Raw genomic sequence first — 42,255 nt, 5'->3', positions numbered from 1 at the left:
GATACAAACTTGAGCTTTTCATCCATCTTCGTACTTTCATTCCACGGCATAGTAAGGTCCCTCCTATGCCAAAAACTGTAAAGTATGTGTCCGGTATAAAGTGTTAACTATGTGTCGAGTCGTACACAACGACTTAGGGAGAAATTCCTAAGTCGTTTTTCTTTCTGTGCAACAAAGTGTGTAAGCAATCCTCACACATCTTCCATGGCAACCCCAATAAACATATAGGTCTGCCATTGGAGCAATGAACTACTTTTAGACTGCGGTATTCCGACTTTTTCATTTGCAACCGCAGCAAATATTCTCGTATCGTGCGATCTGCCTAATTTTTATGCCTTTTTCTGGTGCATGTGCTCTCTTTTGGGGATTTGTTAAATTTGCACCAACTTGAACCATTCTCTAATGACTGTAGGCATTAGGTATTCCTGCCCACATGATTAATTTACTCAAGAGGTGAGATATGAAACGTAGATCAATATTGAAGTTGTCAGCTTTAGCAGCGGCTTTAAGTTTTACAGGCTTAAGTCATTTAGCAATGGCTCAAAGTAAGGAGCCAATTAAGGTGGGTATCTTGCATTCACTGTCTGGAACAATGGCTATTTCTGAAACATCACTGAAAGATATGGATTTGATGGTTATTGATCAGATCAACAAAAGTGGTGGTGTTTTAGGTCGTAAATTAGAGCCGGTAGTTGTTGACCCAGCTTCTAACTGGCCTTTATTTGCCGAGAAAGCCCGCCAAATGCTAACCAAAGATAAGGTGGCTGTTGTATTTGGTTGCTGGACTTCTGTATCGCGTAAGTCGGTATTGCCAGTATTTGAAGAGTTGAATGGTTTGCTGTTCTATCCAGTGCAATACGAGGGCGAAGAAATGTCTCGGAACGTGTTCTACACCGGTGCAGCCCCTAATCAACAAGCAATTCCAGCAGTTGAGTATTTGATGAGTAAAGAGGGCGGCGGCGCTAAGCGTTGGGTTCTCTTGGGCACTGATTATGTATATCCACGTACAACTAACAAGATCTTGCGCGCATTCTTAAAGTCTAAAGGCGTGAAGGATGATGATATTCAAGAAACATACACCCCATTTGGTCACTCTGACTATCAAACTATTGTTGCCAATATTAAGAAGTTCTCTCAAGGTGGCAAGACAGCAGTTGTATCCACTATCAATGGTGACTCGAATGTTCCTTTCTACAAAGAGCTGGGTAACGCAGGCTTGAAAGCAAAAGATGTTCCTGTAGTTGCATTCTCCGTTGGCGAAGAAGAGTTACGCGGGGTAGATACCAAGCCATTGGTAGGTCAGTTAGCCGCATGGAACTACTTCATGTCAGTTAAGAATCCAGTGAATGACGAGTGGAAAAAACAATGGGCTGCTTATTCTGTAGAGAAGAAGTTGCCTGGCGCCAGCAAGCCTTTGACAGACGATCCAATGGAAGCCAGTCGAACCGGCATCTTGATGTGGAAGGCGGCAGTTGAAAAAGCAGGCACAACTGATGTTGACGCTGTTCGTAAAGCAATGATTGGTCAAAAACTGAATACTCCAAGTGGTTATCTTGAAGTAATGGGTGCGAACCACCATTTGTCTAAGCCAGTCATGATTGGCGAGATCAAAGCAGATGGCCAGTTCAATGTGATCTACAAAACTCCAACAGCAATCCCAGCTAAACCTTGGAGCCCATACATTGATGGCAATGCAGGCAAGCCTGATTCAGTACAGTAATTTTTAATAGAAATCCCCTCCCTCAAGTGGGGGAGGGTTTTCAAAAATCTTAATGAGATCCTCCTTTTTTCTAAAACCACTCCTTTCGGCGATTTGTCTTCTGAGTTGTGGGGTTGTTTTTGCAAAGATTACAGTCACAGATTTAAAGCCATTATTCGGTGAAAACTTTGATGCAAAAGTAAAAGTAGTTCAAGTCTTATCTAAAGAAGATAGTCCTGAAGCTATAGAAATTCTTCAAGCATTGAGTGCAGAGGTGCTGTTTCTATCACCTCAGGGTGCGGTTGTCCAAAAAGGCGATCATTATGTTGATGTGCTTACAGGGCAAACGGTTTCCGTAAAATCTGACGAATTACAAGACGTAATTTTGAACAACCAATTGCGTGGCAAGGTTGATAATGCTTTGCTGGGCTTGCAGCTTGCATCCACAGATTCACAGATTCGTACCAAAGCTGTTGATGCTTTGATTAAGGATCCTGAGCCCGATACTTTTCCAGTGGTTGAAAAATTACTTTCAACTGAAAACGATCCAGTGCTAAAGCCAAAAGTAGAAAAGCTTTGGGCGCTATTGGCGTTGCAATCAGATAATCAAGAATCAAAATTGAAAGCTATTGCCTTATTGGGTGATAGTGGTGACCCTCAAGTCGCTGCTTTATTGGCTCCGCTAGCTAAAGAGGGCGGTCCAGTTCAGGAAGCTGCCGAGAAGGCTCTAGCTAAAATTAAGAAATCTGAGTTTAGTGGCGAGATTTTAGGTAATGTCATTGCCGGCTTTAGTTACGGCAGCATCCTTTTGCTGTGTGCATTGGGCCTAGCGATTACGTATGGTTTGATTGGCGTCATTAATATGGCCCATGGTGAGTTCTTGATGGTGGGTGCTTATGCAACCTATGTTGTTCAGGGCTTCTTTAGGCAATATGCCCCAGGCTACCTGGATTGGTATTTGCTATTTGCACTACCTGTAGCCTTTCTTGCGGCCGCTTTGGTCGGCATCTTAATCGAAAGAACGGTCATTAAGTTTTTATATGGCCGCCCACTAGAAACTTTGTTGGCAACATTTGGCGTTAGTTTGCTAATGATCCAAATGACTAGAACTATTTTTGGTGCTCAAAACGTAGAAGTTGCTAACCCGACATGGATGTCAGGCGCTTTGCAGGTACTGCCAAATTTAGTGGTGCCATATAACCGCATCATTATTTTTGGATTTGCGATTGCAGTGGTCGCCGTTACCTGGCTAGTGCTTAACAAAACTCGGCTTGGGCTTTTCGTTAGAGCGGTCACTCAAAATCGGACAATGGCGGCCTGTGTTGGTGTTAAAACAGTTCGCGTAGATATGTATGCTTTTGCCTTTGGGGCAGGCATTGCTGGATTAGGTGGGGTTGCACTTTCACAAATCGGTAACGTTGGACCTGATCTAGGTCAAAGCTATATCGTCGATTCATTCATGGTGGTAGTGCTTGGTGGTGTCGGTCAACTTGCCGGCACAATATATGGCGCATTTGGACTTGGCATCACGAGCAAGCTACTAGAACCCTTTATCGGCGCTGTATTGGCCAAGATTGCTATCTTAGTGTTCATCATCATCTTCATCCAGAGACGTCCTCAAGGCCTCTTCGCATTAAAAGGCAGGAGCGTTGATTAGTATGGATATTAGAAAACTTGCCCCTTCATCCAGCTTTAGTCTTTTGGTGCCAGAGCGTGAATCCATTCTGAGCAAGCGATCCTATATTGCATTGGCTGCGCTTACGTTGTGCGTATTGATTGGTGTGCCAATCTTCTCATTGTTGGTTCCCGATACCAGCATGTTTTATATGTCAGCTTATGCGCTGACTTTAATTGGCAAGATCATGTGCTTTGCGATAGCGGCATTAGCGCTCGACTTAGTTTGGGGCTACTGCGGAATCTTGAGTCTGGGCCATGGCTTATTCTTCGCCATCGGTGGGTACATCATGGGCATGTATCTCATGCGTCAGATCGGTACTGACGGTGTTTACAAAAGTGAATTACCCGACTTCATGGTTTTCTTAGACTGGAAAGATTTGCCTTGGTTCTGGAAAGGTAGCGAGCATTTTTGGTGGATGCTCATGATGTTAATTTTGGTGCCTGGTATTATTTCTTGGATATTCGGATACTTTACTTTTCGATCCAGGATTAAAGGAGTGTATTTCTCCATCATTACACAAGCCCTCACATACGCTGCCATGCTTTTGTTCTTCAGAAATGAAACGGGCTTTGGTGGAAATAATGGGTTCACTGACTTCAAGAGAATTTTGGGTTACTCCATTAGTGCCCCGAGCACACGTGTCACACTCTTTATTATTACTTTCCTGGTTTTGTTAGGTAGCTTTATTCTTTGTCGAGCCCTAATCACTTCTAAGATGGGTAGAGTTATTACAGCAGTTCGCGATGCTGAGTCACGCCTTATGTTCTGTGGTTACAACCCATTAGGATTTAAGCTTTTTGTTTGGGTGGTGTCGGCTATCTTGTGCGCCATTGCGGGAGCCTTGTTTGTACCTCAGGTTGGCATCATCAACCCAGGCGAGATGTCTCCAACCAACTCTATTGAAATGGCTATTTGGGTTGCAGTTGGTGGCCGGGGAACTTTGCTCGGACCAATCATTGGAGCCTTTGCAGTCAGCGGCGCTAAAAGCTTTTTTACCGCCAACTTTGCAGAATATTGGTTGTTCTTTTTGGGCCTCATGTTTGTTCTGGTTACTTTGTTCTTGCCTAACGGCTTATTAGGGATATATCACCAGTTCTTTCATAAGAAAGGCGGTTCGGAATGAGCGGGCGCTTTTTAGAAAAAGGGATTGATACCATTCATACGGGCATTCTGTATGTTGAAGATTTGTCGGTCAATTTTGATGGCTTCCAGGCCATTAATAAATTGTCGTTGACGATTGATGTGGGTGAGTTGCGTTGCGTGATCGGTCCTAATGGTGCAGGCAAAACAACATTGATGGATGTGATCACTGGTAAAACCCGTTCGAACATTGCTGGCATTGAGGGTTCTGTGTATTTAGGATCAACCATTGATCTCATGACAATGAACGAACCGCAGATTGCTCAGATTGGTATTGGGCGTAAGTTTCAAAAGCCTACCGTGTTTGAACAACATCCTGTTTGGGAAAATCTTGAGCTGGCTATGGCGGGAGATAAGTCATGGCATCACTCACTAGTCGCTAAGGTGGATTTAGAGGGGCGCCGTTTAATGGAGGCTGTGCTTGCACTTACTCAGCTTGAGTCGGAAGCCTATCGTGAAGCCGGCCTTCTATCTCATGGTCAAAAGCAACGTCTAGAGATTGGCATGTTGTTAATGCAACAACCAAAACTCCTATTGCTCGATGAGCCAGTAGCAGGTATGACAGACGAAGAAACCATGCGCCTGGCTGAACTGCTCAATTCTTTGCGTGGCCAATGTTCTATGGTCGTGGTTGAGCATGACATGGAATTTGTTGCTGCATTGGCGGGCGATGAGGGCAAGGTCACCGTGTTGGCTGAGGGTTCGGTATTGGCTGAAGGCACCCTAGATGAAGTTAAGCGCGATGAGCGTGTTATTGAATCGTATTTAGGACGTTAATTATGTTGATCGTCAAAGACCTCAATCAATACTATGGCGGTAGCCATATTTTGCGTAATATGAATTTTGAAGTGCCTAATGGGCGGCTTACTAGCCTCCTTGGCCGCAATGGCGTTGGCAAAACAACTTTGCTTAAATCCCTGATGGGTGTAGTGAAGGTGAAGACAGGCTCGATTGCTTGGGATGGAAAAGAATTGGCTAATTTGCCTCCATGGTCGAGAGTCGACAATGGTTTTGCATACGTTCCCCAAGGCCGAGAGATATTTCCAAGACTTACTGTCGAAGAAAATTTACTCATTGGGGCAGCAAAATTCTCTAGTCCTAAAAATATCCCCTCATATATTTATGAATTATTTCCGATTCTTTTAGATATGAAGGGGCGTCGTGGTGGAGATCTATCCGGAGGGCAGCAACAGCAGTTAGCAATTGGGCGTGCGCTCATGTCGCAGCCAGACTTGATTATTTTGGACGAACCCACGGAGGGCATTCAGCCATCTATCATTCAGGACATTGGGCGCTGCCTTCGTAAGTTGGTGGATGAGATGGGCATTACTGTCTTGTTAGTGGAGCAGTATTACGACTTTGCCAAAGAGCTCTCGGATCACTATATTGTGATGCGTCGCGGCGAAGTGGTTGCCCAAGGAAAAGGCGCCGATATGGACCTCAATGGTGTACAGGAGATGATTTCGGTTTAAAGTGGATGCTGATATCCACTTAGATAGTTTACCCATATGTTTTTGGCTCCAGACAGCGCAGTGAAGCATCTAATTAGGTCTCTAAGTCCTAGTTGGTTGGCAAAGCTAAATCTTTTATATGAGCGCACTCCAATTGGGACCATCCTAAAAAGTAGTCTTCACGAAGGCCCACTTCGTGTTCAAAAAGCCCTATATCCGGAAGGCGACGATATTTGTCATACGGTAATCATTCATCCGCCAGCAGGCATAGCTGGTGGCGATACTTTAGATATCCAAGTTTCTGTTGCCAAAGACGCTCATGTGGTTTTATCAACGCCGAGTGCAACAAAGTGGTACAAGTCTTTCAAGAATCCCGCTACCCAGGCTATTCAATTTGAGTTAGGTGAGGGTGCGAAATTGGATTGGCTGCCTCAAGAGAATCTTTTTTTCAAAGGTGCAGATTCTAACCTTTTAACCAAATTGGATTTAGCATCAAGTTCCTCATTTATTGCTTGGGATGCCATGATGTTGGGTCGCCATGCCTCTGGTGAAGAGTGGTCTAAAGGCCGCATTCATATACTTAATGAAATTAGGCGAGATGGAAAGCTAATTTGGATTGAGAATGGGAATATAGATGCAGAAGATATTTATTCTAGATCTTTGCCTCAACTGGGGTCGTGGCCTGTTTGCGTCACTTTATGGGCCGTAGGGCCTAGCTGTTCAAATGCTTTGGTTGATATATTTGCCGACATGATGCCGTGGACTGATTCATTGCGGGCAGGTGTGACATTGATGCCGCAAGGCGTCTTATTAGTTCGGGCAGTTTCCAATGATATTGAGATTGCTAGAAACTTTATGATTGATGTATGGACCAAATTGCGACCAATGGTTCATGGTGTGCCAGCTCAGCCATTACGGCTTTGGGCTTCTTAGAATTTTTACAGAGGTGAGATATGGAATTAACTCCACGCGAAAAAGATAAACTTCTAATATTCACAGCAGCACTGCTAGCGGAGCGAAGAAAGGCTAGAGGTCTGAAGTTGAACTATCCAGAATCAGTTGCTTTGATTAGTGCTGCGATTATGGAGGGTGCTCGTGATGGCAGGACGGTTGCGCAACTGATGCACGAAGGTCAAACGATACTAAGTCGCGGTGATGTAATGGAAGGTATTCCGGAAATGATTCCCGATATTCAGGTGGAGGCCACTTTCCCTGATGGTACAAAATTAGTTACTGTTCATAACCCAATTGTTTAGGAGTTTTCACAGATGAACTTTTATATGAAAAATAGGTTGTTAGCTTCAGTTGCATTAATTGGGGCCCTCTTCTCAGGAGTCGCCTCTGCCCATGCAGGACATGATGTTTCAGTGAGTTTTATGTCTGGCTTATTACATCCTTTTAGCGGCCTGGATCATCTGCTGGTGATTGTGCTTGTTGGATTTTGGAGCGCTTTTGTATTGAAGAGGATCTGGCTTGGTCCATGCATCTTCATATTGGGAATGTACCTTGGGGTGCTGATTGGACTAATCGGTTTTTCCTTGAATTTTTTTGAATTCGGGATTGCTGCATCAGTGATTGCCATTGGCATATTGCTGTTGGTTAAAAACCAATATTCCCCTAAGGCGATTCTTTCGCTAATTGGGGCTTTTGGCATGTTTCATGGCTTTGCTCATGCAGAGTTATTTTCAAGTGCGTCCTTTGGATTCACGTTGGTTGCGCAAGATTTGGCAGGTCTGCTATTAGCAACAGGTATTTTGCATTTATCTGGTGCGCTGTTGGTTAAGGCGCTAAAAGAAAAAACATCCATCTTTGCTAAGATTGCCGGCTTCTCTAGTTTGGTCTACGGCCTTCTGTTGATAGGGCAACTTACTCTTACCATTATTAGTGGAGCTTCTGTATGAGCTCTTCTGTCAATTCAAATGGTCAGCGATTTATACCGGGACAAATGTTTGTTGAGCCTGGTGATATTGAGTTTAATGTAGGTCGTCAAACACTTTCGCTTGAAGTTTCTAATAGTGGCGATCGCCCCATTCAGGTCGGCTCACACTTCCACTTCTTTGAAGTGAACGATGCTCTATTGTTTGATCGCGAAAAGACGAAGGGGATGCGATTAAATATCGTTGCAGGTACTGCTGTTCGTTTTGAGCCTGGACAAAAGCGCACCGTCGAACTGGTTGAGGTAGCTGGCGATAAGAGAATTTATGGCTTTGCTGGTCGTGTGATGGGAGACGTGTAATGGCTAAGATTGGTCGTCAAGCCTATGCTGAGATGTTTGGTCCTACCGTGGGTGATCGCTTGCGGCTGGCAGATACTGGCCTCATGATTGAGGTCGAGAAAGACTTCACGATCTATGGTGAAGAGGTGAAGTTTGGCGGTGGCAAAGTCATTCGTGATGGCATGGGGCAGAGTCAGCGAGAGTCAAAAGATTGCGCTGATACTGTCATCACTAATGCAGTAATCATTGATCACTGGGGAATTGTCAAGGCTGATATCTCTATTAAAAATGGTCGTATTTCCAATATTGGTAAAGCAGGCAATCCTGATATTCAACCTGGTATTACTTCAGTCATTGGCCCTGGAACAGAGATTATTGCTGGCGAAGGAATGATTGTCACTGCAGGTGGAATAGATACCCATATCCACTTTATTTGCCCACAGCAAATTGAAGAAGCTTTGATGTCTGGTGTGACCACGATGATTGGTGGCGGTACGGGTCCTGCAACTGGAACTTTTGCGACTACTTGTACTCCTGGGCCTTGGCATATCCAAAGAATGTTGCAGTCGATTGATGCCTACCCCATGAATATTGGATTATTGGGTAAAGGCAATGCTAGTTTGCCAGCTGGCTTGCGAGAGCAAGTGGATGCAGGTGCGATCGGTTTGAAATTGCACGAAGACTGGGGAACTACTCCTGCTGCGATTGATTGTTGTTTAGGCGTGGCGGATGAGACAGATACTCAGGTCGCCATTCATACTGATACTTTGAATGAATCTGGGTTTGTAGAGACTACCTTGGCTGCATTCAAAGGCCGAACGATTCACACCTATCACACTGAAGGTGCTGGCGGCGGTCATGCTCCAGACATTATTCGTGCCTGCGGTGAGTCAAATGTATTGCCATCCTCAACCAATCCTACGCGACCGTTTACTGTGAATACTCTGGATGAGCATTTGGACATGTTAATGGTATGTCACCATCTTGATGCATCTATTGCTGAAGATATTGCATTTGCAGAGTCTCGTATTCGTCGCGAAACGATTGCCGCAGAAGATATCTTGCATGATCTTGGCGCGTTTTCGATGCTCTCATCTGACTCTCAGGCAATGGGGCGCGTTGGCGAGGTCATTATTCGGACCTGGCAAACTGCTGATAAGATGAAGGCACAGCGTGGTTTATTGCCTGGCGATACTAATCGGAACGATAATTTCCGCGTAAAGCGTTATATCTCTAAGTACACCATCAATCCTGCGATTACCCATGGGATTTCACATGTTGTGGGCTCTGTTGAGGTAGGTAAGTATGCAGATTTAGTATTTTGGAAGCCGGCTTTCTTTGGAGTGAAGCCTTCATTGATATTGAAGGGCGGCTCTATTGCGGCTGCGGCGATGGGTGATCCTAATGCATCTATTCCAACACCTCAACCTGTTCATTACCGCAATATGTTTGCAGGCATTGGACAAGGAATTCGCCACAGTTCTTTAACCTTTATTTCGCAATCGGCGATGAAAGCCAATATTCGCGATACTTATGGTTTGGAGAAACAAGTTGAAGCGGTAAAGAATTGTCGGTCTATTACTAAAGCAGACATGATTCATAATGATTGGCAACCCAATATCACTGTTGATCCAGAGACCTATCAAGTGATCGCTAATGGTGAATTGTTGACCTGTGAGCCTGCCAAGGTATTGCCAATGGCCCAACGTTATTTCTTGTTCTAGGGAAAGCAATGTTAGAACCTATCCGAATTGAGAAGATTATCCCCAAAGGACAAGGCTTAGCCAAAGCAGTCTTGGCTAGAGCGCTCGAACTAAAGTTGCCATTTGAGGTGCGTAACAAAAGCCGCTTTTCAGAAAAACTTTCTGATGGTCGCGAGGCGCACTTTTTCTTGCCAAGAGGAAATGTATTAGTAAGCGATGATATTTTGATTGCGGATGATGGTTCGATGATTCGTATTTCTGCAGCAGATCAAGAAGTGGTAACAATTAATTCTAGCGATGTTCATCAGTTGATGAGAGCTGCTTACCACTTAGGAAATCGACATATCCCTGTCCAAGTGGGCCAAGGTTTTTTAAGAATTGAACCCGACTCAGTACTTGAGGGGATGATTCATCAATTGGGTCTAGAGTCCAAATATGAATCTGCCCCTTTTGAGCCTGAAACAGGTGCGTATGGAGGTGGGCATCGCCATAGTCATGCAGAGACATTTGATAGTGACTATGCACTAGCGCAAAAGGTATATGCCGAGCATGAGAAGCCACATGTTCACGGACCCGGCTGCTCTCACCATCATCATGGCGATCACGATCATCCTCATGAGCATTGATCTAAATGAAATCACTGCATTAATGCAGTTAGCTTCGCCCGCCTTACCTATTGGTGGATATAGCTATTCTCAAGGTTTAGAGGCTGCTATTGATTCAGGTTTGGTAAAGGATGCTCCAACTGCAGAGGCATGGATAAAGGATGTATTTCTAGGTGTGTTTGCTAGATCTGAAGCCCCACTTTGGCTTCTCAGTTACGAGGCTTGGATAAAAGAGGATATTGATTCAGTCCAAAGTCTGAACGACTATTTCTTAGCAAGTCGCGAAACCTCAGAACTTAGATCGGAAACTGAGCAGATGGGGTGGTCTTTATTGCAAATTGCTCAGTCTTTGGATTGGGGTAGCGAAAGCCTCACCCAATTGTCTGAAATCAAACCTTTGTCATTGTTGACGGCCCATAGCTACGCCTGTTTTCATCTAAAAATACAGTCAAAGAATGGACTTGCAGCTTATGCATTCTCATGGGTAGAAAACCAAGTAGCAGCTTCGCTCAAAGCTATACCGCTAGGTCAAGTGGCAGGGCAACAGGCGCTGACAAAGATCCGCTTGCTTGTTCCTGAAATGGTTGAAGAAGCCCAACATCGAGCTAAATCCGGTTTATCGATGATTGATAATTTTTCACCGATGATGGCTATCCTATCTTCAAGACATGAGACTCAGTACTCCCGATTATTCCGTTCGTAAATAAAATCAAATGATGAGAACTAAAAAGAATCCCCCGTTACGAGTTGGCATTGGTGGTCCTGTCGGATCAGGCAAGACAACTTTGCTTGAGATGCTTTGCAAAGCAATGCGCAACCAGTATGACTTGGTAGTCATTACTAATGACATATACACCAAAGAAGATCAACGCCTTCTTACTGTTGCTGGCGCTCTAGATCCCGAGAGAATTATGGGTGTAGAGACAGGGGGTTGCCCCCATACCGCTATTCGCGAAGACGCTTCCATTAATTTGGAGGCAGTTGATCGGATGCAAAAACAGTTTCCTGATGTAGATATTATTTTCATTGAATCAGGTGGGGATAACTTAGCCGCAACCTTTAGCCCCGAACTTTCCGATCTAACGATTTATGTGATCGATGTTGCTGGGGGCGAGAAGATTCCTCGTAAGGGTGGCCCAGGAATTACACGCTCAGATCTATTGGTGATTAATAAGACTGATCTTGCCCCTTATGTAGGAGCATCTTTACCTATTATGGAATTAGACGCTAAAAAGATGCGCGGTGATAGACCCTTCATTATGGGTAGCGTGAAGTCTGGTGATGGGCTAATAGGAATTATTGAGTTTATTCAGGAAAAGGGGTTATTAAACTAGTGTTACTTAAAGTAACGCCTACCAATTTCAAGAAAAAACTATTTGCAGCAACAAAGTGCTAAATGGTTGCTCCAAATATCCTTTAGTTTTGAAAACCAAAGAGTGAGAGATCAGTTCCTTTAAATCCACGAAATTGCTCACACATTTGCTTGCACACCGATACTGACCATCCGCAGACCCCCTGTTTATATGGGTCTATCTTGGGCTTCTGCTCTCATAACCAGAGAACCTAAAGTTAATCTAAACGTCACAAAAAGCTAGCTTTTGAGACAAAAGGTGAGATTTGGTCATTTGAGCGTTACTTTAAGTAACGCTGGGCATGCTAAAAAGTGTGTAGGCAATTACTACACATTTCTCCTGGCAATGCCATTAGGTGCAAAAGTCTGTCAGTGAAGGGGTGGGCTGGATGTTGATTATGGCGTGTGAGTCTAATTAACCTTGGCTTTGTCTTGCAGCAGACATACAAACAGTTTCTGACTTGTTAGTCTAATAGGTGTTGTTTTCATCTAAATAGAAGGCTAGAAATGAAAAAATATATTGCTTTTCTGTATTTGGGTCTGATTCCATTACTATCAGCCGCTCAATTACCCCCATTACAAATGTCAAATGAAACTCGCTTTATAGAAGGTGGTGTTGGACAGAGTGAGTCTGATGCTATCAAAATGGAGGCGAAGCGCTGGCCACTATTCCTCGAATTTTCCCAGACAAATGGTAATAAGTCTGAATGGGTATCGAATGTTTTATTGGTGCTTAAAGATGCTAACGGCGTTCAATTGCTCTCCCATCAGGTTGATGGCCCATTTATCTTGGTCGACTTAAAACCTGGTAAATATTCATCTGAATCCACATACGGGACTCAAAAATTATTGAATAATTTTTACGTGACAAATGGCCAGCATAAAAAAATGAATATTAATTGGAGGTAATGAACATGTACAGTTCTCTGACTGTCCAGCCTGCTTTATGAAGAGTTATGTTGGCTAGCGCACAGTTTTATCTGGCCAATTCTTTAGGGTGGTGAATAGATTAACTTTTTTGATTATTTAAAAGAACAAAAATAAGGATATGGATACCCAAAATCAGTCAATTATTCAAACAATTTTTGCAAGACATTCTATTCGGTCTTATTTGTATAAAAATATCGATAAGGAGACGATTAATGTTTTATTGCAATGTGCAGTAAGAGCGCCAACTGCGATCCATGAAGAGCCATGTGAATTTTTAGTCATTCAAGATCAAGAAGTTCTACAGGAACTTTCTGATATTGCTAAGCCTTTATTCGTCAAGTCGATGAATACAAGTATCCGCACTAGTGATCATGTTACTCATGACTTTAAAGATCCCAATTTCAATATTTTTTATGGCGCAGATACCTTAATAGTGATTCTGTCAAAGCAGCAGGGCTATTATGTAGAGGCAGATTGTTGGTTGGCAGCAGAAAATTTAATGCTGGCAGCTACTTCAATGGGTCTCGGTACTTGTGTAATTGGCTCTGCAGTAGAGGCTCTTAATTTGCCATACTTGAAAGAATTGCTTGGCATTGCAGAGCACATCCGTGCAATTTGCCCAATTATTGTTGGCTTTCCAAATGGGAATCCTCCCCAGTCACTTCGCAATGATCCAAGGATAGTTTCTTGGATTAGTTAAGGCATGACTCAATTAGCAATGATGACAGGCAACGTTAGTCAATAAGATGAAGATTAAAATGACTCATGAATATGAAATGATAAATCAAAATATTTTGCTCTATGAAGCCCGTCTAAAGCATATCGATGAATTTTTTCATCAGTCTGAAAAATTAATACTTACTCATCCAGAGATGGATATAAAGACTCAGTTAATCCCTATTAGAGCTGCTCGAGAATCTCTAGTAACCTTAATCAAGTTCGCCAAGGCTAATTTAGAGAAGACGCCTATAAAAGAATCTGATCAACCTCATCATAGTCTCCTATGGCAAGAAATTACAATGGAGCTCGAAAGATTATTAAAGCCATTTGAGGCTTTATTACCTATTGTGCAAAGATCTTCAAAAAATGACTGAAATTCACTTAAGCGTGCAAGATATGGAGAGTCAGGCATGCATCAAGGTGGTAACTCAAGCTCTTCAAGATTTTCAGGGAGTCAAAAGTATTCATGTAGATATTCAGTCAGGTCGTGTTGAAGTTACCCGAACTGTAAATAAATCAGATGATTTAATCCACGCCCTAGATATCGCAGGCTTCCCCTCAAGCCTAGATTTAGATGAACAGTGATCAACCATATCAAGGACTGTCAATTAAAGAGCATTAATCAGCAAGCAATAGCGTCGTTCTTTTACACGCTGGCCTAATAGCTATGGCCTCTGAACTGCTGATTGAATATTGGCATGCTCATTAATAGCATCTTCACTATTCTGTAATGCCTTAAGTGCATGGACATGTGCTACAAGTGCATGGACATGTGCTACAAGTGCATGAGTAGCAGAAGCCTCGTGATTATCTAAATCTCGCATCCTAGCAGCTTCAAGATGACTCTTCATGGCTTGCTCGTGATGATTGGCTGCTTTTCCATGAAAATGCTGGGCTGCACTTTGATATTGTGCATGATTTTGATCTGGTGGATGTGAATGACTTGGGTCTTGATGAATCATTAAGCGCTCCTGAGGTTAAGTTGTTTAAGTTTTATGGCTTTTTACTGTCTTCTTAGCTGCTCTGGCTTCAGAATAGGCAATTGCAACAGCTTGCTTAACGGGCTTACCAGCTTTGATTTCAGTTTTGATGTTTTCTTTAAATGCTTCTGGACTGCTTGATTTCTTGAGTGGCATTTTTTCGATTTTAGATAAGAGTGGTCTTATTCCAATTTACTGCAATTATTTCCTTTAGATTGTCTGATAGCATACAAAGTCAGACGGTTAAATTAAGAGATGATTGGATAAAGTGAAACTATGAAAGCCAAAAGCAAAAGCCATTCAAGGGTGACTTTCGTATTATTGGCAGATAGGGCGAAATTTGAACTGGTTAAGCTTTACTTTAAGTAATCTTTAATTTCATTAAAAAGTCTTTGGAGCAACGAAGTGTTAGATGGTTGTTCCAAATATCCTTTGGTTATGAAAACCAAAGAGCGAGAGATCACTTCCTTTAAATCCATGAATTTGCTTACACATTTGCTTACACACCGACACTGACCACCCGCAGACCCCCTGTTTATATGGCTCTATTATGGGCTTCTGCTCTCATAAGAAAGAAGCCCTAGGGGTCTTGTAACAAAGACCTCAATAGATTCAAGCGGTTAGTGGTGGTTTAGACATATAAAATTGCTTACACACCGCTTACACACCGGAGCAAAAACCGAGGTGTGTAGTAAATGCGGTTTTCATGTGGTTTTGTAGTAGAAGGCACCCCTCAAAAGGTGTGTAGTAAAAGTAAAGTTTTAGGGCCCATAGCTCAGTTGGTTAGAGCAGAGGACTCATAGCGAAAGTTGTGCCTTATGCGTGGAAACTGCATAAGGGATGGTGTCAAATTCGGAGAAAGCTAAATGCAGCCAAAAGCTGCACAAGCTAACGCCGAGCCAAGCTTCAGCGTGAAAGTGCTGTTGAAGGTGTAGAGACTAGACGGCACCCATCTAAGTTGAGCAATCAATATGATGAAGGCATAGTCCAGGGAGTAATGAAAATTACACAAACCGGAATCCTTTGGTCCCAGGTTCAAGTCCTGGTGGGCCCACCAGAAAAGCAAGCCCTCATCAGCAATGGTGAGGGTTTTGTCTTTTGAATATTGCCGTATTATCAGAGCTTGAATCTCACTGAGGAAGTTAATGAATACATTTGATGCAATCCGCGAACGTAGGGCCGTTAAGTATTTTGACCCAAGTCATGAATTTACTAAGCAAGAGACAGAGCAGTTGCTTGACCTTGCCATGCAGGCGCCATCCTCATTCAATATCCAACATTGGCGTTTGGTGAATGTTACAGACAAGGCTTTAAGGGCAAAATTACGAGAAGCTGCTCATGATCAGGCTCAAGTTACTGATGGATCTCTATTATTTGTAGTAACTGTGGATATCAAGGCTTGGGAAAAAGATCCTGCCCGATATTGGGTAAATGCACCCAAAGAAGCTCAAGATATCTTAGTTCCTTGGATTCATCCTTTTTATGCTGGAAAAGAGCAATTACAAAGAGATGAAGCAATGCGTTCAGCTGGCATCATGCTGCAAACGATGATGCTCTCAGCCAAAGCGATGGGTTATGACTCTTGCCCAATGGTTGGCTTTGATTTTGATAAGGTCGCCGAATTGATTCATTTGCCTAAAGACTATGCCATTGCTGCAATGTTGGTCGTTGGTAAGGGCATTAAACCAGCATGGCCTAAGCCTGGATTTATCCCTAAGTCAGAAATGTTGATTGAAAACCATTTTTAAGCTGATATTTTCTGAGCGGGTTTGAACGGCATGAGAAATTCAGCCTAAGCCCAGGCCCTATTAGGCTGATTAAAGCCCTCATCAGAAATGGTGAGGGCTTTATTTTTATATGGTTCCGTTAGGTTTGGCGCTCAAATGAAACCTTATTGCTTGCAGACTCTATTGGCAATACCAGTGTAATTAAGGCTATTCTCTTGACGCTTCAATCACTATATTTAAGCTGATCTCATCGCCAACAAATGGCACATATTTTCCTAGATTAAACTCTGAGCGACTCAACTTCGCGCTTGCGTTAGCGCCACACATATATTTCAAAGTAATCAAGTTACGACTGCAAGAAAAGTTAGTCACTTCCACATTAACGGGCTTAGTAATGCCTTTGATGGTGAGCTCGCCTGAGAGTGACGTAATGACCTGATCATTAAATACAACGTTATCGGAGATGAATTTGGCTACGGGAAATTTTTCAGAATTAAAGTAATCTTCACTTCTAAGTAACTTATTAAAGGTATCGGAGCCTGTGCTAATTGAGCCAGTCTCAATGTCAATATCTATAGTGCCGCCATCCATTTGATCATTGAGTGTAATAGTTCCATTCACCTTATCAAAACGACTAGTTTGAATCGAGTAAGCTAAATGTTTGTAGCTAAAGCTAACAAAGGTGTGATCAGGGTCAGTAATATAAATTTCTGCCGCTTGTACCGAGGAGGTTACCAAGGTTAGGAGCAAGGCGCTTATATAAAAAAAGTTCATTAGACATTTTAGGTGTTGATAGGAGAATGTGCTGAGTCAGTGACCCCATCCTCAATACAGCCCTAAATACCTTATTTTTTAGTCTTTCCGACAATTTAGGCTTTAAAAATCTGGCACGGCGAGCATAAAATCCATTTATATGAGTTAATTCATTTAATTAACGCTTATACCAAGCTTAATGCCAATACTACTAAAGCAGAAGCCGTTAGCGATGCCTCTCCGAAATTCGCCAAGTCAGATACGAGATTTAGATGATCTCAGTCAATTAAGTAATATTGTTACTGATAAGCGCAGGGGTCAACGCTCATTAGCCAAGAAATCAAGGCGTAATCGACATTATGAAAAACAATTCATTCGTAATACGCTCATGCGTGCACCTATCAATGCATCTGAAGAGCTGATAGAGCTTTGAGTAACATTTCTGTATTTAATTAACCTAATAGGAAGAATTATGTTTAGTCATATTATGTTGGGCGCAAATGATTTAGAAGTTTCAAGGGGCTTCTATGATGCCGCTCTAGGAGCCCTGGGTGTGAAGGCTGGAAGCTTTAGTCATGACAAATACTTTTATCGTGGTCCTGGTGGAGTATTTGCTATTACTAAGCCTATCGATGGTAATGAGGCCACTCATGCTAATGGCGGCACAATCGGTTTTAGTGCCAAATCAATCGCTGATGTAGATGCATTCCATGCCATCGGTGTTGCTCATGGAGGAACTTCCTGCGAGGGGGATCCAGGTTATCGAGAGGGCGTGGCCGGTACTGTTTATATTGCTTGGCTTAGAGATCCTGCCGGCAATAAAATCTGTGCAATGCATAGGCCACCGAAATAAATACTTGCTTCACATCCCTTGGGTTGGATGTATCAGACGACATTGGCTAAAACTCAAGGGTTAGCTGCGGGCTTGCCTCGGTAGTTTTAATTATAGGTTTTTTACGTACGACCCTGCTTGCCCGAGAGGCATGTTTATCGACAACTAATTTTTTACCAGCCCGAACCTCCGATAGGTTGCGTCTAGCATGCAAGCGATCTTTAGATAGCTTTGTAGCCACAGCAATATCTACTAATGGTTGGGGGATGTCTGTATCAATCTCAATACCAATATTGTTTTGCACTTCTTGAGGCATATTCCAGGGTTCAAAAAGCCACATATCAGGTACTTTGCGCATATAGGGAAGCCATTTTCTAACAAAAAAGCCCTTTTGATCATGGTCTTGCGCTTGCTTGATCGGGTTGTAAACGCGTGTTAAGTTGATTCCTGTCGTGCCCGATTGCATTTGTAATTGACTCCAATGGATTCCCGGTTCATAGTCCAAAAATTGGGTAGCTAACCAATCTCCTACGGGTTTCCAGTGCAACCAAAGTGGGTAGGCCGCAACTGAGACTAGCATCGCACGCATTCTAAAATTCAGCCATCCCGTTTCACGTAGCATCATGACGCAGGCATCTACCATGGGCCACCCTGATTTACCTTCCTTCAGGGCATTGAAGTGGTCTTTATTAAATTCATTCTCGCGTAATGCATCATATCCACGGTGCATATTTCGCCATTCGATTTCAGGCTCGCTTTCGAGCTTTTGAATAAAATGACAATGCCAATATAAGCGACTCATGAAGGCAGTTAAACCTGACTTTCTTCTACTTGCGTCTGGCGACATTTGAAGCAGCTCTTCATTGGTCGCTTGCACTACTTCTCTGATGCTAAGACACCCATAAGTTAGATACACGGATAATCGAGAGCATGCATCTGGGGCTGATAGTGGAGATGAAATCCCGCCTCGGTAACGCATACTTCGCTGTTTTAAAAAACTATTAAGAGTTCTAAGTGCAACTGATCTCCCGCCGCGTTGTCTTAATGGCGGATTATGTCTCAGGTACGCAGGTGCCTGCATAGTAGACGGCGTCAGATAATGAGTGCTAGGATTCGCCACTGGCGCGCTGGAAAGCGGGGCTTTCCAAAATTGAATGGGTGGCAGCTCATATAAAGGCGCTTCCATGTGCGCTTGCCAGTTAGCCTGCCATTCATTTCGATTTTTTAGACCTCTAGTAACTCCAAACTGGGCATATTGACCCCAATGAATGCCACGAGACTGACACCATTTACCAACCCCTTGATCTCTGGAATACGTAAATCCATTGCCAGTTTCTTGATGTGAATACAAACCTTGAAAAGGGATGGCTTGCCAAATTTTACTCAGTACTTCAGTCACTTCACCTTCATGAACCTCCAAAGTGCCGCCACGTAGTCGCAATTGGGCATCTAGATCTTGAAGACACTCTCGAATGAACTCAAAATGCTGGAGAGCCACATCTGGCTGCGTCCAAAGTGTTGGCTCAAGCACATAAACGCAGCGAATGGGACCTAACTTTGCGGCCTCGACAAGAGCAGCATGGTCCTCACAGCGCAAATCACGCTTAAACCAGACCAGTTGATAACTCATAGTTAATTAGTAGAGAGGATGAATTTATATTGATGTTAGATGATTAAGCCAATTTTTTCTTGCTAACGCAAAAATAAGGTAATCAATCACTACTTATTTATAGCTTTACGTTTGGGAGTCAGGACGACTTGTGCGAGTAGGGCTAGAATGGCAGCCGGTATGGCACCAGCAAGCATTAAGGCTTGATCATTCACGGCAAGCCCAGCCACTATGCGGTCGCCGAAGCCACCCGCACCTACTAATGCTGCAAGAGTGCAGGTGCCGACGCCAATCACAGTAGCTGATGCTAAGCCAGTCATAATGATTGGCTTAGCATACGGTAGCTCAATAGAAAGCAATAATTTCCGCTCATTACAACCAAGAGCCAAAGCTGCTTCTTTTAAAGTGCTTGGAACCTCCATTAAGCCAATGTGGGTAGCACTCACAATTGGTAGAAGGCCATAAATAAATAAAGCCAAAACGGCTGGTATGGCCCCTATTTGATCTAATACAGCAATCAAAATAGTAAGTAATGCAAGAGAGGGTATCGTTTGTAAAACACCAACAGTCCCTAGGATCCAAGTCGAAAATCGAGGTCGACGGTATGCAACAACTCCAAGAGGAATTCCAACGAGAAGAGCCATTGTTGAGGAAATTGCAACCAACAGAACATGATCTCGGAGTGCGGTAAGAAAATCTGGGCCAAAAAGTAAATTAAAAAACCTTGAGATCTTTGTAGGACTTGGTTGATCATTAGTGGATTTATTCAAAAATCCACGAGCAATCATTTCAAAGCTAATGCCAGACTCAGCCGCATTATTGAGTTTTGCCATTGTTACTTCATTTAATGCTCCCGCTAATTTTTGTAGAGGCTTCTCATCAAAATCAGAGCGCATTAATAGGATTGCATCGTAGCGAGGAAATGCTTTTCTGTCATCCTCTAATAAGGTCAGATTATTTTTCGTAATTGGTGCATCAGTCGAGTATGCATCCACAATATCGACATCGCCACGAACAAGAGCATCATATGCTAGGCCATGCTCCAGTACTTTTTTGGGTTTTATTTTGAGGGCGTAAGCCTGAATAAGCGCAGACCAACCATCATTCCTGGTTTTAAATTCTGGAGATAAGGCAATTCGAAGTGTAGATTGCTGCTCAGTTGATAGATTTGCGATATCACTGATTCGTTTTATACCTAGCTTACTCGCTTGTTCTGGTCTCATAGCAAGTGCATAAGTGTTGTTAAAGCCAAGTGGTATCGCTGCTTTTAATCCCATGGGCTTGAGCCAGGCATTAAGGTCATTTATTGAAGCTTCGGTTTCTGGGCGCTTGAGTATTTCCCGCAGAATAGTGCCGGTGTACTCTGGATACACATCAATTTGACCCGTTTTAAGCGCTTGAATAACAATAGCAGTATTACCAAGACCTTGGCGATGTATAGATTTTAATCCAGCATCACGTAATGTGAGATTAACAAGCTCTCCAAGTACATAGCTTTCTGTAAACCGTTTTGAGCCAACTACGGTCGTTTTTTCCAGGGGCTGAGCGAACACACAGCAGCTCATAGTTAGACCAAAATATAAGCTGAGCCTAATCCAAAAAGAGAAAATGTACCTAGTGAAATACAAGCGAGATTATCTTCATTAAAAATATGAGATCTCATCATATAAGCCTTTGGCTTATTGTGCTCAGCCCGTATGTACTTTTGCAAGAATCACTTAGTAGTCTATTTAATACCCAGTAAACGACAGTTTTGATTGATTAAAATACTACCCTTATAGGGCTGGGTATCGTTGAAGCAACATCCCTGACAACTTAGTTGGGTTATTACGTACTCATCTTTGAGTCGGCCGAGAGACAGGATTTCATCGCTTTCAACTCAATTGTCTTTAACCACTGGGGTTTAGCTTTTGGGTTCATCACTAACTCATTGACTTGTCCATTAGTTGCATTTTTATTAATGAACTCGGCCTGACAAGTACAGTAGGCAGTAAAGTCTTCTGCACTCAGAGTTTTACCCTTAAGATCTTTATGCTCAGCCACTTGTTCACTTACGCAATTTTTCTGATAATCCGTTGAAATTGCTTGAGCAAAAGACTGATGGGATATTGCTAACAAAAAAGCTAACGATAAAGTAGTACGAAATATTGACATAGTACGCTTCCTTTTCATTTAATCTAAGCAGTAGAGATTCTTCCATAAACATCAAGGTCTGACTCATCAACCTCCAAAAAGTCATCTTCGATCACAGAGGCTCCTTCTAAGTTTTCGATATATTCCCGGATAGCGTAGTAAGGAGGCATCTGTGCTTCATTGTCATCCTGGGGATCCCAGACTTTGTAGCGAAAAACGGTTAATTTCATATGATTTTTGTTGAACGTAACTCATGAGCCTAAAAGATGATTCATATGGCGCCTGAAGTAAGCCTTGCGAGCCTCGACAAAAACTATGACCAAATTACTCAGAAACTGTTTGAACTGTCTCATTTAAGGCTCCTTTGATTAGAAATACTAGGGTTATTACTTAATTAGTATGCGCTTTAAGATCATAGATTGCAGGGCAGCAAAAACCCCTCTATTAGTAGTTTTATACGTAATAACCCTAATAGGTTCAGAATTAAGTTGTCTCCCGACCCCTATTTAAGGTCCTTCAGTCGCCTTCGGGCGACTTCTTTTTAAGTCATTTCTATCGTGTCGTTAATAAAAGGAAAGTGTCATGCTGAAGTACATCAATAGGTCGCTTGAGCAAACTATCAATACCTTGATTGATATCACCGCCTATTCGCGCTTTGGTGTTCCGGTTAGAGCAATTGACATCGCTAAACGTCAGCACCTTTCTTTAAGTCGTATGGAGATAGTGCTATCCGCACTCAAGTCTGCTTATTTAATACGAGCTGCCAAAGGACGAAGGGGCGGATACTACTTAGCTAAAGACCCACAAAGTATGACGATGAAAGATGTATTTTTAGCGGTCAATCACTTTAGATCCAGAAAAGTAGTTATCGCAGATTTTGCTAAGGAGATCGTAGAATCGTTTGAATCTTATATGCGTGATTGTCTATCTAAGATTGCCGTAGCATCATCTTCAAAACATGCGAGAACAAGACCCTTTCAAATTGAGATCATTCCAGCCTGGGACTCGCAAAAGTATCAGTTACAAGAAATCTCCAAAAAGGGTAAATGGGATACTCAAAGCGTTCTGATTACAAAAGCCGGATTACAAAAAGCAGAAAAGCTCGGGCCCAACTCTATATTTGATTTTAGTAATTACCTTCAATAATAAAATGAGATTGATGAAAAAGATGCGACAGTTTTATGATGAAGTTATAAGTTACATCCGGGCTTATCTCAGATGAGCGGTGTAATCGAGCGTAGTAATGCTTATTCCGTCTATTTGGAGCGTGAGTTGCGCTCAGATCATGCTGGCGAAACGGGCGCTATCTATATCTACAAAGGCATTATTGCCATTGCAAAATTACGTAAAGATCAGGGGCTCATTAGTTTTGCCAAGCATCATGGAGCCACTGAGGCTGAGCATTTACAGCTAATAGAGTCTATTTTCGAGGTCAAGCATCGAAGTTGTTTGTTGGGTCCCTGGCGCATTGCAGGATGGTTAACTGGGGCAATACCAGCGCTATTTGGAAGGAAAGCAGTTTATGCAACGATTGATGCTGTTGAGACATTTGTAGATCAACATTACCAGCAACAGATTGAATATCTGCAAAAAAATGGTAGTCATGATGATTTGCTTAAGCTCCTAACGCGTTGTCAAGCCGACGAAATAAATCATAAAAATGAAGCAAGATCAAAAGTTGTGAGCCCTATGCCCTTAACTCTAAGGCTTTGGTGTACTTTAGTAGGGGGTGGATCGGCAGTAGCTGTTTCATTGGCTAGGCAGATTTAAAGAATATGATGTTGGTAGTTAATTAAACGAGGTGGAGAAGTAATGATTCAGATTCAGATCTGGGCTGACTTTGAATGTCCATATAGTTACTTTCAGACTATAGTTCTTGAAAAGCTCCAAACAAAGTATCAAGACAGACTAGAGATAGTATGGAGAGCATTTGAATTAACCCCAGTTGAGGGCAATATCTCTCCCCCACAATCCTATATAGATAATCTTGAGGCTGCTAAGTCTGAGTCCATTGTCATGCAAGAGAATCTTAAGCTTCTAACGCCAAAATTTCTAACCTATACATGGCTTGCGCAAGAGAGTGTTTACTTTGCTAATACTCAGGGCTTATCTTTAAAATTAGCCAGAGCTTTATTTGATACATTCTTTCTGAGTGGGTTTGATATCAGCAGCGAAGAAATAGTGATGAAGATTGCCTCTCAAGCAGGAGTAGACACCCAGCAGCTGAGGCAAGCACTTGATAATGGTGAATTGACTAAGTATGTCATGGCCGATGAGCAAGAGTTTAAAACCTATGGCTTTCAGGGATTACCGGCAATGCTTATTGGTGAGAAGAATTTTTCACCGCGAAGTTTCATGCCTATGACAGGGTACAAAACCCTTGAAGAATTACTTGAGATCTTGCCTAACTAGTGTAGCAATATTGATGATCTTCATTTTCTAAATCCAAATGACACAGTTTGACTATCTGCGCTACGAGCCTTGGCCATTGCCAAATAAGCTTCTAATAGATTTGGAGCGATCGACTCACGTGACACAAAACATTATTGGTAAGCTTGATCACGGTCAGGAAAAAGTCGCCTTATTGCCCGGATTAAACCCCCCGCATTGGGAGTTTGGTCATCTGATTTGGTTTCATGAATTTTGGGTTCATCGCAAAGGGGTAGCATCTAATTCTTCTTTTTTAGCCCATGCAGATGCTTTATTTAACTCTTCTGAAATGATTCATGATGATCGCTGGCAGGTACAAATACCCCCTATCGATATCTTGATGAATTACTTTTCGGATGTGATGGAGCGTACATTTATCATCCTCAGATCTGGAACCTTGAGTCCTGAGCAGGCTTACTTTATTCAGTTAGCTCTCTATCATGAAGATATGCACAATGAAGCGTTTGCTTATATGTGGCAATCTTTAGGTTACGCCTGGCCTCTTGAGCAAGATCTTGGCGCTAGTCAAGACCAACACAATGATTTTGAGTCAAGATATATCCATATTCCTCAGTGCCAATTTCAGCTTGGGTCAGCACCAAGCACGGGCTTTATTTTTGATAATGAGAAATGGCAGCATGAAGTATTGACTCATGATTTTTCAATTTCAAGCCATGCAGTTAGTAACGGTGAATATTTAGAGTTTTTAAGAGCTCTAAATGATGCAGGAATAAGCTTTATAGAGCATCAACCTGCGTATTGGAAAAAAGAGGGTAATGCCTGGTTTGAGCGTTTTTTTGATCAGTGGCGAGAGTTGGATCTTAATGCTCCAGTAAGACATATCTCTGCCCATACTGCTGAGCAGTATTGTTTATGGAAGGGTGTTCGACTCCCTACTGAAAATGAGCTTAGCCTTTTAATGACAACAGTACATGAGCCATGGCAACCCTCCAGTTTATGGGAGTGGACTAGCAGCACTTTTAAGCCTTTTGAGGGCTTTAGCTCTGATCCTTATCAAGATTATTCGGCCCCATGGTTTGACAGCAGGCATCGGGTTTTGAAGGGTTGGAGTGTATTTACTCCTGACTATCTGCGTCGCCCCCAATTTCGTAATTTTTACCTACCTTCCCGCAGTGATTTTTTTTGCGGCTTTCGTATCTGTTTGGCATAAATTAGGTAAGCTCACATACTTAGCTGCCATCCTCTTACTTTTAAATTGAGTTCTTCAACATGACATATAACGGTCGTCTTACCTCCCTCTCTCACGGCGGGGGCTGTGGTTGCAAAATTGCTCCAGGTGTTTTGAGCGATATTCTGAAATCTTCCCCTATTCGCCAGATGCCTGCTGCACTGCTGGCAGGCTCTGATAACAATGAAGATGCCGCTGTTTATCAAATCAACGAACATCAAGCGATCGTGGCGACCACAGATTTCTTTATGCCGATTGTCGATGACCCCTATCAGTTTGGGCGAATTGCAGCAACAAATGCGATTTCAGATATTTACGCTATGGGGGCGCAACCTCTTTTTGCCTTGGCGTTATTGGGTATGCCAATCAATGTTCTTCCTTTAGAAGTCATTCAGCAGATTACTGCTGGTGGCGAGTCGGTCTGTGCAGAAGCCGGCATTATGATTGCTGGTGGCCACTCAATCGATACTGTAGAGCCGATTTATGGTTTGGTCGCAATCGGAGTGGTCGATCCTAAAAAGCTCAAGCGTAATAGCGGCGCAAAGTTAGGCGATAGCATCATATTAAGTAAACCTTTGGGTGTAGGTATTCTTTCTGCTGCGCTGAAAAAAGAGCAGCTTTCTGACTCTGCTTACCAGGAGATGATTGCCTTAACGACTAAGCTGAATAAACCAGGCGTAGTACTATCTCAACTCGATAGCGTGCATGCGCTCACGGATGTGACGGGGTTTGGCTTAGCAGGGCACTTATTGGAACTATGTCGTGGAGCAAAGCTTTCGGCCCAGATTCAGTGGGACTCTATTCCAGTAGTTTCTGAGGCGGTCAAACTAGTAAAAGAAGGTATCTTTACTGGCGCATCACCGCGTAACTGGCTGGGTTATGGTCATGAAATACAGCTAGCCTCTCATTTGAATGAGTGGCAGCAAAACCTCTTGTCTGATCCTCAAACAAGTGGTGGTTTATTAATCTCTTGTAGTCCAGAAGCAACCGAGCAGGTATTAGAAATTCTCAGAGCAGATGGATTTAGCCAAGCTCAAAAAATAGGTCAATTTGTACAGGGCTCAGGCGTTTCTGTAGCCTAAGCTCTACTTCTTTAATTCAATAGAAAGCTAACCAATATGAAATTAAATATCTCGAAATTTTCTCTAAGCATTGCTTTAGCAATCCTTTGCTGCAGTGCGCTGACGCTTCCAGCTCAGGCGCAAGCCGTCTTACGTGTCTCCGCGATTCCGGATGAATCACCAACTGAGTTACAAAGAAAATTTCTTCCTTTAGGCGAATATCTTTCTAAAGAGACGGGCATGAAAGTCGAATTCACGCCTGTGACGGACTATGCCGCAGTTGTTGAGGCGCTGGCAACAAATAAAATCGATATGGCATGGTTAGGCGGGTTTACCTATATTCAAGCAAAAATTCGTACGAATGGTGCCGTCAAGCCGATCATTCAGCGTCTTGAGGATGAAAAATTTACGAGTAAATTTATTATTCCTGAGGCTAGCTCGGCAAAGAGTTTGACAGATTTAAAGGGCAAGACCTTTGCTTTTGGTTCGCCATCATCTACATCGGGTCATTTAATGCCGCGTTTTTACTTAATGAAGGCGGGTATTAACCCAGATAAAGACTTTAAGAGCATTGCTTTTTCTGGAGCCCATGACGCAACAGTCGCATTTGTTGCTAGCGGTAAAGCAGATGCTGGCGCTTTAAATGCATCTGTTTGGGATAAATTGTCTGATGCTAAAAATCCTAATACTGAAAAAGTAAAAGTTTTCTATACAACGCCCCCGTACCATGATTACAACTGGACCGTACGAGGTGGTTTGGATGCAGCGGTAACTAAAAAAATTAGTGATGCTTTTTTAAAGCTGAATGCTAATGATCCTGCCCAAAAAGAATTAATGGATCTTCAGAGAGCTAGCAAATATATTCCTACTAAATCATCTAACTACGATGAAATTGAAAAGGCTGCAATTGGTGCTGGTTTGATTAAGTGAAAAAAATAGCATTTGCGTTTAGGCAAGTTAGTTTTAGTCATAGTAATGGCAAAGAGGCGCTGAAAAATATCAACATTTGCGCCTCAACTGGGGAATCAATTGCAATTATTGGATCATCTGGCTCTGGCAAAACGAGCTTGCTTAACTTGGTAGCGACTTCACTGCGCCCTAGTATTGGATTGATATCAGTATTGGGCATGGATCCATGGGCGATTTCAAAAGGGCAATTACGCCGTTTACGCTCTCAAATAGGCTTAGTACATCAAGCAGCCCCGATTCCACCGAGGCAAAGAGTGATTACCGCTGTCTTAGCTGGTCGACTTGGTCAGTGGCCACTTTGGAAATCTCTTGTGTCATTAATCTATCCGGTAGATATTCCAGGTCCGCAGTTGTGCCTGCAAAAACTTGATCTTGCAGACCGCCTCTTTGATCGTTGTGATCGCCTGTCTGGAGGCCAATTACAAAGAGTGGGTGTCGCACGTGTGCTGTACCAAAGGCCTCATTTATTGCTGGCTGATGAGCCAGTATCAGCAATGGACCCTGTTCTTTCTGATTTAACGATTCAGCGTCTTTTAGAGGATGCTCGCACCAGAGATGCTTGCTTTGTAGCAAGTCTTCATGCGGTAGATATTGCTTTACGGTGGTTCCCAAGAATTATCGGACTGAAGGATGGAGAAGTGTTTTTTGACTTACCTGCATCTGAAGTAAGTGAGGGTTTGCTACAGCAGTTGTACGCATCTGAACGCGGTGTTCTGCCAAAACAAGGTAGTCCGAATACATAACCATGAAAAGAGTGGTTTATTTTAGGGATCCAGATGCGCTAAGGCGTTTTGTGTTGACGTGTATTGCATTAGCGATCTTATGGCCAATGATGCAATTGGCACAGTTTGATGTATTTGCATTATTTGAAGTAAGTAATCTCAAAGTTTTTACTAACTTCTTAATTCAGTTTTTTCCGCCTAATCTGCAATTATCATTTTTAGCTTTAGTGCTTAAGGCTACTTTGGAGACTTTAGCCATGGCAACGGCAGGTATTGCCTTGGCAATGCTAATGGCAATTCCACTGGGCCTTATCATCACTTATAGTCTATCGATTTCGCGTATTGGTCCCGCCTCAGGTCATCGCATCGCGAAGCTCGGTAGATATCTTGCCCGAATGCTGATGTTATTACTCAGAGGTATTCCAGAAATTGTATGGGCTTTGCTGTTGGTGAGAGTGTTTGGTTTAGGCCCAATCGCAGGCGTGTTAGCAATCGCTATTACCTATGGCGGCATGCTCGCAAAAGTGTATTCCGAAATCTTGGAAACTGAAAACACCCTACCTGCTAAGGCGCTACTGATGCTAGGTAGCGGCCGTATCAACGCATTTTTATATGGGTTATTGCCAAGCGCCTCACAAGAGCTAGCCTCTTACACCATCTATCGCTGGGAATGTGCAGTGAGGGCCTCGGTTGTCATGGGTTTTGTGGGTGCCGGGGGTTTAGGGCAGTTAATGGACCAGTCAATGAAGATGCTCAATGGCGGTGAGGTATCTACCATCCTGATTATGTTTTTATTGCTTGTTTTGCTTGCAGACTACCTCAGTCTCATCATTCGTCGGCAGCTCGCATGAAACAATATCCTGCTCGCGAATTTTGTCTAAAGTGCCTTATTACGCTTGTGTTGATTGCGCTTTTCATTGTGGTGAGTTTTGTTTATCTTTCATTTAATCCGCTAGCTTTGTTTACTAAGCAAGCTATGAGTGATGTTGTCATTTATACGGCACGCTTTTTCCCGCCAGATCTCTCACCATCTTTTTTACAGAAGGTGTGGAGTGGCGTATTGCAGACCTTGGCCATTTCTGCCTTGGCCACCTTATTAGCGGCAATTGCAAGCCTTTTTCTGGCGCTACCAGCAGCTGGACAGTTTGGTCGTAGCGCAAAAGTAGCAACCCGTTTTTTCTTAAATTTTCTGCGCTCGGTGCCAGAGCTTGTATGGGCGGTATTAATGGTCTTAGCAGTAGGTTTAGGTCCGTTTGCTGGAACCTTAGCTCTCGCCTTGCACACCACAGGGGTGCTAGGACGTTTATTTGGCGAGACCCTGGAAAATCACTCTCCCAATGCATCACAAGCGCTGAGATTGGCTGGGGCAAGTAATACTCAAGCATTTATCTACGGAGCTTTACCGGGGATCTACTCTCAACTTCTCTCCTATAGTCTTTATCGTTGGGAAATGAATATACGTATGGCCACGATATTAGGATTTGTCGGTGCAGGCGGTCTTGGACAAATTCTGTACTATGAACTCTCTTTATTACATGAGCAGCAAGCCTCAACAGTGATCATGGCGATGCTTATATTGGTTATAGCTGTAGATATGATTAGCAATAAACTCCGTAGAGTACAAATGCATAGTCTTGGCTAATCTGGGTCGTATGAAAAAGGAATATTGAAGTGAGTCAAGAGAATTTGCCTGATCAAAAACTGATTGATGAAATTACTACCGGTCTTTCACGAGAGCAGCCATCGATATCTCCAAAGTTTTTCTATGATGAAATTGGCTCTCATTTATTTGAGGCAATTACTTTTTTAGAAGAGTATTACCCAACCCGAACTGAAAAACAAATCATGATGCAATACGGCGAAGCAATAGCTTTGGCGATTGGAGAGTGCGATGTTTTATTGGATTTAGGGGCTGGTAACTGTGAAAAGGGTAGTGCATTATTTGAGACCCTATTACCCAAAGAATATCGGGCTCTAGACATCTCAAAAGAATTTTTAGAGCAGGCTATTTCAGGCTTGCAAAAAGAATTTCCACAAATTCAGATGCAGGCGCAAACCTGTGATTTACAGGAAGAAATGGCGTTTCCTGATTTGGTGGGTCGAAAGAAAACCTTCTTCTATCCAGGCTCTTCCATCGGAAATTTTGACCCAGATGCTGCGCTAGAATTGTTCCGAAATATTGTGACAGTTTGTCAAGGTGATGGGGGTTTATTGATCGGAGTTGATTTGGTTAAGGATTGCGAAGTTCTATCTCGAGCCTATGACGATGCCCTTGGAATTACTGCAGCTTTTAATAAAAATATCCTACTACATCTCAACCGCCTGGTTAAAACGGATTTCAATTTAGAGTATTGGGAGCACTACGCAATTTTTAATGAGCAACTTGCTAGAATCGAAATGTATCTTCGATCCACTCGGAGTCAATTAGTTTCGTTCCCCGGTGGTGAAAGGCGTTTTGATAGCGGTGCGCTTATTCATACTGAAAATAGCTATAAGTACACGCAAGAAAAATTTGAATCTCTTTTAATGAGTGCCGGTTTTAAAGCTGTACACTTCTGGACTGATCCAAATTGCTACTTTTTGGTAGCTTATGCGACAGCATAGGGCCTGATTGATTATTTAATCAGGCTTTTAATGAGCTTTTGAATAGATTTTTGCTCTAATTCTGGTTTGGCAATCTTCTGACGCAAGGCAATCGCCCTGCACAATTTTTCATAAAAGGCTGGATTGGTTTCAGCCTTGGTTAGTAGTTTGCTTAAAGCAACTTTATCGCCTACTGGATAGTAGGCGGGGTAGGCATCTCCCAGTAAGCCTCGATTACCTGGAATGTCTGATGCAATTACTGGGATGCCAATAGCAATAGCTTCAGACACCACATGGGCGCCACCTTCCATAATGCTGGATATGATCATCACGTGTGAGCGGGAGAGCCACTGAAGCGTTTTAGAGTGACTCAGTTGGCCTAACCATCGATAACGCATAACGTTTTTTTCAATAGAGAGTGCTTGCTTTTTAAACTCAGGACTCATTGCCTTGCCGAGTTGTACCAGCTGAATCTTGCTGTTTGAGGGCAGCAAAGATAGGCATTGCGCAGCACAAAAGGGATCTTTTTCAGACCGCAGATGGCCAATGATGCTGGCTAAAAAATGACGTTTTGGTGGCGGCTTTCTAGTGATGCCTTTTACTGACTGGTAAATCACTTGAACTTTATGATGAAATTTCTTAGGTAGAGATTGAATGGCATCTGGTTGAAGAACCACAATAGCATCAGCCATCTCCATTGACTTGATAACCTTAGTGGAGTTTTTTAGGTCTCGGTAGATGTCTGTTCCAGTCATGATTAATATGACTGGTTGCCTGGGGAAGGCTTTTTTAAACCTTTGAATAGAGTCATGGCTTCGTAGCCCATGCAGTGCAATCAAAACATCACATGGCTTTCTAGACCATTGCTCTGTAATAGCGCTTTGGTAATTGAGGCGTGACAAGAATTGATGCCACCGTAAAGCAGTAATACGGTTTCCGTGAAGGGTGCCAGGGGGTGCGGGCGTTACGATTTCAATACGCAGTTTCAAGTCAATAAATCCGAGTTTGCCTAGGTTTAAATGTAATGTACAAGGTGATTCTAGGGTAGATAGTAAAGATGCGTATAAAGCGAATTAATTGTCATGATTTATGCCTGTGGGTATGATAGTCTGAGGATTCGCTAACCCGATTGGAGATATAGATGAAGATTAATCATGTTTTTGCTAAAGCTGCTTTGGTATTTAGTGTTGGGATTGCCTCACTTGGTGCATCAGCGCAGTCTATGAAAGTAACCCTAACCGGGTCTCAAGAGGTGCCACCAGTCACGACTTCTGCATCTGGAGTGGGTTCAATTATGGTTGCTCCAGATGGCTCTGTATCCGGAACTATCACTACCATGGGTATGGAAGGGACTATGGCGCATATCCACGAAGCCCCTATGGGTCAAAATGGTCCGGTCATTGTTCCATTTAGTAAAACTGCAGATAATGTCTGGTCGGCTCCAGCAGGTGCTAAATTAACCGAGGCTCAGATCCAAAGTCTGAAGAGCGGAAATCTTTATCTCAATGTTCATAGCGCTACAAATAAATCTGGTGAAATTAGGGCGCAGCTTAAGTAATGAGAATATAGCTGCATCCTCAGCCTCATGTAACTAAGAATTGTATAAGCCACCTTCGGGTGGTTTTTTTGAGCGCTACTTTGTATAGCGATCACGACTTAGGGATCTCGTGATTAAAAGATTCAGTGTCCGATAGGGCAGAAAGTGAAAATTAATCAGCGCCCTAATATCTCCGACGTTTTTTCCATGTATACGGCTCGCCATTTGGGAATTTACCGCTAGTAATGCCGTCTACCCCAAACTTGCCTGCTATCTCTAGATCATTAAATTTGATCGTAACAAACTCGCCTAGCTGCTTAGCCCAATTCATTGCCTCATCAAGCGTCTCAAATTCATACGTCTTCGAATGGTGTTCTATGGTTATCACTTTAATCTTGGTAATGTTGATGGAATTGAATTGCGTAACAGTCCCTAGCTTAGTCTGCTTTAGGAAATTCCTTCAGGAAACTCAAGTAACTACTTCTTCTTGTTGTTCTGAAGGGCTAGGGAAGGGATAGTTTCACTATACAAAACGCTATACATCGAAACAATAAATCCCTCGGCAGAAATGGTGGGGTTTTTGTCTTTTGGGGTTATTTCTTAAGACGGTAACCGGTTCTAAAGATCCAAATGACAACGGCAATTGATATTGCTAAAAAAGACATTGTCATTCCTAGGCTTACCCAAAGTGACACGTCCTCAATACCGTAAAAGCTCCAACGAAAGCCGCTAATCAGGTACACAACTGGGTTGAGTAAGGCTACTTTTTGCCAGAAGGGTGGCAAAACAGAGATTGAATAAAAGCTTCCACCTAGGAAAGTTAGCGGTGTAATGATGAGTAGAGGTACCACTTGTAGTTTTTCAAAGCCATCTGCCCATACACCAATGATGAAGCCAATCATGCTGAAAGTGATTGAAGTGATCACCAAATAAAATAGCATCCACAAAGGATGATCTATTTGAAGTGGAACAAAAAAAGTTGCAGTAGCCAGAATGATTAAGCCCAAAATAATCGATTTACTTGCTGCAGCGCCAACATAGCCCATCACAATCTCCAGTGGAGATATTGGCGCAGAGAGAATCTCATAAATAGTTCCGCTAAATTTAGGAAAGTAAATTCCAAATGAGGCATTAGAAATACTTTGCGTGAGCAGTGAAAGCATGATGAGGCCAGGCACGATAAATGCCCCATAGGAGATCCCCTCCATCTGAGTCATACGCGAACCAATAGCAGATCCAAAAACAATAAAGTACAAGGAAGTCGAGATAACAGGGGCAATAATGCTTTGCATTAACGTGCGCCGCGTTCTTGCCATCTCAAATTTATAAATAGCACGTACACCGTAGTAATTAAGCTTCATGTGTATCAGCCTTTGAGTTAACAAGATTTACAAAGATTTCTTCTAGTGAGCTCTGTTTTGTATTGAGGTCCTTAAAGATAATGCCTAGGCTGGTGATCTTTTGTAGTAGCTGCGCAATATCAATATCTTCGTCTTTGGAGTCAAAGCGATAAGTAAGTTCATATTTATCTTCTGAAAGACTTAGACTCGGTAAATCCAACTCCTTCGGCAGGCTCTGGAGCGGGCTTTGTAGCTGAAGGGTTAACTCTTTTTTACCTAGTTTATTCATCAGCGCTAATTTATTGTCCACCATGATGAGCTCGCCGCTGCGAATAATGCCAATACGATCAGCCATTTCTTCAGCCTCTTCAATATAGTGAGTGGTGAGAATGACGGTAGTGCCGTTGTCTTTCAGAATTTTGACCAAATTCCACATATCTTTTCTGAGGCTAACATCAACTCCTGCAGTGGGCTCATCCAGAAAGAGGATGCTGGGTTCATGAGAGAGCGCTTTCGCAATCATTACTCGGCGTTTCATACCGCCAGATAGCGTCATAATTTTGCTGTGACGTTTATCCCACAAGGACAAGTCTTTCAGGATCTTTTCAATGAATGCTGGCTTAGATGGTTTTCCATATAAACCTCGACTAAATGTTACGGTATTCCAGACGGTTTCAAAAGAGTCGGTAGAGAGCTCTTGAGGAACAAGGCCAATTAACTCTCTTGCTTCACGGTAATCGCCAATAATATCTTTACCATCCACTAAAACCCGACCGCTACTGGGGCTCACGATTCCGCAAATAATGCTGATTAGGGTAGTTTTTCCTGCGCCATTTTGTCCAAGTAGAGCAAAGATCTCACCTTTGGATATCTCTAAATTAATATCTTTTAGGGCCTCGAAGCCAGATTGATAAGTCTTATGAAGATGAGAAATGGAGAGTATGTTGGTCATAAGCGCTAATGATATTGGAAATCAAGTCACCTCAACAAATCCTAATCAGCAGCTGGAAGGGGGCTTAAGGTCACGAGAGGTCCTGTAGTCGAGTACTAAATTTGGAGGCGGAAACCTGGAATCGAACCAAGGTAGCGAGATTTGCAATCTCACGCATAACCACTCTGCCATTCCGCCATAAGTAAGAGGATAGCTCAAGAATTCATATAAGGCATTAAGGCCTTAAGGCAAAAAATTGAAAAAGTTAGCGCTGTTATTGAGAATGCAGAGCTTCTATCTACCCGACTCAAGCGCCCACTGAAAACTACAGGGAGTTTATCCTTAGCTCTTTTGAATTAGTTGTTCGAATGTTTGTACAAATGACTCAGTAGGTTGGGCGCCTTGCAAAAGATATTGATCATTCAGAATGATTGAGGGAACTGAGTTTATGCCTGCATTTGTGTAGGTAGACTCTTCTTCTCGAACTTCCCTAGAAAATTCATTGTTCTTGAGCACGTCTTGAGCCCTAGCCGAATCTAGGCCTGAGCGTATTACTGCATCTATCAAATTTTCTTGGTCATCTAAATTAACTGCTAAACAAAAGTAAGTATTGAGCAATTCCTTTTTGAGTATCGCCTGTCTCTCTAGTCCAAACTCCTGCCCTGCCCAATACAATAGTCGGTGAGCATCAAATGTGTTGTACACCCTTTTTCGACCTTCTGGATGAAACTCAAATCCTGCCTCTAATGCTTTGGAGCGAATGTTGGCTTGATTGGCTTTGACCTCTTCCGCTGTTAAGCCATACTTTTCGGTGAGATGTTCAATGGCATCTTGACCGCCTAAGGGCATATTGGGATTGAGCTCAAAGGGGTGAAAACGCACTTCAAAATTGGCTTGATCCCTAAACTTGGCAATAGCTTGATTAAGATTGCCTAGGCCTACAGCGCACCAAGGACAGGCAACATCCGATACATAGTCTATTTTGATAGTAGGTTTCATGAGTTTTATTCTACAGAATCTTGTTGAAGAAAATTTTTGAGCAACAAACTCTTTCTATTGCCGCTACAAGGATGTTTTTTAAACTGGGGGAGAATTTTTACAAGGCAATTCCTATAAAGGGACGCTCACTTCCTCTAAACTACCTATTCCGTCACTAAATGCCACTGCGGGACTCTTGTAGTCCTCTGGTTCTACCAGGGTAGCTTTTCTCCGGAGTAAGTCAGAAAACTGCCTGTATCTTCTTTATTTACATTCGCAAGAACGTTGAACATATCAGTCACAGCCTCTAAGGGATCTCTGCCGATTTGCTGTCCACGAAAAGGTTGTGATAATCCAGAGTTCACGGTGCCTGGGTGGAGGGCAATCAAAGCAATATTGGGTTTCGTTCTTGCAAATTCGATAGAGGCCGTTTTGATGATCATATTGAGCGCGGCTTTTGAAGCTCTATAGCTATACCAGCCTCCGAGGCGGTTATCTTCAATGCTGCCAACCTTGGCAGACAGCGTTGCCATGACGCTGTGCTTTGGATCCAAGAGTTTTGAGAAATGCTTGATTGTTAGAGCTGGACCAATGGTGTTTGTATTGAACATCTCGGCCAATTGAGTTGAATTTAAATCACCCAATTTCTTTTCTGGCATCCATTCTTCTGAATGCAACATACCAATAGTGTTGATGATCAATTGAAATGGTCCTAATTCAGTCAGACTGTTTGCAGAAGCTTCAATAGTCTGTGGGTGATGGTAATCAATTGCATGAGCAGAGTTGCGATGTATGCCAATGACTTTGGAGCATGATGGATTGCTTTCTAGGAGTTTGACAAAATTGGAGCCAATAGTGCCCGAGGCGCCAATGATGAGAGCATTAAATGGATTGGGAAGTAAGCTCATAAAGTCTTTTGAAAGCATTAAGTGAATTCAGGGTATTTAATAGACTTTAGCGTAGTTTGTGTGAGAGGGTATGGACCCCTTTTTCTCCTTTAAGCACCTATCTCATTAGCTTGCTATGCTTATGGGTCTTTACCTATGTGAAATTAACCAAGTGAATATCAATTCTGATTACAGCCAACGAGTCGTCATTAACCACCATGATTTGCCTTGGATCCCGAGTCCTGAGCCAGGGGTTGAGCGGCGTATGCTCGACCGTATTGGCGATGAGGTAGCAAAAGCGACTTCTATCGTACGCTATCAGCCTGGCACCCAATTTAAAACCCACACCCATGAATTCGGTGAGGAGATCTTGGTTTTAGATGGGGTGTTTAGTGACGAGATTGGTGACTACCCTGCCGGCACATATCTGATGAATCCTCCGGGGTCCTCTCATGCGCCATTCAGTAAAACTGGCTGTACGCTTTTCGTGAAATTGCGACATCTCGGCCCAGATCAGGTCGCGAGAGAGGTAATTGATACTAAAACTGCCCCTTGGTATCAAGGTATGGTGCCAGGGTTAAATGTGATGCCGCTGATGCAGCAAGGTAGTGGTTCAACTTTGGTTCGTTGGGCACCGCAAACCTATTTCAATCCCCATAAGCATTACGGTGGTGAGGAAATCTTTGTAGTTGAAGGCGTATTTGAGGATGAGCATGGGCGTTATCCCGCTGGCTCTTGGATCAGAAGTCCTCATATGAGCTTGCATCAACCCTTTAGTAAAGAAGGTTGCATCATCTTTGTGAAAACTGGACATCTTTTGGAGGGTGATGATAGCAAGCAAGGTGCGTACTATCGCTGATAAATACTACAGCAATAACCCATCAACTAAATAAGATTTAGCTTTTTAATTGTAATAAAGCTTCCTGATCCAGACTTAGTCTAACGCCTAGTGAACCAGAGCAATTGCTTACTGGAGATTTTCTGAGGCTGATGTCTAGCGATTGAATTTGTGAATATCTAGCGCAGGCTTCAATGATTCTACTCATCAGTCTTTCCTGGGTTTCATAATGACCATCACTAGCTAGCCTCGTAATCTCAAGTACGAGAGGGTCGTAATCAAAGACCTTGCTCATCTTGTCCTCAGAAATCAATACGAGATTCGAGTCAATCCAAAGTGTGAGATCCAATAAATGACTATCAGGGATGATGTCGCCACTTTTGTACGTGCCAATCTGAGTTTGTAGCTTGAGATCTCGCAATTCGATTGATGCCTTACGCGACATAGTGTGATCCTTATAGGTTCGTTTCTGCGGAAATATTGATTGCATTTGCTAATTTGTAGCCACTTAACCACGCTCCCTCAACTCTGCCACCATTAAGCCAATCGCCACACAGACTAAGCTTGTTATTTTCATTCAGAATAAATCCCATTTCTGTAGTGATTGCTCCGCTTGCGTAACGCCAGCGATGGATAGAAATTTCAGCATTCTGGCAATTGAGTCCAAGCTTCTTTGCGGACTCTAGAATGCGCTTGCTAGACTCCTCTTTATCTAGCTCAATCCATTGCTGACTCCATTGGGGGTTTGCATGTATTGTCCAGGTCTCGTGGCCAGTACGTCCAGGTTTGGAATTATTTCGAGAGATCCAGCTAATGATTTCACCATTAATGAAGGCGGCATCAAATGGCATATCCACTTTTTCTGAGAGCCGTGCCATCGCCGTCCAACAGCCTTGCATATTTACGCTAGAGCAAATTACTTCAATGGAGTGGTCTACTAATTTGGTAAGAGCGAAGCTCTGAGGCGCAGGAATTGCTAATACCAAGTAATCAAAGGATTGGGTAACATCGCCATTCTCTAGGCTACGGAGAAACCATTTACCGCCTTGCTGGTAAATTTTATCGATAGTCTGATTAAACTTAATCGATATGGTTTTGGCTAAAAATTGACCGGGTGAGTTCATGGCGGGAATGCCCACATAGCGATGCTCGGAGGAATTGCCCTCTCGCCATTGCTCACCTTCATATACAGATAAGCGTGGATTCCAGTCGGCGGCTACACCTGCCTTTATCCATGTATTGAGTGCCTCAATAAACACAGGATCTCTTGCTGTGAAATATTGAGCTCCATGATCTGCCGACCAACCCTCGCCATGACGGGTGCTCATCCGACCGCTTGGTCCGCGACTCTTTTCATAAACCTGGACTTGAAAGCCTAGCGTTTGCAATCTGTCAGCGCAACTAAGGCCTGCTAAGCCTGCACCTATGATTGCTACAGATGGTTTTGGTTTGAGCTCATTCATCACGAATATTAATTTTTCTAAACGTTAAATTTATGCGAATATCTGACGCAGTTTTGGATTTCAGCAAAGCGTGCTGCCAATATTCTTGAGTAGGTGGATGCATGACGAGAGCACTACCGTTCCCCAAAAAAAGAGAAATCGTTTCTTTGTCCTTTTTATGGCGAAAGGCAAACTTGCGCTGCGCCCCAAGACTTAGCGATGCAATGGGTGATAAGGGGTCAAGCTCTTTTTCATCATCACTATGCCAACCCATACCATCATTTCCATCATGGTAGAGGTTTAGTAGACAAGAATTAAACTCGGACTGTGATATTTCTTCTAATTGAGCTTTAATGAACAAAAGTTCAGATGTCCAGTTTTGGGGAATCTTTTTTATCCCAGAATAGGTATAGCTGCACTTTGGATCACCAACCCAGGCCACTTTACGACGAGTAGTCACTAATTTCCCAAACATCATGAGTTGTTCTGGCCCCCATGTAAGGGATTCTTGAAGCTGGCTCATGAATAGGGTAGAGCTTTCCTCGTTAAAGATATTGGGGTAGTAATGAGCGCTCCCATCCTTCGACAAAATATTCACGGCATGGTCGCTGAGGCAGGTTTCAAATAAAGAGTTTTGCATCATTTACTGCTTGCAAGATCAAGCGCTAGTTTCATAAAAACTCTAGAATAGCCTTAATTTCAATTTCTTGATTAGGCTAATGTATGAAGACCCCGGATAAGCGTTGCTGTGGCTCAGGTGTATGCATCATTAATGATGCGGGCGAGTGTTGGTGTGGGCAAGTTTGGGATGGTGAAAAAATGTCCGCCCCTAGTTTGAATTTACCTATCAAGCAAGATAAGGCTGAAGAGTCAGATCCAAACAAGCTTAAGTCTGGATCTTAGTCACTCATCTATTCATGATCATTTGACTAAAAGATAAATGAAGGTAATCAGCTGAAATAAGTTGATAACAACGCTTGCACCATGTAATAAATGAAAGCGACGACTTTGTCCTTGATCTTTGGCCTCGTTAATTTTTCCAGTCAAGTAGAGCAAAGTAAAGGCAAAGAGTAGCGCGCAGATCGCTAGTAAGACCTTGCCGACTCCATCGGGTGCCGTGAAAATACCGACGATAGTAATTAAGCCCAGGCAGGCATAGTACTTGGGAAAAAAATTCCGAACGTACTTGCTGGACCATTCAACGGGGAGCACCTTAAATACAGTCGGAGCTACTACGATAGTAAAGAAAAGCATGATGCCAACCATGCCTGATATTAGGTAATTAGTGATCATGATGTCTCTCTAAATAAATTATCCATTAACTCTGCGGAGTGAGTGGGCAGCCACCCCATCTTTAAGGGCCTCACGAATGGGCACTGCAATTAAATCGATACTCTTTTTGACTGCTAAACGCTCAATCAGGCTAGGGGTAGGCCTCTTGATAAAGGGGTAGACCCAATCCGGAAGATTCAGATAGCCAGCGCGAGTAATCAGTTTGATAAACGGCTTTGCAGCAAGCTTGCCAGGAAAGTTCTCGAGCAAAGCAAGGATACTTTTTGCACGCTCCCCAAAGTAAAGCTCAGGAATATAGTTTTGAATCGCTCTATCTGTTTTAGCGTAGGTGCTCGGTAAATGATCGGCACCCATTCTTTCCCCAAGAGATTTCATTTCAATAAAGTATTGATCCTTCTCCTGTGGGCTTAATTTCTCTTTTCTATAGTCTTCAAAAGCCTGCATAAAGCTATGCGTTTCTGTGAGATGAACCCAGGCCAGTAGATGTGGATCGGTAGCTGAATAGGGTTTTCCGAATTCATCAAAGCCATGAATCTTTGCATGAATCTGATTAACCTTTTCAATCACTTTTTCTGCCATCTCGGTTGATCCATAAGTAGTAGCAGCAATGAAGAAAGCCGTTCTACCGAGCCGGCCCTTAAGATCCTCTCTAAAACTGGAATGATCCCAAACTCCTGCTAAGGCTTGTGGATGAAGGGCTTGCAAGATTAGTGAGCTGATGCCGCCAATCATCATTGAGATAAAGTCTGCGTGTACTTTCCAGGCAATCGATTCTGGGCCAAAGAGGCCGCGATCGCCTGCTGGCGTTAAAAAAGCAATCGGTGGTCCACCGCCCCCCACCATTTCACGAATCGTTTTACGAATAAGCTCATCAAGCATGGATTTAGTGCAACATGAGATTGCTCAAACCATCATCTTCGATAATTTCCGTAACCAGATCAAGTCTGATTCTGGGATTGGTTTGGGCTAGCAAATGGTTCTTTTGGGCCAGGGAGATGGGTAATAGTTCTGCAAGGCGATTTGATACCCAGCCGCAGTCATCTGTCTTGAAGGGCTTCTTAAATGGGGACTCCTCTAATAAATCTTCACTCTGAATGACTGAAATAATTTCATTTAATAATTTCACGACCTTTTGATGTTCTTCAGGGATAGGGGTAACGGGATCATTCGCTAGAAGCTCAACTTCACCAATCCACAGGCCATTAGATTCTTGTTGGCTATGAAGAAGTCTAAAGCGCTGCGTTCCAGATGACCTAGTCATATATAAGGCGGGTTGAACGGGGTCAAAATCTTCAATTAGGGCTAGAGTTCCGATTTGGGAAAAAACAAGAGGCGAATCTCCTTTGGGGTCCTGGTCTTTCATGATGCTAACAACGCCAAACTCTGTTTTTTCACGCAAGCATGTCTTAATCATGTCGAGGTAGCGTGCCTCAAAGATCTTGAGGGCAATTACGCCGTCTGGAAACAGTACGGTTCCTAGTGGGAATAGCGGTATTTTTCGAGTGGTGGAGTCTAAATTAGTCATCTAATCAATTTAATGGATTTGAATAATTTTTGCTGACGCGAATCTCGCGGTAAATACCCCCCAGTTTTAATCTCCGCTCAGCAATAAATGCGTTTTCCGTTTACATTTGAGGTTCACCAATCAGAGGTAAAAAATGGTCCAAAAACTACGCATCAAACTCGCTCGCTGGATTCTGGGTAAGCATTGCCCTTGTTATCAAATGGGGTATCACTCCATGGTGGATTTTCAACAAAGAAGCGCCGACCAGTTAGCGAAATCTCAAGAGCGTAGTAAAGGCCAATAGGTTCTCACTAGTCATTTCCAGAACTACATCAATATGAAGCGCTGGCAAATGCGCAGAAACTGCGCGCTGACTCCTAAGCAGCTCCTCAAGTTCTATATTGTTCTAGTTTGTCTCTCGCTGACAGTCGCAACTGGGTTCTTCTTAGCGGGAGTATGGGTCATTCCCATTTTTACAGCCTTAGAGCTTTTTGCAGTAACACTCGGATTTATAATCTACTGTAGACATGCGTTAGATTGTGAAACGATTGAGATTGATGGCAAACGTCTTTTGGTCAAAAAATTCATTGGCTACAAAGAGACTGTGTATGAACTGAATACGCAGTGGGCCAAAATTGAAATGCCCTCGGAAGGGTCAAAGGTCTTTCACATAAGCCAATCAAGCTTACGTATAGAGCTGGGTCAGTTTCTAAGACCAGAGCAGCAGATACCCTTGATTGTTGCGGTTCGAGCGCATCTAGGTTGATTCTGATTTAGTCAGGCGCCATGCCACCAGGATGCCGGCAATGATCTGCGTTAACAGCAGCATCAGCACTAAGATATTCAAAACCTGAAAGTAGTTGGCAAACGGCGAGAGCATGACTGGCATACCATCTATTAGCGCTGTTTCCCTCAAGTAATCCATGCGCGGTATGAGAAGAAAACTTACCACTGCAACTGCCATCATCAGTATTAGTAAAAGTAGGCGGATATTTTTAAGTGGAGACGAACCCCTTTTAATGAGA

The 42,255-nt window shown here is 42.9% G+C and carries 55 protein-coding genes and 1 tRNA gene (1 of these 56 only partly in view); 35 read left to right on the top strand and 21 right to left on the bottom strand.

Annotated features, from left to right (window positions below; genetic code table 11):
• Positions 1–460 precede the first annotated feature (460 nt).
• The 17 genes from urtA (at position 461) to ICN44_RS02945 (ending at position 14,077) form a co-directional block, all read left to right on the top strand.
• Positions 461–1,720: an urea ABC transporter substrate-binding protein gene (gene urtA / locus ICN44_RS03025; protein WP_216262630.1), complete on the top strand. Its 1,260-nt coding sequence runs from the start codon at positions 461–463 to the stop codon at positions 1,718–1,720.
• 52 nt (positions 1,721–1,772) lie between these two features.
• Entirely contained in the window at positions 1,773–3,356 is a 1,584-nt protein-coding gene (urtB, locus tag ICN44_RS03020) for an urea ABC transporter permease subunit UrtB (protein ID WP_216262629.1), read from the top strand.
• Position 3,357: 1 nt separating this feature from the next.
• Positions 3,358–4,500: an urea ABC transporter permease subunit UrtC gene (urtC, locus tag ICN44_RS03015; RefSeq protein ID WP_216262628.1), complete on the top strand. Its 1,143-nt coding sequence runs from the start codon at positions 3,358–3,360 to the stop codon at positions 4,498–4,500.
• Entirely contained in the window at positions 4,497–5,294 is a 798-nt protein-coding gene (gene urtD, locus ICN44_RS03010) for an urea ABC transporter ATP-binding protein UrtD (RefSeq protein ID WP_216262627.1), read from the top strand. Before urtC ends, urtD begins: the two co-directional genes overlap by 4 nt.
• Positions 5,295–5,296: 2 nt before the next feature.
• A complete protein-coding gene (gene urtE, locus ICN44_RS03005; protein ID WP_216262626.1) occupies positions 5,297–5,989 on the top strand; it encodes an urea ABC transporter ATP-binding subunit UrtE in 693 nt (230 codons plus the stop codon).
• Positions 5,990–6,085: 96 nt separating this feature from the next.
• Positions 6,086–6,901, top strand: coding sequence for an urease accessory protein UreD (locus ICN44_RS03000; RefSeq protein WP_255537352.1), 816 nt, complete (start codon positions 6,086–6,088; stop codon positions 6,899–6,901).
• Between the two features lie 20 nt (positions 6,902–6,921).
• Complete coding sequence (locus ICN44_RS02995; RefSeq protein WP_216262624.1) at positions 6,922–7,224, top strand: urease subunit gamma; 303 nt, start codon at positions 6,922–6,924, stop codon at positions 7,222–7,224.
• Between the two features lie 24 nt (positions 7,225–7,248).
• The gene (locus tag ICN44_RS02990; RefSeq protein WP_216262623.1) at positions 7,249–7,869 is read left to right on the top strand and encodes a HupE/UreJ family protein; all 621 of its coding nucleotides are present in this window, start codon (positions 7,249–7,251) and stop codon (positions 7,867–7,869) included.
• Positions 7,866–8,204, top strand: a complete 339-nt coding sequence (locus ICN44_RS02985; RefSeq protein ID WP_216262622.1) for an urease subunit beta — start codon at positions 7,866–7,868, stop codon at positions 8,202–8,204. The genes ICN44_RS02990 and ICN44_RS02985 overlap by 4 nt, the downstream gene beginning before the upstream one ends.
• Entirely contained in the window at positions 8,204–9,907 is a 1,704-nt protein-coding gene (gene ureC / locus ICN44_RS02980; RefSeq protein WP_216262621.1) for an urease subunit alpha, read from the top strand. The genes ICN44_RS02985 and ureC overlap by 1 nt, the downstream gene beginning before the upstream one ends.
• An 8-nt stretch (positions 9,908–9,915) precedes the next feature.
• Positions 9,916–10,512: an urease accessory protein UreE gene (ureE, locus tag ICN44_RS02975; protein WP_216262620.1), complete on the top strand. Its 597-nt coding sequence runs from the start codon at positions 9,916–9,918 to the stop codon at positions 10,510–10,512.
• Entirely contained in the window at positions 10,502–11,194 is a 693-nt protein-coding gene (locus ICN44_RS02970) for an urease accessory protein UreF (protein WP_216262659.1), read from the top strand. Before ureE ends, ICN44_RS02970 begins: the two co-directional genes overlap by 11 nt.
• Positions 11,195–11,204: 10 nt before the next feature.
• On the top strand, positions 11,205–11,825 hold the full coding sequence (gene ureG / locus ICN44_RS02965) for an urease accessory protein UreG (protein ID WP_216262619.1): 621 nt from the start codon (positions 11,205–11,207) through the stop codon (positions 11,823–11,825).
• Between the two features lie 524 nt (positions 11,826–12,349).
• Entirely contained in the window at positions 12,350–12,751 is a 402-nt protein-coding gene (locus tag ICN44_RS02960; protein ID WP_216262618.1) for a hypothetical protein, read from the top strand.
• Between the two features lie 139 nt (positions 12,752–12,890).
• On the top strand, positions 12,891–13,472 hold the full coding sequence (locus ICN44_RS02955; RefSeq protein ID WP_216262617.1) for a nitroreductase family protein: 582 nt from the start codon (positions 12,891–12,893) through the stop codon (positions 13,470–13,472).
• A gap of 46 nt (positions 13,473–13,518) precedes the next feature.
• Positions 13,519–13,866, top strand: coding sequence for a hypothetical protein (locus ICN44_RS02950; RefSeq protein ID WP_216262616.1), 348 nt, complete (start codon positions 13,519–13,521; stop codon positions 13,864–13,866).
• Positions 13,859–14,077 carry a heavy-metal-associated domain-containing protein gene (locus tag ICN44_RS02945; protein ID WP_216262615.1) on the top strand — a complete coding sequence of 73 codons (219 nt, stop codon included), beginning with the start codon at positions 13,859–13,861 and terminating at the stop codon, positions 14,075–14,077. The genes ICN44_RS02950 and ICN44_RS02945 overlap by 8 nt, the downstream gene beginning before the upstream one ends.
• Positions 14,078–14,157: 80 nt before the next feature.
• Here ICN44_RS02945 and ICN44_RS02940 read toward each other — a convergent pair whose 3' ends face one another.
• Entirely contained in the window at positions 14,158–14,454 is a 297-nt protein-coding gene (locus ICN44_RS02940; protein WP_216262614.1) for a hypothetical protein, read from the bottom strand.
• Between the two features lie 24 nt (positions 14,455–14,478).
• The gene (locus tag ICN44_RS02935) at positions 14,479–14,628 is read right to left on the bottom strand and encodes a hypothetical protein (protein ID WP_216262613.1); all 150 of its coding nucleotides are present in this window, start codon (positions 14,626–14,628) and stop codon (positions 14,479–14,481) included.
• A gap of 989 nt (positions 14,629–15,617) precedes the next feature.
• Here ICN44_RS02935 and ICN44_RS02930 point away from each other — a divergent pair.
• Positions 15,618–16,220, top strand: coding sequence for a nitroreductase family protein (locus ICN44_RS02930; protein WP_216262612.1), 603 nt, complete (start codon positions 15,618–15,620; stop codon positions 16,218–16,220).
• Between the two features lie 186 nt (positions 16,221–16,406).
• Here the strand turns inward: ICN44_RS02930 and ICN44_RS02925 are convergent, their stop codons facing one another.
• Positions 16,407–16,973 carry a YceI family protein gene (locus ICN44_RS02925; protein ID WP_215310697.1) on the bottom strand — a complete coding sequence of 189 codons (567 nt, stop codon included), beginning with the start codon at positions 16,971–16,973 and terminating at the stop codon, positions 16,407–16,409.
• A 178-nt stretch (positions 16,974–17,151) separates the two neighbouring features.
• Here ICN44_RS02925 and ICN44_RS02920 point away from each other — a divergent pair, with 178 nt between their 5' ends.
• Positions 17,152–17,385: a hypothetical protein gene (locus tag ICN44_RS02920; RefSeq protein WP_216262611.1), complete on the top strand. Its 234-nt coding sequence runs from the start codon at positions 17,152–17,154 to the stop codon at positions 17,383–17,385.
• Between the two features lie 39 nt (positions 17,386–17,424).
• On the top strand, positions 17,425–17,805 hold the full coding sequence (locus ICN44_RS02915) for a VOC family protein (protein WP_216262610.1): 381 nt from the start codon (positions 17,425–17,427) through the stop codon (positions 17,803–17,805).
• Between the two features lie 46 nt (positions 17,806–17,851).
• Here ICN44_RS02915 and ICN44_RS02910 read toward each other — a convergent pair whose 3' ends face one another.
• From ICN44_RS02910 to ICN44_RS02895, 4 genes are all read right to left on the bottom strand, one after another.
• Positions 17,852–19,414: a cryptochrome/deoxyribodipyrimidine photo-lyase family protein gene (locus ICN44_RS02910; RefSeq protein WP_216262609.1), complete on the bottom strand. Its 1,563-nt coding sequence runs from the start codon at positions 19,412–19,414 to the stop codon at positions 17,852–17,854.
• Positions 19,415–19,503: 89 nt separating this feature from the next.
• The gene (locus ICN44_RS02905) at positions 19,504–20,946 is read right to left on the bottom strand and encodes a glycine betaine ABC transporter substrate-binding protein (RefSeq protein ID WP_370624855.1); all 1,443 of its coding nucleotides are present in this window, start codon (positions 20,944–20,946) and stop codon (positions 19,504–19,506) included.
• A gap of 274 nt (positions 20,947–21,220) precedes the next feature.
• Positions 21,221–21,547 carry a hypothetical protein gene (locus ICN44_RS02900; protein ID WP_216262607.1) on the bottom strand — a complete coding sequence of 109 codons (327 nt, stop codon included), beginning with the start codon at positions 21,545–21,547 and terminating at the stop codon, positions 21,221–21,223.
• A gap of 23 nt (positions 21,548–21,570) precedes the next feature.
• Positions 21,571–21,756, bottom strand: a complete 186-nt coding sequence (locus ICN44_RS02895) for a hypothetical protein (protein ID WP_216262606.1) — start codon at positions 21,754–21,756, stop codon at positions 21,571–21,573.
• 352 nt (positions 21,757–22,108) lie between these two features.
• Between ICN44_RS02895 and ICN44_RS02890 the strand changes: the two genes are divergently transcribed.
• The 10 genes from ICN44_RS02890 to egtD all read left to right on the top strand — a co-directional run bounded on the left by ICN44_RS02890 (position 22,109) and on the right by egtD (position 30,501).
• On the top strand, positions 22,109–22,672 hold the full coding sequence (locus ICN44_RS02890; RefSeq protein ID WP_215310691.1) for an Rrf2 family transcriptional regulator: 564 nt from the start codon (positions 22,109–22,111) through the stop codon (positions 22,670–22,672).
• 72 nt (positions 22,673–22,744) lie between these two features.
• Complete coding sequence (locus tag ICN44_RS02885) at positions 22,745–23,296, top strand: demethoxyubiquinone hydroxylase family protein (RefSeq protein WP_255537351.1); 552 nt, start codon at positions 22,745–22,747, stop codon at positions 23,294–23,296.
• Positions 23,297–23,338: 42 nt separating this feature from the next.
• Positions 23,339–23,938, top strand: a complete 600-nt coding sequence (locus ICN44_RS02880) for a DsbA family protein (RefSeq protein WP_216262605.1) — start codon at positions 23,339–23,341, stop codon at positions 23,936–23,938.
• A gap of 37 nt (positions 23,939–23,975) precedes the next feature.
• Positions 23,976–25,127, top strand: coding sequence for an SUMF1/EgtB/PvdO family nonheme iron enzyme (locus ICN44_RS02875; RefSeq protein ID WP_216262604.1), 1,152 nt, complete (start codon positions 23,976–23,978; stop codon positions 25,125–25,127).
• Between the two features lie 59 nt (positions 25,128–25,186).
• Positions 25,187–26,227 carry a selenide, water dikinase SelD gene (gene selD / locus ICN44_RS02870; RefSeq protein WP_216262603.1) on the top strand — a complete coding sequence of 347 codons (1,041 nt, stop codon included), beginning with the start codon at positions 25,187–25,189 and terminating at the stop codon, positions 26,225–26,227.
• 36 nt (positions 26,228–26,263) lie between these two features.
• The gene (locus ICN44_RS02865; RefSeq protein ID WP_216262602.1) at positions 26,264–27,136 is read left to right on the top strand and encodes a putative selenate ABC transporter substrate-binding protein; all 873 of its coding nucleotides are present in this window, start codon (positions 26,264–26,266) and stop codon (positions 27,134–27,136) included.
• Entirely contained in the window at positions 27,133–27,918 is a 786-nt protein-coding gene (locus tag ICN44_RS02860) for a phosphonate ABC transporter ATP-binding protein (protein ID WP_370624854.1), read from the top strand. The genes ICN44_RS02865 and ICN44_RS02860 overlap by 4 nt, the downstream gene beginning before the upstream one ends.
• A 50-nt stretch (positions 27,919–27,968) precedes the next feature.
• Positions 27,969–28,748, top strand: a complete 780-nt coding sequence (locus ICN44_RS02855) for a PhnE/PtxC family ABC transporter permease (RefSeq protein ID WP_370624853.1) — start codon at positions 27,969–27,971, stop codon at positions 28,746–28,748.
• Complete coding sequence (gene phnE / locus ICN44_RS02850; RefSeq protein ID WP_216262600.1) at positions 28,745–29,539, top strand: phosphonate ABC transporter, permease protein PhnE; 795 nt, start codon at positions 28,745–28,747, stop codon at positions 29,537–29,539. Before ICN44_RS02855 ends, phnE begins: the two co-directional genes overlap by 4 nt.
• Positions 29,540–29,568: 29 nt before the next feature.
• Entirely contained in the window at positions 29,569–30,501 is a 933-nt protein-coding gene (gene egtD, locus ICN44_RS02845; RefSeq protein WP_370624852.1) for an L-histidine N(alpha)-methyltransferase, read from the top strand.
• An 11-nt stretch (positions 30,502–30,512) separates the two neighbouring features.
• Here egtD and senB read toward each other — a convergent pair whose 3' ends face one another.
• Positions 30,513–31,469 carry a selenoneine biosynthesis selenosugar synthase SenB gene (gene senB / locus ICN44_RS02840; protein ID WP_216262599.1) on the bottom strand — a complete coding sequence of 319 codons (957 nt, stop codon included), beginning with the start codon at positions 31,467–31,469 and terminating at the stop codon, positions 30,513–30,515.
• Between the two features lie 152 nt (positions 31,470–31,621).
• Here senB and ICN44_RS02835 point away from each other — a divergent pair, with 152 nt between their 5' ends.
• Complete coding sequence (locus tag ICN44_RS02835) at positions 31,622–32,038, top strand: CHRD domain-containing protein (RefSeq protein ID WP_215310683.1); 417 nt, start codon at positions 31,622–31,624, stop codon at positions 32,036–32,038.
• 163 nt (positions 32,039–32,201) lie between these two features.
• Here ICN44_RS02835 and ICN44_RS02830 read toward each other — a convergent pair whose 3' ends face one another.
• The 6 genes from ICN44_RS02830 to ICN44_RS02805 form a co-directional block, all read right to left on the bottom strand.
• Positions 32,202–32,405 carry a hypothetical protein gene (locus tag ICN44_RS02830; RefSeq protein ID WP_215310682.1) on the bottom strand — a complete coding sequence of 68 codons (204 nt, stop codon included), beginning with the start codon at positions 32,403–32,405 and terminating at the stop codon, positions 32,202–32,204.
• Positions 32,406–32,610: 205 nt separating this feature from the next.
• A complete protein-coding gene (locus ICN44_RS02825; RefSeq protein WP_215310681.1) occupies positions 32,611–33,378 on the bottom strand; it encodes an ABC transporter permease in 768 nt (255 codons plus the stop codon).
• Positions 33,368–34,309, bottom strand: a complete 942-nt coding sequence (locus ICN44_RS02820) for an ABC transporter ATP-binding protein (protein ID WP_216262598.1) — start codon at positions 34,307–34,309, stop codon at positions 33,368–33,370. Before ICN44_RS02820 ends, ICN44_RS02825 begins: the two co-directional genes overlap by 11 nt.
• 102 nt (positions 34,310–34,411) lie before the next feature.
• Positions 34,412–34,486: transfer RNA gene (locus tag ICN44_RS02815), tRNA-Cys, on the bottom strand.
• 144 nt (positions 34,487–34,630) lie between these two features.
• Positions 34,631–35,287 carry a DsbA family oxidoreductase gene (locus tag ICN44_RS02810; protein WP_216262597.1) on the bottom strand — a complete coding sequence of 219 codons (657 nt, stop codon included), beginning with the start codon at positions 35,285–35,287 and terminating at the stop codon, positions 34,631–34,633.
• Between the two features lie 191 nt (positions 35,288–35,478).
• Positions 35,479–36,174: an SDR family NAD(P)-dependent oxidoreductase gene (locus tag ICN44_RS02805; RefSeq protein WP_215310679.1), complete on the bottom strand. Its 696-nt coding sequence runs from the start codon at positions 36,172–36,174 to the stop codon at positions 35,479–35,481.
• A 151-nt stretch (positions 36,175–36,325) separates the two neighbouring features.
• On the opposite strand from ICN44_RS02805, the gene ICN44_RS02800 reads away from it, so the two are divergent.
• Positions 36,326–37,012, top strand: a complete 687-nt coding sequence (locus ICN44_RS02800) for a cupin domain-containing protein (protein ID WP_216262596.1) — start codon at positions 36,326–36,328, stop codon at positions 37,010–37,012.
• Positions 37,013–37,049: 37 nt separating this feature from the next.
• On the opposite strand, the gene ICN44_RS02795 is transcribed toward ICN44_RS02800, so the two are convergent.
• Genes ICN44_RS02795 through ICN44_RS02785 form a run of 3 tightly spaced genes read right to left on the bottom strand, consistent with a single transcriptional unit; the run spans position 37,050 to position 39,076 of the window.
• The gene (locus ICN44_RS02795; RefSeq protein WP_216262595.1) at positions 37,050–37,436 is read right to left on the bottom strand and encodes a dihydroneopterin aldolase; all 387 of its coding nucleotides are present in this window, start codon (positions 37,434–37,436) and stop codon (positions 37,050–37,052) included.
• A 10-nt stretch (positions 37,437–37,446) separates the two neighbouring features.
• Positions 37,447–38,454: an NAD(P)/FAD-dependent oxidoreductase gene (locus ICN44_RS02790; protein ID WP_216262594.1), complete on the bottom strand. Its 1,008-nt coding sequence runs from the start codon at positions 38,452–38,454 to the stop codon at positions 37,447–37,449.
• A complete protein-coding gene (locus ICN44_RS02785) occupies positions 38,447–39,076 on the bottom strand; it encodes an alpha-ketoglutarate-dependent dioxygenase AlkB (RefSeq protein ID WP_216262593.1) in 630 nt (209 codons plus the stop codon). The genes ICN44_RS02790 and ICN44_RS02785 overlap by 8 nt, the downstream gene beginning before the upstream one ends.
• An 80-nt stretch (positions 39,077–39,156) precedes the next feature.
• Between ICN44_RS02785 and ICN44_RS02780 the strand changes: the two genes are divergently transcribed.
• Complete coding sequence (locus tag ICN44_RS02780; protein WP_215310674.1) at positions 39,157–39,336, top strand: hypothetical protein; 180 nt, start codon at positions 39,157–39,159, stop codon at positions 39,334–39,336.
• A gap of 18 nt (positions 39,337–39,354) precedes the next feature.
• On the opposite strand, the gene ICN44_RS02775 is transcribed toward ICN44_RS02780, so the two are convergent.
• From ICN44_RS02775 to ICN44_RS02765, 3 genes are read right to left on the bottom strand one after another with little or no spacing between them, the layout of a single operon-like run.
• Positions 39,355–39,726 (bottom strand): DUF4149 domain-containing protein, encoded by a 372-nt coding sequence (locus ICN44_RS02775; protein WP_216262592.1) that lies wholly within the window; start codon positions 39,724–39,726, stop codon positions 39,355–39,357.
• Between the two features lie 18 nt (positions 39,727–39,744).
• Positions 39,745–40,605, bottom strand: coding sequence for an oxygenase MpaB family protein (locus ICN44_RS02770; RefSeq protein WP_216262591.1), 861 nt, complete (start codon positions 40,603–40,605; stop codon positions 39,745–39,747).
• A gap of 4 nt (positions 40,606–40,609) precedes the next feature.
• Positions 40,610–41,251 (bottom strand): LON peptidase substrate-binding domain-containing protein, encoded by a 642-nt coding sequence (locus tag ICN44_RS02765; protein WP_216262590.1) that lies wholly within the window; start codon positions 41,249–41,251, stop codon positions 40,610–40,612.
• A 133-nt stretch (positions 41,252–41,384) separates the two neighbouring features.
• On the opposite strand from ICN44_RS02765, the gene ICN44_RS02760 reads away from it, so the two are divergent.
• Together ICN44_RS02760 and ICN44_RS02755 are read left to right on the top strand one after the other, a co-directional pair.
• Positions 41,385–41,534 carry a hypothetical protein gene (locus tag ICN44_RS02760; protein ID WP_215320741.1) on the top strand — a complete coding sequence of 50 codons (150 nt, stop codon included), beginning with the start codon at positions 41,385–41,387 and terminating at the stop codon, positions 41,532–41,534.
• Between the two features lie 33 nt (positions 41,535–41,567).
• Positions 41,568–41,996 (top strand): DUF2244 domain-containing protein, encoded by a 429-nt coding sequence (locus ICN44_RS02755; protein WP_216262589.1) that lies wholly within the window; start codon positions 41,568–41,570, stop codon positions 41,994–41,996.
• Here the strand turns inward: ICN44_RS02755 and ICN44_RS02750 are convergent.
• Positions 41,988–42,255, bottom strand: partial view of a hypothetical protein gene (locus ICN44_RS02750; RefSeq protein WP_215310668.1) — the 3' portion only. The gene runs 224 nt beyond the window's last position; 268 of the gene's 492 nt are visible here — the last part of the coding sequence; its start codon lies off the right edge, out of view — the gene reads right to left on this strand; it ends in the stop codon at positions 41,988–41,990. The two genes, ICN44_RS02755 and ICN44_RS02750, sit on opposite strands and share 9 nt — an antisense overlap.

Source organism: Polynucleobacter sp. JS-Fieb-80-E5, from assembly GCF_018882015.1.
Lineage (GTDB): Bacteria > Pseudomonadota > Gammaproteobacteria > Burkholderiales > Burkholderiaceae > Polynucleobacter.
The sequence above is the reverse complement of the archived record's forward strand: the minus strand, read 5'-3'. Positions and strand labels throughout refer to the sequence as shown.

Bases quoted from the DNA above. Each gene is read 5' to 3' on its own strand.
- ICN44_RS02775 (WP_216262592.1), bottom strand. From the start codon at position 39,726: ATGATCACTAATTACCTAATATCAGGCATGGTTGGCATCATGCTTTTC.
- ICN44_RS02900 (WP_216262607.1), bottom strand. From the start codon at position 21,547: ATGTCAATATTTCGTACTACTTTATCGTTAGCTTTTTTGTTAGCAATA.
- ureG (WP_216262619.1), top strand. From the start codon at position 11,205: ATGATGAGAACTAAAAAGAATCCCCCGTTACGAGTTGGCATTGGTGGT.
- ICN44_RS02765 (WP_216262590.1), bottom strand. From the start codon at position 41,251: ATGACTAATTTAGACTCCACCACTCGAAAAATACCGCTATTCCCACTA.
- urtE (WP_216262626.1), top strand. From the start codon at position 5,297: ATGTTGATCGTCAAAGACCTCAATCAATACTATGGCGGTAGCCATATT.
- ICN44_RS02810 (WP_216262597.1), bottom strand. From the start codon at position 35,287: ATGAAACCTACTATCAAAATAGACTATGTATCGGATGTTGCCTGTCCT.
- ICN44_RS02865 (WP_216262602.1), top strand. From the start codon at position 26,264: ATGAAATTAAATATCTCGAAATTTTCTCTAAGCATTGCTTTAGCAATC.
- urtC (WP_216262628.1), top strand. From the start codon at position 3,358: ATGGATATTAGAAAACTTGCCCCTTCATCCAGCTTTAGTCTTTTGGTG.
- ICN44_RS02885 (WP_255537351.1), top strand. From the start codon at position 22,745: ATGAGCGGTGTAATCGAGCGTAGTAATGCTTATTCCGTCTATTTGGAG.
- ureE (WP_216262620.1), top strand. From the start codon at position 9,916: ATGTTAGAACCTATCCGAATTGAGAAGATTATCCCCAAAGGACAAGGC.
- ICN44_RS02895 (WP_216262606.1), bottom strand. From the start codon at position 21,756: ATGAAATTAACCGTTTTTCGCTACAAAGTCTGGGATCCCCAGGATGAC.
- ICN44_RS02805 (WP_215310679.1), bottom strand. From the start codon at position 36,174: ATGAGCTTACTTCCCAATCCATTTAATGCTCTCATCATTGGCGCCTCG.
- ICN44_RS02985 (WP_216262622.1), top strand. From the start codon at position 7,866: ATGAGCTCTTCTGTCAATTCAAATGGTCAGCGATTTATACCGGGACAA.
- ICN44_RS02780 (WP_215310674.1), top strand. From the start codon at position 39,157: ATGAAGACCCCGGATAAGCGTTGCTGTGGCTCAGGTGTATGCATCATT.
- ICN44_RS02920 (WP_216262611.1), top strand. From the start codon at position 17,152: ATGCCAATACTACTAAAGCAGAAGCCGTTAGCGATGCCTCTCCGAAAT.
- ICN44_RS02755 (WP_216262589.1), top strand. From the start codon at position 41,568: ATGAAGCGCTGGCAAATGCGCAGAAACTGCGCGCTGACTCCTAAGCAG.
- ICN44_RS02935 (WP_216262613.1), bottom strand. From the start codon at position 14,628: ATGCCACTCAAGAAATCAAGCAGTCCAGAAGCATTTAAAGAAAACATC.
- ICN44_RS02960 (WP_216262618.1), top strand. From the start codon at position 12,350: ATGAAAAAATATATTGCTTTTCTGTATTTGGGTCTGATTCCATTACTA.
- phnE (WP_216262600.1), top strand. From the start codon at position 28,745: ATGAAACAATATCCTGCTCGCGAATTTTGTCTAAAGTGCCTTATTACG.
- urtB (WP_216262629.1), top strand. From the start codon at position 1,773: ATGAGATCCTCCTTTTTTCTAAAACCACTCCTTTCGGCGATTTGTCTT.
- ICN44_RS02910 (WP_216262609.1), bottom strand. From the start codon at position 19,414: ATGAGTTATCAACTGGTCTGGTTTAAGCGTGATTTGCGCTGTGAGGAC.
- ICN44_RS02820 (WP_216262598.1), bottom strand. From the start codon at position 34,309: ATGACCAACATACTCTCCATTTCTCATCTTCATAAGACTTATCAATCT.
- ICN44_RS02770 (WP_216262591.1), bottom strand. From the start codon at position 40,605: ATGCTTGATGAGCTTATTCGTAAAACGATTCGTGAAATGGTGGGGGGC.
- ICN44_RS02925 (WP_215310697.1), bottom strand. From the start codon at position 16,973: ATGAACTTTTTTTATATAAGCGCCTTGCTCCTAACCTTGGTAACCTCC.
- ICN44_RS02940 (WP_216262614.1), bottom strand. From the start codon at position 14,454: ATGATTCATCAAGACCCAAGTCATTCACATCCACCAGATCAAAATCAT.
- ICN44_RS02760 (WP_215320741.1), top strand. From the start codon at position 41,385: ATGGTCCAAAAACTACGCATCAAACTCGCTCGCTGGATTCTGGGTAAG.
- ICN44_RS02970 (WP_216262659.1), top strand. From the start codon at position 10,502: ATGAGCATTGATCTAAATGAAATCACTGCATTAATGCAGTTAGCTTCG.
- ICN44_RS02875 (WP_216262604.1), top strand. From the start codon at position 23,976: ATGACACAGTTTGACTATCTGCGCTACGAGCCTTGGCCATTGCCAAAT.
- ICN44_RS02990 (WP_216262623.1), top strand. From the start codon at position 7,249: ATGAAAAATAGGTTGTTAGCTTCAGTTGCATTAATTGGGGCCCTCTTC.
- ICN44_RS02915 (WP_216262610.1), top strand. From the start codon at position 17,425: ATGTTTAGTCATATTATGTTGGGCGCAAATGATTTAGAAGTTTCAAGG.
- ICN44_RS02950 (WP_216262616.1), top strand. From the start codon at position 13,519: ATGAAGATTAAAATGACTCATGAATATGAAATGATAAATCAAAATATT.
- ICN44_RS02930 (WP_216262612.1), top strand. From the start codon at position 15,618: ATGAATACATTTGATGCAATCCGCGAACGTAGGGCCGTTAAGTATTTT.
- urtA (WP_216262630.1), top strand. From the start codon at position 461: ATGAAACGTAGATCAATATTGAAGTTGTCAGCTTTAGCAGCGGCTTTA.
- ICN44_RS02880 (WP_216262605.1), top strand. From the start codon at position 23,339: ATGATTCAGATTCAGATCTGGGCTGACTTTGAATGTCCATATAGTTAC.
- ICN44_RS02795 (WP_216262595.1), bottom strand. From the start codon at position 37,436: ATGTCGCGTAAGGCATCAATCGAATTGCGAGATCTCAAGCTACAAACT.
- urtD (WP_216262627.1), top strand. From the start codon at position 4,497: ATGAGCGGGCGCTTTTTAGAAAAAGGGATTGATACCATTCATACGGGC.
- ICN44_RS02945 (WP_216262615.1), top strand. From the start codon at position 13,859: ATGACTGAAATTCACTTAAGCGTGCAAGATATGGAGAGTCAGGCATGC.
- ICN44_RS02790 (WP_216262594.1), bottom strand. From the start codon at position 38,454: ATGAATGAGCTCAAACCAAAACCATCTGTAGCAATCATAGGTGCAGGC.
- ureC (WP_216262621.1), top strand. From the start codon at position 8,204: ATGGCTAAGATTGGTCGTCAAGCCTATGCTGAGATGTTTGGTCCTACC.
- selD (WP_216262603.1), top strand. From the start codon at position 25,187: ATGACATATAACGGTCGTCTTACCTCCCTCTCTCACGGCGGGGGCTGT.
- ICN44_RS02835 (WP_215310683.1), top strand. From the start codon at position 31,622: ATGAAGATTAATCATGTTTTTGCTAAAGCTGCTTTGGTATTTAGTGTT.
- ICN44_RS02955 (WP_216262617.1), top strand. From the start codon at position 12,891: ATGGATACCCAAAATCAGTCAATTATTCAAACAATTTTTGCAAGACAT.
- ICN44_RS02890 (WP_215310691.1), top strand. From the start codon at position 22,109: ATGCTGAAGTACATCAATAGGTCGCTTGAGCAAACTATCAATACCTTG.
- ICN44_RS02785 (WP_216262593.1), bottom strand. From the start codon at position 39,076: ATGATGCAAAACTCTTTATTTGAAACCTGCCTCAGCGACCATGCCGTG.
- ICN44_RS02825 (WP_215310681.1), bottom strand. From the start codon at position 33,378: ATGAAGCTTAATTACTACGGTGTACGTGCTATTTATAAATTTGAGATG.
- ICN44_RS02995 (WP_216262624.1), top strand. From the start codon at position 6,922: ATGGAATTAACTCCACGCGAAAAAGATAAACTTCTAATATTCACAGCA.